Annotated in this window: 38 protein-coding genes; 17 read left to right on the top strand and 21 right to left on the bottom strand. The window is 65.8% G+C overall.

Annotated features, from left to right (window positions below; translation table 11 throughout):
• Positions 1–130 precede the first annotated feature (130 nt).
• Together AWB79_RS24215 and AWB79_RS24210 are read left to right on the top strand one after the other, a co-directional pair.
• Positions 131–586: an Lrp/AsnC family transcriptional regulator gene (locus AWB79_RS24215; protein WP_061169959.1), complete on the top strand. Its 456-nt coding sequence runs from the start codon at positions 131–133 to the stop codon at positions 584–586.
• Positions 587–744: 158 nt separating this feature from the next.
• Positions 745–1,854: a saccharopine dehydrogenase family protein gene (locus tag AWB79_RS24210; protein ID WP_061169958.1), complete on the top strand. Its 1,110-nt coding sequence runs from the start codon at positions 745–747 to the stop codon at positions 1,852–1,854.
• Positions 1,855–1,868: 14 nt separating this feature from the next.
• Here the strand turns inward: AWB79_RS24210 and AWB79_RS24205 are convergent, their stop codons facing one another.
• Positions 1,869–2,447, bottom strand: coding sequence for a P-loop nucleotide/nucleoside kinase family protein (locus AWB79_RS24205; RefSeq protein ID WP_096031600.1), 579 nt, complete (start codon positions 2,445–2,447; stop codon positions 1,869–1,871).
• Positions 2,448–2,476: 29 nt separating this feature from the next.
• Positions 2,477–3,790 carry a cation:proton antiporter gene (locus AWB79_RS24200; RefSeq protein WP_061169977.1) on the bottom strand — a complete coding sequence of 438 codons (1,314 nt, stop codon included), beginning with the start codon at positions 3,788–3,790 and terminating at the stop codon, positions 2,477–2,479.
• Between the two features lie 220 nt (positions 3,791–4,010).
• Here AWB79_RS24200 and AWB79_RS24195 point away from each other — a divergent pair, with 220 nt between their 5' ends.
• A complete protein-coding gene (locus tag AWB79_RS24195; RefSeq protein ID WP_061169976.1) occupies positions 4,011–5,393 on the top strand; it encodes an FAD-containing oxidoreductase in 1,383 nt (460 codons plus the stop codon).
• A gap of 5 nt (positions 5,394–5,398) precedes the next feature.
• Here the strand turns inward: AWB79_RS24195 and AWB79_RS24190 are convergent, their stop codons facing one another.
• The 7 genes from AWB79_RS24190 to AWB79_RS24160 form a co-directional block, all read right to left on the bottom strand.
• On the bottom strand, positions 5,399–6,181 hold the full coding sequence (locus AWB79_RS24190) for a 3',5'-cyclic-nucleotide phosphodiesterase (protein WP_061169956.1): 783 nt from the start codon (positions 6,179–6,181) through the stop codon (positions 5,399–5,401).
• 21 nt (positions 6,182–6,202) lie between these two features.
• A complete protein-coding gene (locus tag AWB79_RS24185; RefSeq protein WP_061169955.1) occupies positions 6,203–8,431 on the bottom strand; it encodes a CHASE2 domain-containing protein in 2,229 nt (742 codons plus the stop codon).
• Positions 8,428–10,629: an SLC26A/SulP transporter family protein gene (locus AWB79_RS24180; RefSeq protein ID WP_063963531.1), complete on the bottom strand. Its 2,202-nt coding sequence runs from the start codon at positions 10,627–10,629 to the stop codon at positions 8,428–8,430. Before AWB79_RS24180 ends, AWB79_RS24185 begins: the two co-directional genes overlap by 4 nt.
• 9 nt (positions 10,630–10,638) lie before the next feature.
• The gene (locus tag AWB79_RS24175) at positions 10,639–11,283 is read right to left on the bottom strand and encodes a FecR family protein (protein ID WP_061169953.1); all 645 of its coding nucleotides are present in this window, start codon (positions 11,281–11,283) and stop codon (positions 10,639–10,641) included.
• A gap of 8 nt (positions 11,284–11,291) precedes the next feature.
• Positions 11,292–13,010: a ShlB/FhaC/HecB family hemolysin secretion/activation protein gene (locus AWB79_RS24170; protein WP_061169975.1), complete on the bottom strand. Its 1,719-nt coding sequence runs from the start codon at positions 13,008–13,010 to the stop codon at positions 11,292–11,294.
• Between the two features lie 20 nt (positions 13,011–13,030).
• Positions 13,031–15,364: a two-partner secretion domain-containing protein gene (locus tag AWB79_RS24165; RefSeq protein ID WP_232470988.1), complete on the bottom strand. Its 2,334-nt coding sequence runs from the start codon at positions 15,362–15,364 to the stop codon at positions 13,031–13,033.
• 199 nt (positions 15,365–15,563) lie between these two features.
• Positions 15,564–16,481 (bottom strand): LysR family transcriptional regulator, encoded by a 918-nt coding sequence (locus AWB79_RS24160; protein ID WP_061169951.1) that lies wholly within the window; start codon positions 16,479–16,481, stop codon positions 15,564–15,566.
• A gap of 236 nt (positions 16,482–16,717) precedes the next feature.
• On the opposite strand from AWB79_RS24160, the gene AWB79_RS24155 reads away from it, so the two are divergent.
• From AWB79_RS24155 to AWB79_RS24145, 3 genes are all read left to right on the top strand, one after another.
• The gene (locus AWB79_RS24155; RefSeq protein WP_061169950.1) at positions 16,718–17,059 is read left to right on the top strand and encodes a hypothetical protein; all 342 of its coding nucleotides are present in this window, start codon (positions 16,718–16,720) and stop codon (positions 17,057–17,059) included.
• Between the two features lie 31 nt (positions 17,060–17,090).
• The gene (locus AWB79_RS24150; protein ID WP_232470987.1) at positions 17,091–17,360 is read left to right on the top strand and encodes a hypothetical protein; all 270 of its coding nucleotides are present in this window, start codon (positions 17,091–17,093) and stop codon (positions 17,358–17,360) included.
• Between the two features lie 82 nt (positions 17,361–17,442).
• Positions 17,443–17,976: a cupin gene (locus AWB79_RS24145; RefSeq protein ID WP_061169949.1), complete on the top strand. Its 534-nt coding sequence runs from the start codon at positions 17,443–17,445 to the stop codon at positions 17,974–17,976.
• Between the two features lie 6 nt (positions 17,977–17,982).
• Here AWB79_RS24145 and AWB79_RS24140 read toward each other — a convergent pair whose 3' ends face one another.
• Positions 17,983–18,933 (bottom strand): DMT family transporter, encoded by a 951-nt coding sequence (locus AWB79_RS24140; protein WP_061169948.1) that lies wholly within the window; start codon positions 18,931–18,933, stop codon positions 17,983–17,985.
• 359 nt (positions 18,934–19,292) lie between these two features.
• Between AWB79_RS24140 and AWB79_RS24135 the strand changes: the two genes are divergently transcribed.
• Entirely contained in the window at positions 19,293–19,775 is a 483-nt protein-coding gene (locus AWB79_RS24135; protein ID WP_061169947.1) for an ElaB/YgaM/YqjD family protein, read from the top strand.
• 94 nt (positions 19,776–19,869) lie between these two features.
• The gene (locus tag AWB79_RS24130) at positions 19,870–20,325 is read left to right on the top strand and encodes a hypothetical protein (protein ID WP_061169946.1); all 456 of its coding nucleotides are present in this window, start codon (positions 19,870–19,872) and stop codon (positions 20,323–20,325) included.
• A 66-nt stretch (positions 20,326–20,391) separates the two neighbouring features.
• Here AWB79_RS24130 and AWB79_RS24125 read toward each other — a convergent pair whose 3' ends face one another.
• Together AWB79_RS24125 and AWB79_RS24120 are read right to left on the bottom strand one after the other, a co-directional pair.
• The gene (locus AWB79_RS24125) at positions 20,392–20,667 is read right to left on the bottom strand and encodes a DUF1488 family protein (RefSeq protein ID WP_061169945.1); all 276 of its coding nucleotides are present in this window, start codon (positions 20,665–20,667) and stop codon (positions 20,392–20,394) included.
• 252 nt (positions 20,668–20,919) lie between these two features.
• Positions 20,920–21,138: an FmdB family zinc ribbon protein gene (locus AWB79_RS24120; protein ID WP_061169944.1), complete on the bottom strand. Its 219-nt coding sequence runs from the start codon at positions 21,136–21,138 to the stop codon at positions 20,920–20,922.
• 149 nt (positions 21,139–21,287) lie between these two features.
• Here AWB79_RS24120 and AWB79_RS24115 point away from each other — a divergent pair, with 149 nt between their 5' ends.
• Entirely contained in the window at positions 21,288–21,833 is a 546-nt protein-coding gene (locus AWB79_RS24115; RefSeq protein WP_061169943.1) for a DUF4142 domain-containing protein, read from the top strand.
• 46 nt (positions 21,834–21,879) lie between these two features.
• Here AWB79_RS24115 and AWB79_RS24110 read toward each other — a convergent pair whose 3' ends face one another.
• Complete coding sequence (locus AWB79_RS24110; RefSeq protein ID WP_061169942.1) at positions 21,880–22,578, bottom strand: carbonic anhydrase; 699 nt, start codon at positions 22,576–22,578, stop codon at positions 21,880–21,882.
• Positions 22,579–22,831: 253 nt separating this feature from the next.
• On the opposite strand from AWB79_RS24110, the gene AWB79_RS24105 reads away from it, so the two are divergent.
• The gene (locus AWB79_RS24105; RefSeq protein WP_061169941.1) at positions 22,832–23,155 is read left to right on the top strand and encodes a TFIIB-type zinc ribbon-containing protein; all 324 of its coding nucleotides are present in this window, start codon (positions 22,832–22,834) and stop codon (positions 23,153–23,155) included.
• 68 nt (positions 23,156–23,223) lie between these two features.
• Positions 23,224–23,730, top strand: coding sequence for a CBS domain-containing protein (locus tag AWB79_RS24100; protein ID WP_061169940.1), 507 nt, complete (start codon positions 23,224–23,226; stop codon positions 23,728–23,730).
• A 25-nt stretch (positions 23,731–23,755) separates the two neighbouring features.
• Here the strand turns inward: AWB79_RS24100 and AWB79_RS24095 are convergent, their stop codons facing one another.
• Both AWB79_RS24095 and AWB79_RS39640 read right to left on the bottom strand, forming a co-directional pair.
• Positions 23,756–24,541 carry a hypothetical protein gene (locus tag AWB79_RS24095; protein ID WP_061169939.1) on the bottom strand — a complete coding sequence of 262 codons (786 nt, stop codon included), beginning with the start codon at positions 24,539–24,541 and terminating at the stop codon, positions 23,756–23,758.
• 61 nt (positions 24,542–24,602) lie between these two features.
• Entirely contained in the window at positions 24,603–24,764 is a 162-nt protein-coding gene (locus tag AWB79_RS39640; RefSeq protein ID WP_157695833.1) for a hypothetical protein, read from the bottom strand.
• A gap of 510 nt (positions 24,765–25,274) precedes the next feature.
• Here AWB79_RS39640 and AWB79_RS24090 point away from each other — a divergent pair.
• The 3 genes from AWB79_RS24090 to AWB79_RS24080 all read left to right on the top strand — a co-directional run bounded on the left by AWB79_RS24090 (position 25,275) and on the right by AWB79_RS24080 (position 30,502).
• Positions 25,275–26,615, top strand: a complete 1,341-nt coding sequence (locus AWB79_RS24090) for an O-antigen ligase family protein (RefSeq protein ID WP_232470986.1) — start codon at positions 25,275–25,277, stop codon at positions 26,613–26,615.
• Positions 26,612–27,931 carry a cellulase family glycosylhydrolase gene (locus AWB79_RS24085; RefSeq protein WP_061169938.1) on the top strand — a complete coding sequence of 440 codons (1,320 nt, stop codon included), beginning with the start codon at positions 26,612–26,614 and terminating at the stop codon, positions 27,929–27,931. Before AWB79_RS24090 ends, AWB79_RS24085 begins: the two co-directional genes overlap by 4 nt.
• Before the next feature lie 162 nt (positions 27,932–28,093).
• Positions 28,094–30,502 (top strand): polysaccharide biosynthesis tyrosine autokinase, encoded by a 2,409-nt coding sequence (locus tag AWB79_RS24080; RefSeq protein ID WP_082862454.1) that lies wholly within the window; start codon positions 28,094–28,096, stop codon positions 30,500–30,502.
• Positions 30,503–30,611: 109 nt separating this feature from the next.
• Here the strand turns inward: AWB79_RS24080 and AWB79_RS24075 are convergent, their stop codons facing one another.
• Positions 30,612–32,438, bottom strand: coding sequence for a tetratricopeptide repeat protein (locus AWB79_RS24075; protein WP_074169420.1), 1,827 nt, complete (start codon positions 32,436–32,438; stop codon positions 30,612–30,614).
• A gap of 119 nt (positions 32,439–32,557) precedes the next feature.
• Positions 32,558–33,949: a glycosyltransferase family 9 protein gene (locus AWB79_RS24070; protein WP_061169935.1), complete on the bottom strand. Its 1,392-nt coding sequence runs from the start codon at positions 33,947–33,949 to the stop codon at positions 32,558–32,560.
• Between the two features lie 543 nt (positions 33,950–34,492).
• On the opposite strand from AWB79_RS24070, the gene AWB79_RS24065 reads away from it, so the two are divergent.
• On the top strand, positions 34,493–37,498 hold the full coding sequence (locus AWB79_RS24065) for a thioesterase domain-containing protein (protein ID WP_232470985.1): 3,006 nt from the start codon (positions 34,493–34,495) through the stop codon (positions 37,496–37,498).
• Positions 37,499–37,531: 33 nt separating this feature from the next.
• On the opposite strand, the gene AWB79_RS24060 is transcribed toward AWB79_RS24065, so the two are convergent.
• Positions 37,532–38,680, bottom strand: coding sequence for a citrate synthase family protein (locus tag AWB79_RS24060; RefSeq protein WP_332459673.1), 1,149 nt, complete (start codon positions 38,678–38,680; stop codon positions 37,532–37,534).
• A gap of 135 nt (positions 38,681–38,815) precedes the next feature.
• Here AWB79_RS24060 and AWB79_RS24055 point away from each other — a divergent pair, with 135 nt between their 5' ends.
• Entirely contained in the window at positions 38,816–40,186 is a 1,371-nt protein-coding gene (locus AWB79_RS24055) for an MFS transporter (RefSeq protein ID WP_061169971.1), read from the top strand.
• A 52-nt stretch (positions 40,187–40,238) separates the two neighbouring features.
• Complete coding sequence (locus tag AWB79_RS24050; RefSeq protein WP_061169933.1) at positions 40,239–41,207, top strand: 2-hydroxyacid dehydrogenase; 969 nt, start codon at positions 40,239–40,241, stop codon at positions 41,205–41,207.
• A 218-nt stretch (positions 41,208–41,425) separates the two neighbouring features.
• Here the strand turns inward: AWB79_RS24050 and AWB79_RS24045 are convergent, their stop codons facing one another.
• From AWB79_RS24045 to AWB79_RS24035, 3 genes are all read right to left on the bottom strand, one after another.
• Positions 41,426–42,727, bottom strand: coding sequence for an RNA polymerase sigma factor (locus tag AWB79_RS24045; protein WP_061169932.1), 1,302 nt, complete (start codon positions 42,725–42,727; stop codon positions 41,426–41,428).
• Positions 42,724–43,122: a VOC family protein gene (locus tag AWB79_RS24040; protein WP_061169931.1), complete on the bottom strand. Its 399-nt coding sequence runs from the start codon at positions 43,120–43,122 to the stop codon at positions 42,724–42,726. Before AWB79_RS24040 ends, AWB79_RS24045 begins: the two co-directional genes overlap by 4 nt.
• A gap of 122 nt (positions 43,123–43,244) precedes the next feature.
• On the bottom strand, positions 43,245–43,598 hold the full coding sequence (locus tag AWB79_RS24035; RefSeq protein WP_061169930.1) for a YciI family protein: 354 nt from the start codon (positions 43,596–43,598) through the stop codon (positions 43,245–43,247).
• Positions 43,599–43,794: the final 196 nt, after the last annotated feature.

Genomic DNA, 43,794 nt, shown 5'->3' with positions numbered 1-43,794 from the left:
GCTGTTGATACTGAGTTCTTTCGTGCATCGCAACACCTTATACGAAACAGGTGTTGCACTTCAGATTTGAGGCCGCCTATTCAAAAGGCATAACGCAAAATACAAATAGACAGGGAAGACGGATACCACCATGAGACCGCCGCGCCTCGATCAGCTCGACGACATCGACCGCAATCTCGTCGCGCTGCTTCAGATGAACGCACGCGAGAGCGTCGCCAATCTCGCAAGGCAACTGGGCATCGCGCGCACGACAGTGATCGCCCGCATCGCGCGGCTGGAGAAGAACAACGTGATCGCCGGTTACGGCGTGCGGCTCGGCCAGGACGTGCTCGATGCGAGCATTCAGGCGTATGTCGGGATCAAGCTGATGCCGAAGTATGGCCGCGACCTGCAGAAGCGCTTCGCGCGCATGCCGGAGATTCAGTTGCTTTGCGCGGTGAGCGGGGAATTCGATTACGTCGCGTGGCTGCGCGCCGATTCTCCCGACCGGCTGAACGATCTGCTCGACGAGATCGGCGCACTGGAAGGCGTCGAGCGCACTACGACCTCGATCATTCTCGCGCGCAAGATCGATCGCGCGGGCTAGTTTCGTCGAATTGTCGTATTGACTCGTCGAAAAGGCGGAAATCATCGTCGAAGCGCATCATTTTGCGTCTAGGATCAGTATTCGCGCGCTCCTAAACTGTATGAGGAAGGGCATCGCCAGAAGCGGCCCAAATCTCGCACACATAAAAGGAGACGAATATGAAAGTGGCCCTCGTCGGCGCCGGACTGATCGGTCAGAGCATTGCCCATTTGCTTCGTGAAACGGGGGATTTCGAAGTTGTCGCATTCGATCGCGACGAACATGCGCTCGCACTGCTCGATGCGCAAGGCATTCCGACGCGCCGTGTCGATTCCGCCGATACGCCCGCGTTGCGCCAGGCCCTGACCGGCTTCGACGCGCTCATCAATGCGCTGCCTTACTATCTTGCGATCAACGTCGCCTCGGCGGCGAAAGCGGCTGGCGTGCATTACTTCGACCTGACCGAGGACGTGCGCGCGACTCACGCGATCCGCGCCATCGCCGAGGATTCCGAGCTCGCCTTCATGCCGCAATGCGGTCTCGCGCCGGGCTTCATCGGCATCGTCGCGCACGATCTCGCCAAACGACTCGATGACGTGCGCGAAGTCAAGATGCGCGTCGGCGCGCTGCCGGAGTTTCCGACCAACGCACTGAAATACAACCTGACGTGGAGCATCGACGGTCTCATCAACGAATACTGTCAGCCGTGCGAGGCGATCCGCGACGGCCGCACGCAATGGGTGCAGCCGCTCGAAGGCGTCGAGCATTTCTCGCTCGATGGCATCGAATACGAGGCGTTCAACACATCGGGTGGGCTTGGCACGCTCTGCGAAACGCTCGCGGGCAAGGTCGAAACGCTCGACTACAAGTCGGTGCGCTATCCGGGCCATCGAGATCTGATGAAGTTCCTGCTGGACGATCTGCGCATGTCCACCGACCGCGACGGCCTCAAGTCGATGTTGAAGCGCGCGGTGCCATCGACGGCGCAGGATGTTGTGCTGATCTTCGTCACGGTGACGGGCATGCGTCGCGGCCAACTCGTGCAGGATGTGTTCACGCGCAAGATCTTCGCGAAGGACGTATGCGGCACGCCGATGAGCGCGATCCAGATCACGACCGCCGGCGCGATCTGCGCGGAGCTCGACCTGTTCCGCGAAGGCGCGCTGCCGCAAAGCGGCTTCGTGCGCCAGGAGCAGGTTCCGCTCGATAAATTCCTCAACAACCGCTTCGGCAAGCTGTACGAGGGAGGGAACGCGGTCGCTACCGCGCGGCAACTCGCGGCGGCGTGAGCGTCACGCAACCATTACCCGATCAACCGCGCGAGCAGGTCGTCGCGCGCCTGATCGGAAGGCGTGGTGTTGTCGAACATCACGAGCGTATGAGCGAGCGGCTCGTCCGGCATGAACAGCCGCGTGCGATATTCGTCCCAATGCGCGAGCTTGTAAGCATCGTTCGGATCGCCGCGCGCGACGATGCGCTCGCGCGCTACATCCTCGTTCACGTGTACCCAGACGACTCGAATCTCGACATCGTCGCAAATGCCTAGCCACGCGCGATCGAACAGACGTGAACTGCGCACTTCGCGCGTGAGCGGCGCGACGATCACGACGCTCACGCCGAGCTCGAGATTCTCCGCGGCGGTATTAATCAGCGAGCGATACTCGGGATCGCGAAAATGTTCGATGAAAAGCGGGCTGTCGCGATCATGCGGATCGCCGGTCAGCGCGCCGATCGCAGCGGCGCTGTACGCGCCGTAGAGCGTGTCCTTGTCGAGCAGGCAGAACGGCTCGCCGGTGGCCCGCATCAGCGGTGCGAACAGTCGCCTCGCGAGCGTGGTCTTGCCGGTGCCCGCATGGCCGCAAAAAAAGATCAGATGCTTCACGCGTGAAAAGGTCCCGGAAAGGTGCAACGTCATTCGTCGCTGTGCGTGCGCTGATAGCGTTTCATCAGCGGCGTCGCGGTGATGCCATGCACGATAACCGATGCTGCGATCGTCGCGATGACGAGCGGCACGAGCGGCGCGGCCGCATCGTGCGGCGCCTGCTCGATCGCATAGAGCAGATAGTAGAACGAGCCGACGCCGCGTATGCCGAACCAGCTCATGAGGCGCCGTTGCGTGCCCGCCGCGTGCGAGCCGATCAGCGACGCCTCGACCGCCGCCGGGCGCAATACGAGAAAGAGCGCGGCGACGAGCGCGGCCGCCTGCCACGTGAACAGCTGGCGCCACATCGTCGCGAGCACGGCGCCGATCATCAGCATGATGGTCACTTCGGCGATGCGTTCCAGCTCGATCGTAAATCCGTGCACGCGCTCCGCCATGAACGCGTGGGCGCGCTCGGGATCGGCCGCGGCGGCGCCGACGTCGTCCGCATCGACCTTGCCGACCTTCTCGCGCGCTGACTTGCCGCCACTCGTCTTCTGCTCGACGCGGCGCATCGCGAGGCCCGCCGCGAAGACCGCGAGAAACGCATACGTATGCAGCAATTCGGCGATCCCGTACGACAGCGCGATCAGCCCGAGCGCATAGAAGCCCTCCGGGCCGAGCGCCTGGCCATGACGCGTGCGCAGATACGCGACGAGCCGCACCGATAGCGCTCCGAGCAGCCAGCCGCTCACGAGCGCCCCCGCGATGCCCCAGGTGGCCTGCAAAGCGAAACTCCAGTGCAGCGCCTCGCTCGGCTTGACTTCGAAACGGCACACCGCGATGCCGAGCAGCGCGAACGGCAGCGCGATGCCGTCGTTCAGGCCGCCTTCGCCGGTCAGCGAAAAGCGCAGCAGGTCTATGTCGCCGGGCGTTTCCACCTGCACGTCGTGCGCGAGCACGGGATCGGTCGGCGCGAGCATCGCGGCGAGCAGGAGCGCGGGGCCCCAGCTCAGCCCGAGCGCGTAGGCGGCGAACAGCGTGAGCGCGGCGACGGTGAGCACCATCGCGACCAGGCCGAGGCGTATCGGCAGGAACCAGATGCGGTCGGTGGGCGGCACGCGCAGTCGCAGACCGATCGCGAACAGCGACACCAGCATCGCGACTTCGGTGATGCGCCGCAGGACGGTAGCGTCCGCGACGAGATCGAGCGTTAACAGGTTGGCGATGCCCGGGCCCATCGCGAAACCGATCGCGAGATAGCACATCGCCGTGCTGATCGGCAGGCGCTTGAACGTCGAACTGGCGAGGCCCATGAAAATGAGCACGCCGCCGACGACGAGAAACCACATCGTCTCGACCATGAATGTCTTCGGACCTCCTGTGTTCTCGATCGAGCGGACCGCGCGCCACGACGCGCAGGACGTTCCGGTGAAGTCCAGCACGAGCCATGCCCGTGTCCGAAAGGCGCGCCGTGACATGTCGTCTGACTGTCGATCGACTTGCGCGTAAGATGCATTTCGATTCGGGCAGCGCCATTCGTCACGCGCTTCATTCATGCTTCATTCGCACGGAGAACCCAGCATGTCACAGCATTTCGATGCGGTCGTCATCGGCACGGGGCAGGGCGGCTCGCCGCTCGCCGTGAAGCTTGCGCAAAGCGGCAAACGGACGGCTGTGATCGAGCGGCATCTGTTCGGCGGGACCTGCGTGAACGTCGGCTGCACGCCGACCAAGACGTATGTCGCGAGCGCGCGCGCCGCGCATGTCGCGCGCACGGCGGCGCATTACGGCGTCGTGATCGGCGGTGATATCCGCATCGACATGGCGCGTGTGAAGGCGCGCAAGGACGAGGTGATCGGCGGCTCGCGCACGGGCATCGAAGAGTGGCTGCGCGGCACGGAGAACATGACCGTCTTCAGGGGACATGCGCGCTTCACCGGGCCGCACGCGTTGCGCATCGAAGCGGCGGACGGCTCGACGCAGGACATCGACGCCGATCTCGTCTTCATCAACACGGGCACGCGCGCGGCGGTGCCCGCGCTCGACGGGCTCGAACGCGTGCCTTATCTGACCAACTCGACGATCCTCGAGCTGACCGAAGTGCCGCAACATCTCGTGATCGTGGGCGCGAGCTATATCGCGCTGGAGTTCGGTCAGATGTTCCGCCGCTTCGGCGCTCGCGTGACCTTGCTCGTGCGTGGCGAGCGCATTCTGACGCGCGAGGACGAGGACGTCGCCCGCGCAATGCAGGACGTACTCGTGCGAGAGGGCGTCGAATTCCGCTTCGGCGCGCGGATCGAACGCGTGGAACCGTTCTCCGGCGGCGTGCGCATTGCCAGCGGCGCTGAAGCGATCGACGCATCGCATCTGCTGTTCGCGACGGGCCGCACGCCGAACACCGACGATCTCGGTCTGGAGCACGCGGGCATCGCGGTGAACGAGCACGGCATGATCGATGTGGACGGGCAGTTGCGCACCGGCGTCGAGGGCATCTACGCGCTCGGCGACGTGAACGGCCGCGGTGCGTTCACGCATACGTCGTGGAACGACCACGAGATCATCGCCTCGAATCTGCTCGACGGCGAATCGCGCAGCGTCGATACGCGCATCATGGCGTATGCGGTGTTCGTCGATCCGCCGTTCGCGCGCGTGGGCATGAGCGAGGAAGACGTGCGCCGCGACGGTCGCGACGCGCTCATCGCGACCATGCCGATGTCGCGCGTCGGACGCGCGCGCGAGCGAGGCGAGACCGACGGTTTCATGAAGGCGCTGGTCGATGCGCGCACGCAGCGCTTTCTCGGGGCGGCGATATACGGCATCGAGGGCGATGAGGCGATTCATACGTTCATTGACATCATGAACGCCGATGCGCCTTTCACCACGCTCAAGCGCGCGATGCACATTCATCCGACGGTGAGTGAACTGATTCCTACATTGCTGGAGGGATTGAAGCCGTTGCGGTGAGCGGCCTAGATCTCCAGCACATCGCCCGCCTGCAACGCCCGCATGGCGATCCCCGGCAAGGCCGCTCGCAACTCGTCGAGAATCTGCTCGCCATACGGCGGTTTCAGATGCGAAATGAGCAACTCCGCCGAGAGCCCGATGCCGAGCAGATCGCCCGCGATGAGCTGCGGGCAGTAATGGTGCGCCGCGTGCGCGAGAGCGATTTGCGCATCGGGAAACGCGGTCTCGACGATCACATGACGCAATTCGGGTATTGCCGAGATCCGGGCCCAGAACGCTGGACAACTGGACGTGTCGCCGCTGAACGCGAGCGCCGCGTCGCCGCTGGCAAGCGCGAATCCCATCGAAGGAACCGAATGGCACGCGGGCAGCGCGGTCACGGTGCGCCCGTCGAGCACGAGGCTCTCGCCGACTTCCAGCGCCTCGAAGCGCACGCCCGGAGCATCGGCCGAAGGAATACGCGTGAAGTCCGGCCAGATCAGATTGTTGAAGACATGCGCCTGCAGGATGTCGATGGTCGCGCGGCTCGTATGCACGATGAGCGGACCCGTGCGCCGGTCGCCGACGGCGTCGATCATCAGTGGCAGATACGCCACGTGATCCAGATGCGAATGCGTGAGAAACACATGATCGATGCGCGCCAGTTCATCGTCGCTGAGGACCGCGACGCCCGTGCCGGCGTCGATCAGCATGTCGCTGTCGACGAGCAGGGCCGTCGTGCCGCCGGGATCGCGCGCATCGCCGCCGCTGCCGATCGCGCCGCTACAGCCGAGTACCCGAACTTTCATGATGCGGCCCGCCTGATGTGGTTACTTCGTATCGAATGCGCTCACGCAGTCCCAGTCCTCGGGCAGCGCAACGCCGCGCAGCGCATCGATACGCTTGCGATAGAGCGCATATAACTGCCGCTCAGGATACTGCGCCGCGAGTGCGGCGAGTAGCGCTTCGGCTTCGTCCCATTCTCTCGCCCGATAGTGCGCGAGCGCCGTGCGCCAGCGTGCGAGACCGTCGCTGTTTTCGCGTGTCGGTTGCGGCTCGAACACGGCGATCGGCGCGACGCGGCCCTTCACGCGCACGCGGTCGATCTCGCGGAACGCGATGTCCGGCACCTGCTCGCGCGTCGCTTCGCCCACGATGATGTCGATGTCGAAATGGCGCGTCAGTCCTTCGAGGCGCGCGGCGACGTTCACCGCATCGCCCATCACGGTGTAGGCCTTGCGCACCGCCGAGCCCATGTCGCCCACGGTCATCGGTCCCGTATTGATGCCGATGCCGATCCACAAGGTCGGCCAGCCGCGCGACGTGAGCGTGCGGTTCAGATCGACGAGCGCCGCGCGCATGCCGAGCGCCGCGGCCACCGCATGACGCGCGTGCTCGGGATCGTCGACGGGCGCGCCCCAGAAGCCCATGATCGCGTCGCCGATGTATTTGTCGAGCGTGCCGCGATGCGCGCGAATCACCTCGGTCATGGTGCCGAGATACTCGTTCATCAGACGCGCGAGCGCTTCCGGCTCCAGCGTTTCCGCGATCGCCGTGAAGCCGAGCACGTCGCAGAACAGCACGGTCAGCTCCGCGCGGCGGCCCGCCATGCTGTAGTCCTCGGGATGCCGGCTCATTTCCTCGACCAGTTCGGGCGGCACATACTGGCCGAATAGCGCGGCGAAGTAGCGCTTCGCGCGCGCCTCGACGAAATAGCCGTACGACATGTTGAGCACGTAGAGACCGAGCACCGCGAGCAGCAGCGTCGCGGAGGGTATCGACCAGGCGAGATGCGCGAACGCATACCAATCCGCCGCGACGATCGCGCCGAACAGCAGCGCGGCGAGGAGCGTCGCGCGCGCGGGAATGTGCCAGGGCCAGAGGAAGATCATCGCGAGTCCGGCGATGACGAGCGCGAGCATCTGCAAGGTCGCGGCGAACGGCGGCTGGAAGCGGATCGCGCCGTCGAGCATGCCGCTGATCAGGTTCGCGTTCACCTCGACGCCCGGATAGACCTCGCCCACGGGCGTCGTGCGCTGATCCATCAGGCCCGGCGCCGTCGTGCCGATCAGCACGATCTTGCCCGCGAGCGCGCCCGCCGGAATGCGCCGTCCGAGCACGTCGGCGATCGAGTAGTAGGGAAAGCTGCCCGCCGGGCCGCGATAGGGCACCAGCGCCGCGCCGTTGGCATCGACCGGAATCACGCGCGTGCCGCGTGGAGTCGCCACCGCGAGCGCCGCGAGCGGCGCGCCGGCGTTGGCCGGATCGTCGAATAGCGGCGTGACGGCCGCATCGCCGTACAGCGCGCGCAGCACCTCGAGCGAAAGCGCGCCATACACGCCGTCGCGATAAGCGGTGACGAGCGGCACGCGCCGCACCGCGCCGTCGAAGTCGATCACCGGGTTGAAATAGCCCGCGCGTCCCGCCGCCTTCTCAAGCGCGGGCAGATTGCCGCCATAGCTGCTCCAGTCGAACAGCATGAGCGGATGCGTGCCGAACGCGCGCTCGCTCATCAGCGGCGCTGGAATCGCGCCGCTCGACGCGTCCTGATTGGAAAAGTAATAGCCGAGCACGACCGGATGACCCGCGAGCGCGTCGGCGAAGCGCCGGTCGTAGTCGAGGCGCGGCGCGAGCTGCGCGAGCGCATCGCGGTAAGCCGCGTTGTCCGACAGCGCGCCGCGCGCGAGCTCGTCGAGCACGGCGAGTCCCGAGCTCGCATCGGCTTCCGCGAACACCAGGTCGAAGCCGAGCACGGCGATGCGCTCGCGCCCGAACAGCGCATTCACCAGCTCCGCCATGCGCGCACGGTCCCACGGCCAGCGGCCCAGCTCCGCGAGGCTCTTCTCGTCGATGTCGAGGATCGCGATGCGCGCGTCCGTCGTGCGCGGCATGAAGAGCCGCACTTTCGCGTCGTAGATCATCGCGTCGAGCGAATCGATGAAACGAATGTCGTAGCGCGCGAGCGCGTGCCCAGCGAGCACGGCGACGAGCGCCACGCCCAGCGCCCAGCGCACGCCCGAGCGTCTGAGCACGAACGCGAACGGCTCGCGCGCGCTCATTGCGCCGCCCGGATCTGCTCGTTGGCCACCACGAGCCGCGAGGCCAGCACGCGCGCGACGAACTTGTGCATGCGCGCGGCGAGCGCCGGGTCGTCGGCTTCGAGACGTTTCAGCGTCGAAAGTCCCAGGCGCAGCACGACGGTAGGTTCGTCGGCGACGACGTCCGCGCTGCGCCGCGCGCCGGTATACACCGCCATTTCGCCGACGATCGTGCCCGCGCCGAAACTGCGCAGCCGCAACGCGCGCCCGTCGCCCGAACTCAGCGCGACGGTCACACGCCCGGTTTCGACGAAGTAGATGGAGTCGCCCGGCTCGGCCTGCCGGAACACATATTCGCCGGGCGCGAGCGTGAGTGTGTCGAGATGCGGGCGCAGTGCGTCGAGCGTGTCGGGCAGGGTGGACACGAACGATTCGCCACGCGGGGCACGCGCGCGCGGCGCCGCGTTCAGCATCTGCGTTTCGATCCATTCGAGGCCGCTGTCGAGATCGGCGAATTCATGCGGGCCGCGCGCGCCATTCAGTTCCACGATGCCCTTGCCGAACCACGCCTTGAGGGCCGGCGAAAGGCCCGTCAGCACGAGCTGCGCGTCGACCCGCGCGCACGCCTGGCGCAGCCGCACGAAGCTTGCCGTGCTCGACGCATCGACGCCGTGCACGCGCGCGAAATCGACCAGCACGAAACGCACGCCCGCGGTCGATTCGATGCGCGCGCGGATATGCGTGAGGATCGAGAACGCGGTGCCGAAGAACAGAAAGCCCTGCAGCGCGACGCCGTAGAGCGAGCGCGCTTCGGCATCGAGCACGCGGCTTTCGTCGACAGTGCGCTCGACGTTCGAGCGCCGTCCGCGTCCGTCGAATTCGAGGCGGAAGCAGTTCACGCGCCCGTAACGGACGACGAACAGCAGGCACGCCGCGATCACGCCGAACAGCACGCCCGCGACGATCCCGTAGACCGCAATGATCACCATGATCGCGGGAATCAGCAGATAGTCGTGCCACGGCAGGCGCCGCATCGAGCTGATGAGCCATTCGATCAGCATCGCCGCGCCGATGAATATCTGCAGCCCGACCAGCACGGGCTTCGGCAGGAGCGCCATCAGGCTCGGAAAGCCCGCGATCACGACGAGCGAGATCAGCGCCGCGATCACGCCCGCGCGCCGGCCGCGCACGCCCAGACGCCAGTTGGTCATGGTGCGCGTCATCGACTGCGCGCCGACGAGTCCGCCCGCGAGCCCCGTCAGCAGATTCGCGATTCCCGCCACGCGCAGCTCGCGGTTGAAATCGACATCGCGCGAGATCGTCACGCCGATGCTCGTCGTGTTGAGCAGGACCGTCATCGAAGAGACGGCGGCGATCGCGAGAATCTCCGGCGCGCGCGCAAACAGCGTGCGCAGCGCGGCTTCGTGCACGAGCGACGCGGGCAGGCGCATGCCGGTGACCGGCTCGTAGTGGAACAGCAAGCCCATGTGACGCGCGTCCTCCAGGCTCTTGCCTTCGAAGTGCAGCCCGACGTAGAAGATCGCGATGCCTGCCGCCATCATCGACGGCAGCACGATCACGTAGCGCGATGGCCGCGTGATGCGCACCAGCACCAGCAGACCCAGGCCCACGAACAGCGCCGGCGCGCTCGCGAGCCACGGCAGTTGCATGACGACGCGCGGCGTAGCGGCGCTGACGGGCGCGTCGGTGAGCACGCGCAGCGCGCCTTCGAGCAGCAAGAGGCCGGTGCCCGCGAGAAAGCCGCCGATCACCGGGAACGGGATGTACTGGATCGCGTTGCCGCGCTTCCAGTGCGCGAGCGCGAAGAGCAGGGCGCCCGTGGTCAGCGACGACACCGAGATCAGCATGAGCACGGAGGCGAGCACGGCGCCGTCGTCGCCGCCCGCCGCGTGCACCGACAGCGCGACCGATGCGGCCAGGCCCGCGAGCAGCGCCGTCGCGTTCGAATCGGGCCCGGCGATCATGAAGGGCGCCGAGCTCATCAGCGTGATCACGAGCGCGACGATCACGCAGGAGACGAGCGCGGTCGGCATGCCCGCCGAGATCAGCGGCGTGAGGCCGGCGGAGAAGATCATCGCGCCGTAGCCGGCGGCGTAGGCGAGCGCGAGCAGCGCGGTGACCGCGCCCGCGAGCGCGTCGATGCCGAACGTGCCCATGGCCGCGTGCAGTCTCCCCGAACGGCTTGCGTTCTCGACCATGACGCCTCGCTAGCGGCATGCCGCCGACGGCACCACCGGCGTCACCCGCGACGCCGGCAGCACGCCGAACGGCAGCCGTGGGCTCAAGACGATCGTGCCTTCGCCCGCGCGCACGATCTTCTGGTCGACCTGATTGATCACGACGATCTGCCCGTCGTAGACGACGATCTGCTCGCCCTTGCAGTCCGCGTTGCCGCCGGGTTCGAGATTGGCGCAATCGGTGACGGAATACTCGGTGCCGCGAATCCCGATCGTCGAGGTCGCTGTCTTCACGCGGTAGTTCTCCGGCTTGCCTTCCTTCGCGACGAGGCCATCGACCGCGCGCAGCCCGCCTTTCACGAGCGACAGAAAGCTGCGGTCGTCCTTGGGCGCATCCGCCGCGTAATGGAAATCGTCGACGCGAAACACCGAGCCGGGCTTCAGATACACGCGCTGCTTGTCGGTGAAGATCATCACGATCTCGGACGCGACGCCGGTCTGCACCGTGTCGCCGTTGTCGATGCCGCCGCCCACCGCCGCCACGCGTTGCGCGCCGCCCGCCGACTGGATCGCGACATTGCCGACGAGCGCTGTGATGGTCGCGACCGGATCGGCGCACGCGGCGCTCGCGGTCAAAACCAGAAGAAGAAGGAGAAGGGCTCGGGCGCGCGTCATGGCGGTTCTCAGAAGGACTTCGTCAGCGCGACCCAGAAGCGGTTCGCGTGGCCGGTGCCGAGCGTCGCGGGAACGTAGCCCAGCGTGTGCGCGTAGGACATCGACAGCAAGAACGCGTGCGGCGCGGCGAAGGTCGCGCCCACGCCCAGTCCGGACAGGCGCACGTGATCGGGACCGGGGACCACCGGATGCGCGGCGATCTTGCCGTCGGCGGTGTCGACGAAAGCCGTCAGCGTGACGAGCACCGGCACGAGCGACTGCTTGATTGACTGCCGCAGTTCGAGCGTCGCGATATAGGCTTCGTCCACCGGCGCGTCGCCGGTTGCATAGGCGCGCACCGCGTACGGGCCGCCGAGCGAGATTTGCTCGGACGAATCGAGGTTGCGCGAACTCGTCTGGCCATTGATCGAGAAGTAGAGCTGCGTGCCGTTGGCCTGATCGCCCAGCACCTGCGTGTGCGTCACGGCGAACACGAACTTGGTGAACGCGCCGGCGATCAGCGAGGCGACCTGCTCGGGCTGCGGCGACTTGAAGCGCAGATTGCCCTGCTGGATGCTCGTGTCGAACGTGGTGATGCTTCTTTCGAGCGTGAGATTGCCGGACAGCCCGAGCCGTCCGACATCGCTGTTCTTGTCGCTGACGGAATCGAATGCGCCGAGATGATCGGACAGCAGCTTGTGGTCGAAGCCGAGCGTCGTGTACACGTTCGCCGCCGGCGAGCGCAGCAGCGGATAGCTGAAAAACGTGGAGAACACGTTTGCGCTGCCGTAGGCGTCGAGTCCGTCGAACTGGCCGCCGACCGAATACGTCGAGCGCGTGTAGCCGATGCCCCACGCGAGGCCGCTGCCGCCCACCGGCACCGTATAGCCGATGTTGCCGTAGAACTGCCCGGTGATCGAGCCGAGCAGCCGCGCCGCCAGTTGATCGCCGATGCCCAGCGGATTGTTCCATTGCAGCGCGCCGATCAGACGCGCGGTGCCGGTCGTCGTCTGGCCGTAGTTGTCGGCCTGCAGGCTGCCCGCAAAAGGCCGCGCCTGCGGCACCAGCAGCGTCATGTCCGAGGTTCCGGGCAGCGCGCCCGGCGAGATCGTCGCGTTCGCGCCGGTCGTGCCCGCGGCGTCCTGCGCGAGCAGCGTCGCGCGGGTGAGGGCGTGCTCGTCGATCACGTCGCCGGTGCGCAGCGGCGCCAGAAAACGCCTGATGACGGAATCGCGCGTGCGCGACCGATTGTCGATATCGACGAGCCCGTAGTGCCCCTCGCTCACCGCGATTTTCACCACGCCGCCTTGAATGGTCTGCGGCGGCACGTAGGCGCGCGCCACCAGATAGCCGTGACGGCGATAGAACGCGCTGACGCGGTCGGCGGCGCTTTCGAGATCGTCGAGCGAACGGTCCGGGCCGATCACCGGCCGCACGACTTCGAGCAGCTCCGCCGTCGGAAAAAGCGTGTTGCCAGCGAATTCGAAGCCTTTCACCTCGAAGCGGATGCCGCCCGGCGCGCTCGCCACGGGAGCGGGCGCGGGCACGGGCGTCACGTTCAGACGCAGGTCCGAGGGCGGCGGCGGCACCGGCGCTTGCTGTTGCTGCTCGCGCAGGATGCTGCCCGCGTTCGGCAGCGCCTGCGCGCGCGCGTCGCGCACGTCGCGCGCGGCGGCGGCGATCAGCGTCGCGACGATCACGGCGAGCCGCCGCGACGCGAGGCGGCGGCGCCGGTCGGATGGCCTCATGCGTTGCACGCGCCCGGGCCTCACATGCGGCATACGTGACCGGGCCATGCGTCGTCCGGCAGGCGGCTGCCGTCGCTCGTCGAATTCGTGCGTTGCTGCACGAGCGGCGCGGATTCCGGCTGGAGCCCCGGCGTCGCGTTGTAAAGGGGCGCGGGGTTGGCGGCGTCGGTGCGCACTGAATCGAGAATGCCGGGCAGCGTCACGGCGGTCGTGATGATCGGGGGCGGCGGAGCGGGCTGAGTCGGCGTTTCGGGTGGGACGGGCGGCGTGATCGGTGTCAACGGCGTGATCGGCGTGACGGGCAGGGCCGGCCCGGCGGCGATCCGCAGCGTGCCGCCTTGCGTCGTGATCGTGTAGCCGGTCGGGCCGCCCGTCGCGGTGATCGTGATCGCGTAGGAGCCGCTCGCGGCCCCCGGCGACGCGCCGGTGCTCGTCACGGTGAAGACGAACGGCTCGTGCACCGTCGGGCTGTCCGCGAACGCGCCGCCGTAGTTCGCGCCGTTGTAGCGGAGCGCGATGCTCACGTCGTTGGGGCCGAGCGTGCGCGGCGTGTCGAACGGCACGTCGATGTTGACCGCCGTCAGCGTCACCTGCTGCCGCGCGTCGAAGGCGAAGCGGTTGCCGGGCGAGGCGGTGGCGCGCGCGTCGGCGTTGCCGGTCCAGGCGTCGCCCCAGAGCGCGAGGTTGCCGCTTTGCAGGCCGCCGAAGTTGTCGGCGCCGGGCGAATCCGAGTAGACGATCCAGCGGCCGTTCGGCGTGGCGAGCGCCCGTGCGCCCGCGCGGTTGTCGAAGGTCGTGGAGGCGAGCGTGATCGCGGTGCCGCTCGCGCGGCTGGTGATGGGCGCGGCGAGCACGAGCGACGGCGCGGCGAGCGTCACCGCGCCGTCCGATGCGATGCCCGTCAGCCCCGCGACGCTGCCGACGGCCAGCGGCGCGGCGCTGGCGACATCGACCGAAGCGGCGTTCGCGGCGAGCATGCCGATGCGATTGTCCGCGTTCGTCAGCCGGAACGTTCCGCCGCCCTGCAGCGCGAGCTTCGACGCATCGATCGGGGCGCGCTGCGTCGCCGTGCCGGCCGTCGTCAGCGCGAGCGTGCCGTTGGGTGCATCGACCGGCGCGCCGATGAAGACGCCGCGCGGCGCCGCCAGCGAAAGCGTGTTGCCGCCGCTCCACGCGAGCGGGCCGTCGATCAGTACGAAGCCGAAGGGCGGAAAACCTGACGGCGCGGCGGCGCTGATCGTCACATTGGTCGATTCGAGCGCGCGCGAGAGCGTCGTGCCCTGAATCGTCCCGAAGCGCCGCCCGAAGCGGTCACCCGCGCCGACCAGCGAGACGAAATCGCTCGCGATGCGCCAGGTTCCGGTTTGTCCGGAAGCAGCTGCTGTCGTCACGCGCGCGTCGCCCGCCACGCGCACCTGCGTGCCCGCCGTCTCGATCGTGCCGCCGTTGCCGCCGTCGGGCGCGGACGCGTCGAGCACGCCGCCGACCTGCGCGATGCCGCCGTCGGCGACCAGCCGGATCACGCCGTTCTGGCTCACCGCGCTGCGCGCCCGGATGATGCCCGTGTTGTTCACTACGTTGGCGAACAGCGAATCCTCGGCGCTCGCGCTGAGCCACGCCTGGCCGCTATCGGCCTGAATGAGTCCGTGATTGGCGGCGAGAGCGTGCAGCGCGCCTTGCTCCACCGACAAGCCGATCATGCTGTGGTCGCCCAGCGTGACCGCGATGCGTTCGCCCGCCGCGAGCGCGGCGAATCCTCCCGGCGAATCGATGGTGCCGGCGTTGATCGCCCGCGCGCCGATCAGCGCGACGTATCCGCCCGGCGCGCTTTTGATCGTGCCGAGATTGACGACCGCCGCGCCGTCCTCGTGATGCCGATGCCACCCGTGCCGGCTTCCGTCGTCCGCGAAGGTGTAGTGGCCGCTCATGAAATCGTTCGTCGACAGATTGAGAGTCGACGCCAGCAGCCCGCCGACATTGACCTGCGCGCCCGGCCCGAAGATCACGCCGTTCGGGTTGACGATGAAGACCTGTCCGTTCGCGCTGAGCCTGCCGAAGAGCGCCGAGGGAAACGGCCCGACCACGCGATTGAGCGCGATCGCGTTCGCGCCCGGCTGATTGAACGTGACCGATTCACCGGGGCGTGTGCTGAACGAATTCCAGTCGATGGCGAGGCGGCCGGTGTTCTGCTGGATGGTGGTGTTCCCGCCGGCGCTGCTGACCGAGCCGGAACCGCCGACGACGCGTGCGCCCCACGGTCCCGCCTGCGCGGGCGCGCACGCCGCGCCCAGCAAGGTGACGGTGCAGAGCCGCAACGCGGGGGAAGCGATGTTTGCGCGCAGAGTCCTGATCATGTCGGTCGACTCCTTTCTGTTGCGGCGCATCGTCGTGACGCGATGCGTGGGCACCATAAAGCAGTTTAGTGTTCCGAATCATGCATGCAACTACGCGTTTAGAGAACGCTTGCGCGCACTGGCTTCGTGCGTTCGCTGACGCACGTAATCACTTCATTCGTCTAAGGGATAGACCTCCTGATGAATGGCCGGGTGTGGCTCATTTCGGCTCATACGCCAGCGTTCCTTCGACGAATTCGCGCAGGAACGCGATCCACGTCCGGATCTTCGCATCGAGGTACTGACGCGATGCGTACATCGCGTAAATGGTCATGGTCTGCAGCTCCCATTCGGGCAGCACGCGCACCAGCGCGCCGCTTTGCAGCCAGGGGAGCGCGGAGAGCATCGGCAGGGGCGCGATGCCGAGACCGTTCGAAAGCGCGACGGCGAGCGCATCGGCGGAATTCACGCGCAGGCGGCCGGGTTCCAGTTCCACCTCGACTTCGCCGCGCGGGCCCGCGAACACCCAGCGATCGACCGGAAAGAACGTCGTCACGAGCTGCAGGCACGCGTGGTTCGACAGTTCTTCGAGCCGCTGCGGCTCGCCGGCCCGCTTCAGATAGCCAGGCGAGGCGCACAGCACGCTCGGCATCGAGCAGATGGTCGTGGAGACGAGCGCGGAGTCGGGCAGGGCGGAAGTCGAAACTTGCAGGAACACGTCGTAGCCTTCGTCGAGCATGTCGGGCACCTGCTGCGACAGCGTCAGTTCGACGCGCACCTGCGGATGCTCTTCGAGATAGCGCGTGAGCGCCGGCACCACGTAATGCTGGCCGAAGGTGATCGGCGCGTGCATGCGCAGCACGCCGCTCGGCGACACCTGCGCGTTGCTTGCCTCCGCTTCGGACAGATCCACCAGTTCGAGCACTTCCTTGCAGCGGGTGAGATAGCGATTCCCCGCGTCAGTGAGCGCTACGCGGCGCGTCGTGCGGTTCAGGAGGCGCGTGCGCAGGTGCGTTTCGAGTTCCGTGACCGCGCGCGAGGCCTGCGCGGTCGTGATGTCCATATGCTGCGCCGCGACAGTGAAGCTCGCCGCTTCCGCCACGCGCGCAAAGATCCTCATGCTCCGCAGTAAGTCCATCGTCCCGCACCGTGTTCGAGAAAGCCGGAACTATCACACGGCCCCGCGCGGGCGCGCAACCCGGACACCTGTTACCGCTTCCGGACAGGTTCGTTTCAGCATTCACATCTGTTACAGGGCTTGTAACTCAGCGCGCAACCGCCGTGGCTAAGATGGATTCATGGCCGTATACGTATTCACGTACGCATCGCGGCCTTGATTGCAGCGTTATTGCAGCCTTATCAGAAGAGGAAGAAATGAACGTCAAGGGCTTGATCGGGATCGGAATCGCGTTGTCGGCAGGGTTTGCCTGCGAGGCCGCGATGGCGCATGTGAGCGTCGGCATCAATCTCGGGGTTCCGGTGGCTCCCGTGTATGCCGCTCCGGTTTATGCGGCTCCGGTTTACGCGGCTCCGGCTCCGGTCTACGTTGCGCCGCCTCCGCCGCCCGTCGTGTATCAGCCGGCGCCGGTGGTCGTCGCGCCCGCGCCCGCGATTGTCGTGGGCTGGCATGGCGACCGCTATTGGGACGGGTACCGCTACTGGGGACGCCGCGACTGGTATGCGCATCACGGCGGCTACGGCTATCGCCACTGGTAATCGGTCAGCATAAGCAGAACGGGGTTTCGCCATGAATCAATTCAATCAGACCAAATCGACCATCACTCGAACGCGAAGCCGTGCCCGTCTCGCGCGTGTGCTCGCCGTGCCTGCGGCGCTCGCGGTTGCGGCGGCCTTGAGCGGGTGCGTCTATGCGCCCCCTTACGGCTATGCGCCCGCGCCTGCCTATGGCTATGCGCCCGCTTACGGTTACGCGTATGGGCCGGGATATTACGCGGTGCCGTCGGTGTCGCTCGGAGTTGGATTTTCCAGTGGCGGAGGGCACTGGCACGGCCATTGACGGCCGCGAGTCACGACTGGAACGGCCGTTGCTGCGCTTTCTTCAACCCCTGTGAATCGCGGGAGAAAGGAGAAAGCGCGACATGGCTGAACGAACCGTAAGCTTGCTGGCCCAGAACGCGCGTTGCGAGCACTTCATGTTGCCGCCGAACGGCTGGGTGCCGAACAATTCGCGCCTGCCGGTGCTCGTCTGGCGCGGCGCGATAGACCCGCAGGGCAACGACGGCAGCGACCGTTTCGAAGCCCTGTTCGCACAGAACGGCTGGCCGCCGCAATGGCGTGACAGCGTTTTCGACTATCACCACTTCCATTCGACGGCGCACGAGGCGCTCGGCATCGCGTCGGGCGACGCGGAATTGATTCTCGGCGGCCCGCATGGCCGCGTGATCGCCGTGAGCGCCGGCGATGCGCTGGTCTTGCCCGCTGGCACCGGCCACTGCCTGCTCACCGCGGGGCGGCGTTTTCAGGTCGTGGGCGCCTATCCGCCCGGCCAGCAATGGGATATCCGGCGCGAGGCCATTAGCGACGAAGAACGTATCGCGATGGAGGAATTGCCGTTTCCGAAGACCGATCCCATCGCGGGCGAGGATGGTCCGCTCGCCCGTCACTGGCACTGAGCCGCATCAGGCCTTGCCGGGCTTCTGACACTGCGTCCGGCGCACGCCGAAAAGCGGCACGCGCTTGACGACACCGGTCGCGAGGGCCGTGCCGACCAGCACGATCGCACAGGCCACGGCCATTGCCACCGACACGCGCTCGGCCAGAAAGAGCGCGCCCCAGAGAATGCCGAAGATCGGAATCACGAAGGTGACAGTGATCGCGCGCGCCGGCCCTGCCACCGCGATGAGATGGAAAAACATCATGTAGGCGACGCCCGTGCACGCGACGCCGAGGCCCAGCACCGCGCCCCACGCATGCAGGGACACGGCGCCGGCGGGCCAGGAGACCAACGCGAAGGGCGCGAGCACGATGGTCGCCGCGCTCATCGTGCCGGCCGCGACGCTCAGCGAGTCGACGCCCATCAGATGCTTCTTCGTGTAACTCGCGGCGATGCCGTAACACAGCGTCGCGGCGAGCCCGGCCAAGGCGGCGAGCGCGGTGGCCATCGGCGCGACGGGAGCGGCGCTCGCACCCTGCGCGAACATCTGATCCCAGACGAGCGCGAGCACGCCCGCGAAGCCGATTGCGAGACCGGCCACGCGCATGCGCGTCAGGCGATCGTTGAGCCAGAAGAAGGCGACGAGCGCGCCCCACAGCGGCGTCGTCGCGTTGATGACGGACGTGACGCCCGCCGACAGCGTGAGTTCGGCATAGGCGAAAAGACAGAACGGCGCCGCCGAGTTCAGCACGCCGACCACGAGCAGCGGCCACGCGCGCTCGCGCATGGTCGTGAAAGCCTGGCGCGCCGAGCCGCGCAACGCGAGCATCAGCAGCAGAAAAATCGCGCCGATGCCGACGCGCAATGCCATCAGCGGCGCGACGCCGAAGTCGGTCACGCCGATCCGGATGAACAGGAACGAGCCGCCCCACAGCGCGGCGAGAATGAACAGTTGAGCGAGATTGACGGGATTCATGGCGGGCTTCGCAAAAGGAGTCGGGCAGCGAAGCCATGGTACGGGCGCGCGGCGGGGCGACGTTTCGGCCTGGCGTGAAACGAAAGATGCAGCGCTGGCGGCGGCCTGGCGCGTAGACCGCTTCTTTCGGGACACGTGCCCGGCTTCGCTATACGCCCCGCATCGTAGGCTCCGGCCGGTGCGCCAGCAAACGAGCAATTCTCACCGATATGTGAAAAAAATTACCCTATGGGCCGCGCGCTTTCAATTGGCCGAATGGCCGGGTTGCCGGACCGTGCATTCGGTGCGACTCTTGCGTCATGGAAAGGCGGATGATGATTCTTTGCAGCGCGATGGACGCAGTCAACGGGAGAACAGCCATGGACCATGCAAACGGCAACGCATCCACGACCCAGTCGATATCGACTAACGAGCCGCCGCTCGCGCGCCGCACCGTGGCGAGCGCGATGGACGCCGCGCTCGCGCCCGGCACGGCGCAATCGCAGGGACATCAGCTACAGCAGGGTGCGAGCGTCACTCCGCTCACACCGGGCGCGGCGCACCGGCCCGCCATGTACTCGCCTTATCACGTGCACGGCAGCATTCTGGAGGGCGGCGACAGTCCCGCTGTGCTCGCGCAGCCCGCCGCCGCTTCGGCGGAGCGCCTGGGCAGCCAGTTCCATCCGGCGCGCCCGTCGGCGCGGCGCGCGGGCCGCGCGTTCGCGAACATGCAGGACGCGATGACATTGCGCTATCGCCGCATGAGCGACGGCACCGACGACTTCGTGCACGAGAACCCCTGGAAGTCGATCGCCCTTGCGGCGGTCGGCGGGCTGATCGTCGGCCTGCTGGCCGCGCGCTGAACGCCGCCCGGCCCGCATTCGCGCGACAAAAGCGGGCCCCGTCCTTGCTGGTCTGACGGTAGCGGCACGGCGCTCATCGCCCTGCCGAACCGAAATGGAAGAACGATCGTACGATCTGCGCACCGAAAGGTGCGAAATCTGGAACCCGCTGGTAGCTGAACTCGCGGGTTCCAGGCGCGTGCTGATCGTGCATTCCGAATCGAACGTAGGGGATTCCTTCGCGCTGCTACTGGCGATGCGGGGCTTCGAATCCCTGCAGATCGGCGACGTCGAGGGCGCGTTGCGCTTCACGCGTAAATGGCGTCCGCAGGTGCTGTTCGTCGACACATCGATAGGCGATGCGCATGACCACGCACTCGCGCGCGACATGCGCCAGGCGTTCGCCGAGGTCAGGAGCGAGAACGAGGTGCAAATGCTGATCGCGCTCGCCGCCGACGCGGCGAGAGACCCGCGCGATTCGCTGTTCGACGCAGGCTATGACGGCTTTTGCAGAACGCCGTGCCCGGTCTGGTGGATGTACGACGTATTGAAGTGTTTCTACGCCGGCTGAAAGCACGCGGCGCGGCGCCACCGGCCGGAGATCGCCGCCTGGCGCCGCCGCGTTTCAGGCGCACTGTCAGACCGCTCGCGAAGCCTTGAAATCGTTGGTTTCGAGTTCGACCGACTGACCGTGATTGCGTTCGAGCGCGCGCCGGGCCGCGTCCTCGATTTGCACGCGTCCTCCTTCGAACGCGCTGAGAAGATCGTGCGAGGACGTCCCGCTGTTGCCGAAGTGATCATTGAGCGCATCGAGGGAAATGCTGCACCAGACCTCGCGGCCGTCGACCTTCGCCTCGAATGCGACACGCGCTGCCGCCACGACGTGACGGCGCCCGCTGAACTCTATCGTCATCCTTATCACCTCCTGTTGTTCGTTCGGAACACGCTTGAAGCGCGATCATCGCAAGACCGCAATGGCTGCGCTGCGCGATGAGATGCCCTCGACGGTGCGCGGCCTTGCATGCCGCGCACCGTCGTCTTGCATGATACGCCCGCCATCACGGGGACGGGCGTCATGGTGACTTTGCAATGGCCGTGCCTAAGGGCCGACATGGGGACGAATTGGGAACGACATGGCCGCGGAGGATTGGCCAGGCGCGAAAGCTCACCGGCAGCAGAGGCAGCCGCCGCGATGTTGCATGCCATAGCTGCCTGTGTCCTCGACGTCGGCGCCGCCGGGGCCGCCCACGCTGGGCGCACCGATCGTCACGCGGGTGGCCGTCGCTCCGCATTCAGGACACGCTGCGGGATCGTCGCGTTCGGCGATGCGGCGGACAGCTTCGAATGCGCCGCAGCGCGCGCACTCGTAATCGTAGACAGGCATGGGAAATCCGTCGAATCGGTTGAAGAAGCCAGTGTAACAAGCACGCAAACCTGCAAGCGAGCGGCGTTCCCGGCACGCATGCGCCGTGGCATTGCCATTGCTGAAAACGAGGCAGGATTATTCGCTCGTTTTTCGCCCAGGGAGGCCACATGGCACGCAATGCAAAACTGTGCGCGGCGCTCGCATCCACGCTCATCGCCGCGTTTCCGCTTTCCGCGCCCGCCCAGACCGAGGCGGCCAGCGCGACCATGGCGAACGACCTTCCGCCCGTCGACAAGGCTTTCGTGCAGGCCGCGTCCGCTGCGGGATCGACGGAAATCGACGCCGCCAAGCTCGCCGCCAGGCAGTCGCAGGACAAGGACGTGAAGAGCTTCGCGCATCACATGATGGTCGATCACACCAAGCTCGCGATGCAGCTCAAGATGGCGGCGCCGCACGGCGTCACGGTGCCGATGAGCAACTCGGACCCGTCCGTGCTCGAATCATTGAAGCCCTTGCACGGCAAGGAATTCGATACCGCGTACATTCAGAAGGTCGGCGTGCAGGGGCACCAGGAAGCCGTGGCGCTGTTCCAGAAGGAGGCGCAGGAAGGACAGAATCCCAAGCTCAGGCAGGCGGCGCAGAAGGCGCTGCCGACCATTCAGGAGCACCTGAAGATGGCGCAGGATCTGGCCTCGAAGAAGGGCGTGCAGTAATCGTCGCCCGGTTGGCGGCGCCGGCGTCCCCAGGACGCCGCTCGTTTTAACGCGCGTCCTTGCGCAGCATGCGCAAACGCGCTTCCTCCAGCGAGTCGAACTTGCCGTCGGCCTCGTCGAAAATCGAAACCTTGCCGCGGCCGATGTCGTACACCCAGCCTTGCACCTGCAACTTGCCGAGCGCGAGCCGCCCGGCGACCGCCGGGTGCGTGCGCAAATGCGTGAGCTGCAGGCGGATGTTTTCTTCCACCATCGCCTGGACGATGCGCTCTTCCTCGAGCTTGCGCGCCATCACGACGCTGCGCGCGGCCTCGGCATTGCGCAGCCACGCGTGCACGGTCGGCATTTCGTCGGCGATGGTCGCGCCCGACGCGAGGCCTTTCATCGCGCCGCAGTCCGAGTGGCCGCAAATGACGATCTGCTGCACGTTGAGCGCGAGCACCGCGAACTCGACCACGGCCGACACGCCGCCCAGCATCTCACCGTACGCCGGCACGATATTGCCGATGTTGCGGCACACGAAAAGCTCGCCAGGCCGCGTCTGCGTGATCATTTCCGGCGAAACACGCGAATCCGCGCAGGTGATGAACAGCGTGTGCGGATTCTGCCGGTGCGCGAGACTCTTGAAGAGCGCTTCGCTGTCGGGAAACACGAGGCGGCTGAAGTCGTCGGCGCCCTGCAGGAGATAGAGCAGATCGTGCGGCTGAGCGTCGCCTTTCTCGTTTGTCTTGCTTTTGTCGGACATGGTGTCGCCTTTGCGGGTGCGTTCCGGCGCGCACTGCGCGCCGCTTCAAGGCGGAAGCTTGCGGGGTTTTGAGATGGATCGCAAGTCGAGGTTGAGGCGCACCAGCGCGGTGCATGCGCGGTAGCGCCTCGATTGCCTGCCGGACGCCCGTAACTTCGCTTTTTCCGAACCAACGCACTCGAAAACTCGCATTTCTCGATATCGATCGTTCCGATAGATTGTTGTCATCGAAAGCAATCAGAAAGGAACCGATATGAAATGCCCGGTCTGTCCCGCGACCGAACTGCTGATGACGGTGCGCGAGGGCATCGAGATCGACTATTGCCCGCAGTGCCGCGGCGTTTGGCTGGATCGCGGCGAGCTCGATCAGATCATCCGCCGCGCGGCGCAGGCATCGGTCGCGGAGGCGCAGGCGGCCGAACGCGATGCCTGGCAGGACCGTGAACACGACCGTGAACACGACCATGAGCGCCGCGTGCATCGTCACGACGGCTATCACTATGACGACCCGCGCGGCAAGCGCGAGCATCCGCGACGCAAGAAATCCTTCCTGGGCGACCTGTTCGACTTCGACTGAAGGCGGCTGGGACCACACGAGCCAAACGCAGCACCACCGCATCGCGCACCACACCACGGAGAACGGCAATGGCAACGGTTACGCAGGTTCTGAAGACGAAAAGCGACAAGACGGTCCACACGATCGACGCGGAGGCAAGCGTGCACGAGGCGATGGCGCTGATGTCGAAGGCGGAGGTGGGCGCGCTCGTCGTCACGGTGGGCGGCGAAGTGTGCGGCATCGTCACCGAGCGCGACTATGCGCGCAAGGTGATCTTGCGCGACCGGGCCTCGCGAACCACCACCGTGTGCGAGATCATGACCGCGCCGGTCATGTCCGTGAGCCCGCGGACTGGCACGGATGACTGCATGGCGCTGATGACGCAGCATCATGTACGGCACCTGCCGGTGATCGAGGGCGGCAGGCTCGTCGGCATCGTTTCGATCGGCGATCTCGTGCGTCATCTGATCGAGGAGCAGCAGTTCGCCATCGACCAGCTGGAAACCTACGTTCGCGGCCCGCACCACGAGATGCCCACTTGCGCCCTCACGCGTCGCAGCCCGATTCCGCAAACGCTCGCGGAACGTTTCGCCTGAAGGCGGGAGTGCGTGTCGCGCCGGATCAGGTCGCGTCCATTCCCGTGAGCGGCGTCGCGACTGGTTCGATCGGGCGCACCGGCTCGGTCGGCGCCGCGAAGTCGCGCCGGAAGCGGTTGAGCGCCGACAGTCCCATCGACAAACCCGGGTCGAGGTAGTGCACGATGAGACTGCGGCGCTCGCCGTTCTGCACGTCGAGATTGCAGTGCTGCATCAGAAAGCCGTTGAACACGAAGACACTGCCGGGCTTGCCCTTGATGCGCGTGCAGATGCCTTGATCGAGATGCCGCTGCGTGCGCGACGAGCGCATTGAAAGCGGCATGTTGCGCTCGGTCCACTGCAGGCTTTTGGTGAGCAGGTTTTTGCTGCGGCCGGGCAGGGCGCGCGGGTTCTTGTAGGCGATCAGATCGCCGGCGTTCTTGTCGTTATCGGCCGACTGAAGCAGGATCACGAGCGTCAGCACATGCGAGTCGAAGTGGCGGCAGTGGCTGCTCGAATCGTTCGTCGCGCTGCCCACGCGCAGGCCGAACCACGGGCCCATCGCGGCCTTCGCCTTCAATGTCGAGTCGACCCAGTCCGACGCAAGGCGCACCGACTCGCCCTCCAGCTCCTTGAACCGCGGAATGTCGCGCAGCCTGTGCAGGATGTCCTTTGCGCTGCCGAAAAATTGCTTGTGATCGGACGTGGCGGCGTAGGCGGTGTCGAGCTCGGTCTTGAGATCCTTGAGCATCGCCTGCGGCACGATGGATTCGAAAACGGCGAGTTCTCCCCGGCAGGCGCGCAGCAGCGCGGCATGGTCCTGTTTTTTCATATGTACCCCGAACGATGACTGTTATTTGTATGTGAACAAACCCTTGCAGCTCGAGCACCCGTCAGCGGCGCGTTCGTGTGAGCGCGGGAACGCCAGCGCGGTGGCGGGCGAGGGCGTGCTTGTCGGTCTTTCGGGTCGCGCTGCCCGGGTCGCCGCCGCGGGTCGTGGTCTGGGCGTCCGGCGGCGAAACTACTGTCCACGCGTTCTTGTCGATCTCGCTCATGGCGGTTCTTTTTATCGAGTAGCTGGTCTGCGCTAGCGCTGCCTGCGGGTTTCGGTCAAACCCGTTTCCGTCTTAGCATCGGCCGTCCGGTCTCGGTCCAAAACTAACCGGTGCGTACATTTTTTCGGATTTTGTTAGGCAATCCTATAGTTGTACGTGAGCGGAGAATGTACGACGGCGCACGCGTTGATACGCGCGCCGCGTCTCGTGCAAACCCGTAGCGGTACGACCAATGGGGCGATGAAAACCCGCATAAAACATCCCGCAAACGTTTTGCGTGGAAGGGCTATGCGCGGCAGCCGACACAGCAAACGATCGCCCCCGTTGCGCGCAGACAAATACGTGCGTCCGCGCACGGAGCGCGATTAAGCGCGCAGGTAATTTCCCGACAAACGAAACGGGCTCGGCCAGGCCCGATACGCACACCATGCGGCGCACACAACGAACACAAGGCGTCCAGCGGCGATGCGGCAAACGACGATCCGACAACGGACATTCGACGGGGATTCAATGAACAGGGCATCGTGGGAAGACCGACTCTGGGTGACGACCTTTCTCGTCGCCGTGGCAAGCGACGTGTTGTCGGGCGCGATCCGCTTCTACACGTCGATGATCGGCGCGGCGCCCGCCACCTATGCGCCCAAGGTGCTGATGCTCCTCTGGGTGATCCTGGTGCTGATCAAGAGGCCCCGCGCGAGCCATGTGCTCATCGCGCTTTACCTGCTCGCGCAGTCCTTCGTCTCGTTGTCCCAAGGCGTCGCGCCCGAGGCGGTAGGCTTCTTCGTCTGGACCATCATGCCGATGCTCTTCGCGCTCACCGCGTCGCCGGGAGCGCTCGCGCTGCTCGGCCGCGGCGGCGCTCGCGCCGGCTTCTTCGTGCTGGCGGCGCTGTGCTTCATCGGCCTGTTGCTGAACAGCTATTACCCGATGCCGTGGATCGGGCAGAGCGTGTCGGTCGGCGGCCATAACGTGTCGGTGGCGATGTCGTCGTATGTGGGCATCGCCTCGCGCCTGACCGGGTTCGGGCGCGACAGCGCATCGACCGGTCTGATGGTCGGCCTGCTCACGACGTGGCTGCTGATGCGCACGCGCTCGAAACTCCTGCAGTGCGCGTTGCTCGGCTGCGCGGGCGCGGCGGTCTACGTCACCACCAACAAGACGGCGCCGGTCGCGCTCGCGCTCGTCGTCTGCGCGCATTGCTTGCTCCATACCACGACGATCCGGCGCGGCTGCCTGTGGGCGGCGGGCGTCGCGGTGGGCTTTCCGATCGTGACGTTTCTCGCGACCTCGGCGATCAATCTCGCGGGCTCCGGGTACGTGACCCTGGCTTCGTTCCAGGACCGCATGTGGAACACCTGGCCGCTCCTGATCGAAGGACTGCTCAAGGACAACCGGCTGTGGCTGGGACTCGGGCCGGGCGGCTTCGGCTCGTCGGCGACGTATTACCGGAGTTCGTTCGGCTTCAACGTCGCCTATGCCGATAACACCGTGCTCTACGCCGTCGCGACCTTCGGCTTCTTCGGCGCGATCGTGCTGGTCTGGGCGCTCGTGCGGCTCCTGTTGCGCGCAGGTCCGGAGGACCGTGCGTCGTGGGTGATGATGCTCTATCTGCTGTTCGCCTGCGCGAGCACGGACATCTGCGAATCGATCGGCTGCCTGCTGTTCCTGGGCGTCACCATCCGCTATCTGCAGGAAGCCGCGTCCGAGGCGCACGTCGAAGTAATGCGCATGCCTTATCAAGGCTACGTGGGCGCACCGGGCATGTTCGTCGATCCACGCATGGACCCGCGTCATCAACCCGACGCGCTGGTGGAGGCTTCGCGCGTCGGTTTCGGGAGACATCTGACGTGAGGCATTTCAGTCCGAGCCTGGCGCGTCGCGCTACGTTGGCCGCGCTCCTCGCATTCTGTTACGCGATGGTCGACGCTTCGCCCGCGCCGACCGTCACGCTCGATGGCGCTACTGACGCCACGGAAGCGAAGTATGTCGCCGCGCCGAAGTTCGGCGCCTCGCGCGCAAACACCGGCGTCGCGATCCACCAGATCAACGATCCGAAACTGCTCGACGCGGTGAAGGATGTGGGCTTCTCGTTCGTGCGCACGGATCTCTTCTGGGAAGCGGTGCAGGCGCCCGACGGCTGGCACTTCGGCGGCTTCGACGGGCTCGTGTCGAACCTGTCCGCGCGCGGTCTCGGCGCGTTGTTCATTCTGGGCTACAAGCACTACATGTTCAGCCCGGACCAGCCGCCGACTTCCGCGCCGCAACTCGCCGCGTTCCGCACTTACGTGTATCAGGCGGCGTTCCGCTATCGCAACGCGCCGGTGCGCTTCGAGGTGTGGAACGAGCAGGATCACAAGGACTACTGGCTTGCTCCGCCGTCGCCGCGCGCGTATCGCGCGTTGCTGGAGACGGCGGTGAGCGCGGCGCGCGCGGCCAACCCGGACGTGATCATCGCGACGGGCGGCGTGCAGCAGGTCGATCGTGACTTCATTCGCGCGGTCGGTGACATGAGCGCGACGAAGTCCCGCAGCGGCCCAGATGCGGTGAGCGTGCATCCGTACCGGCAGAAATATCCGGAGACCGTGCTCGACGACTACGGCGCGTTGCGCGAGGACCTTTCGTCATACGCGAAACATCCGCAAGTGTGGGCCACCGAATGGTCATACCCGAGCGTGAAGTACGAATATGTGAAGGACATCGACGATGGTCACTCGCCCGAAGCGCGCGCGCGTCAGGCGAAGTACGCGGTGCGACTGTTCCTGATGAACTGGATCGCGCAAGTCGGCCTCACGTCCTATTACGACATGCGCAACGACGGCAACGACCCGAAGGAGATGGAGCACAACTTCGGGCTGCTCGATGCGGGCAATCACAAGCTGCCCGCGTATCACGCGGTTAAGCATCTGTTCGGTTTCACGGCGGGCGTGAAGAACGCGCGCTACTTCATCGACGAGAACGAGAAGTACGCCGTGCTCAAGTTCGAGGCGGGGCGCACAACGAAGTATGTCGTGTGGTGCTACGGCTCAGGCAACGTGATGAATCTCGACTTGTCGCGCCTGCCGCCGGGCGCGGCGATCGCGGATCTGTACGGCAAGCCGATCGCGGAGCGCGGCATGCTCGCGCTAAAGGAGACGCAGGGTCCGGTGTTCATCACGCTGGGTTCCTGATGAAGGAGCGGGCCTGAGGCGAACGGGGAAAACGCTTCAGGCCTGTGATGAGTCCAGCCGGATGAAAGGCTGGACCAATGTTTCGGATGACGTAATGCTTTTGCTGACGATGGCCAGTCGCGACTGACGTCCTTGGTCTCAACTTCTTTGTAGGGATATAACATGCTTTCATACAACATGCGCCCCACCTTGACGCCAGTTCCGCATCGCGGCGATGGTCTCGTCGATCTCTGGCGCAGCGTGGTGCGCCACAAGACCCTGCTCGGCGCCGTCACCGGCACCGCCTGCGCGGCGGGCGTGCTCTATCTCCTGCTCGCGACGCCGCAGTATCGCGCCGAAGCGCTCTTGCGCGTGCAGAGCAAGGCCGGCGTGTCGATCAGCGCGCTGTCCGAAGTGTCGGGCTCGATCGCCGGCGACGGCTCGGCCAGCGACGAAAGCGACGTGCTCACGTCGCGCTCGGTCGTCTCCACGGCGATCGAGCAAACGGGCGCCGAGACCGTCGTTCAGACCGAGAGCTACATGCCGCTGATCGGCCGCTACTGGGCGTCGCGGCACGCCACGGACCGCGAACTCGTGCCCGCGCCGTTCGGCCTCGATCAGTACGCATGGGGCGGCGAGCGCCTGACGCCCGGCGTCTTCGACGTGCCCAAGGCCGCGCTGCAGATGAAGTTCCACGTCGTGGCCGGCGAAGGCGGCGGCTGGACGCTCTACGACAAGGACGACACGCGTCTGGCTCAGGGCCGCGTCGGCGAGACGGTGACGTTCCAGGTCACGACGCCCGAAGGCCAGGCGCCCGGCGAGCTGCGCATCGACACGCTGCGCGCGCGTCCTGGCGTGAGCTTCCAGATCACCAAGTTCTCGCAACAGATGACCTTCGACAACGTGCTGCTGCGTCTGCGCACGGCGATTCCGCCGCGCGAGTCGTCGCTGCGCGATCCGGCGCTGATCCATCTGACCTACCAGGCCGAATCGCCGTTCGAAGCGCAGGCGATGGTCAACGCGATTGTCAAGACGTATCAGCAGCGCGACATCGAGCGCCGCGCCGCCCAGGCGCAGACGAGCCTCGACTTCCTGAAGCAGCGCCTGCCCGCGCTGAAGGCGGATCTCGAGCGCGCGGAAGGACGCCTGAACACCTTCCGCACGCAGACCGGCACCGTCGACATGCAGCAGCAGAACGTCGCGCTGATCACGCGCATGACGAGTCTCGAGGAACGGCAGACCACGCTGCAGCTCGCGCTCGACGCCGCGACGCACAAGTATCGTCCGGATTCCGAGCCGTATCAGAGCGCGCTCACGCAATTGAACCAGGTCAAGCGCGAAATCGCCGATGCCAGCAAGACCGCGGCGGCGCTGCCGGGCATCCAGCGCCAGTACGTCGAACTCGCACGCGATGTCGCCGTGACCACGCAGCTCTACACCAGCGTGCTCACCAACGTGCAGCAGCTCGAAGTGGCCGCGGCCAGCACGCCGCCGGGCATGGCGGTGGTCGACTGGGCCGTGGCGCCCGAGAAGCAGTCGTGGCCGCGTGCGTGGATCGTGCTGCTCGGTTCGATCTTCGGCGGCCTGTTCGTGAGCACTGTGTCGATCTATCTGATCGCGCTGCATCGCCGTGAGTTGCGCAGCCCCGAGGAGATCGATCACTTCTCGCAAGTGCCGCGTCTCGCCGTGATCGCCCGCTCGACCGCGCAACTGCGCCAGGACGTGCGCGCGCTGACGCACAACTCCGCCCCCGCCAGGCTGCTCGCGATGACCAGCCCGACCGATCCGAGCATCGAGGCGCTGCGTTCGCTGCGCAGCAGCGTGCGGGCGATGCTCTCCGGCGTGCCGATCGCGAATTACGCGGGCTTCCACGGCCTCGCTCAGATGAACCCGCTCAGCCCGCTCAACCCGATGAATCCGCTGGCCTTGAGCCACAGCGTCATCGGCAACACGACGACGAGCGTGATGAACCCGGGTTACGTCATCGATGCGCACGACAATCACGACGGCGGCCGCGTGATCCTCTTCACGGGCCCGACGCAGGGTGTCGGCAAGAGCTTCGTGTCGTCGAACTTCGCGTATCTGCTGGCCGAGACGCGCGCCTCCGTGCTGCTGATCGACGCCGACATGCGCCAGGGCCGCCTGCGTCATCTGACCGACGATCGCGAGCATCCGGGTCTCGCTGAAGTGCTCGCCGGCACGGCGCGCGTGGAAGATGCGATCAAGCCGCTCGGCAACGGTGGCCTCTCGATGATGGACGCGGGCGCCGAATATCCGGAGAACCCTGCGGAGTTGCTGACCCGTCCGGCGTTCCAGGAAATGATGACGATGCTGCGCGACATCTATGACTACATCGTCATCGATTCGCCGCCGGTGCTGCCGGTGAGCGATGCGCTCTCGATCGCGATGCAGAACTGCGACCTGGTGCTGCTCGTGTCGCGCGCGGATCACACGGGCGCGAGACAACTGGAGGAGACGCAACGCCGGCTGGAGAATGTCGGCGCGAAAGTGGGCGGCCACGTGTTCAACGGCTTCGCGCCGGGACGTTACGGTGCGCGTGAGGAATACGGCATCAGGACGGCCGCGCGATAACGAAAAGGGTGGTGGGTAGGTGGTTGGGGCCGGAGCGCTGAGGAGTCAGCCTCCGGCTTTTTTTAAGGGTGCGCCGGGCGCCATGACGGGAAGGACCGGTGCAGCGGGCTCACGGCCTCGTTGCGATGAAGCCGGCGCGCCAGGCCCGCAGCGCATGAGCGACGCGCTCCACGGCTTCAGTCCAGTCATCGGGCGTTCGCTGATGGAAGAGGCGCGCGGTCGGATACCACGGGGAATCCTCGCGCTCTCTGAGCCATCGCCAGCAGCCGTCGATACGCGACAGGATCCATACCGGTTTGCCGAGCGCGCCCGCGAGATGCGCGACCGACGTGTCGACTGTGACGACCAGATCCAGGCACTCGATGATGGCCGCCGTATCGGCGAAATCGCGAACCTCGTCGGTCGGATCGAAGGGCCGCAGGTCCGGCGGCAATGCGTTGAGCTGCGGCGCGCTCCATGCGCCGATCTGCAGACTCACGAAGGTGATGTCCGGCGCCTGCAACAAGGGTAGGTAGTCCGTCGCCTGCATCGATCGGCGCCGGTCCAAAGCGTGATGTTCGGGATCGCATTGCCGCGGATTCCCGGCCCATACGAGTCCGACCTTCGGCGCCGCCCCGGGCAGGCGTGCTCGCCAGTGACTGCGGCGCGCCTCGGGGACGCGCAGATAAGGGACGGCGTGGGGAATGGTGTCGAGCGTCGTCCCGAAATGCAGGGGCAGGCTCATCATGAAACACCAGTAATCGTGGGCAGGGCAGAGGGCCAGTTCATGCCGCTCGATGCATCGGTCGACGCCGTCGAGCGAAGAGATCAGTTCGGCGACATGCGGATGACACACGACCGTCAGGCTCGCCGCGCCCTGCGCCTTCAGCATGGGCAGATAGCGGCAGAACTGCAGTGTGTCGCCGAAGCCCTGTTCATGCAGTACGACGATGGATTTTCCGGAAAGCGGTTCATCGCGCCATTGCGGATACGCGAGCTCGGGCGGAATCGGCGCACGGCCGGTCTTGCGCTCGTCGTAGCGCGCTTCGTGCAACGCCCATCCCTCCGCGTACGCGCCGAGGCTCAGCAGATGGAGCGCGAGATTGAACCTCGCATCGGCGAAACCGGGCTCGATGTCGATGGCGCGGCGATAGGCTGACTCGGCTTCTTCCGCTTGGCCGAGGTCGCGGAGCGCATTGGCCAGATTGTTGTGATATATGGCGTTCGCGGGTGCGAGTCCTAGTGCCTCGCGCGCATGCGCTTCGGCTTCCGCGAAGCGGCCGTTCGTCGACAAGAGCACTGCGAAATCGCTGTGCGCGTGCGCCAGCGTCGGATCCAGGTCGATCGCTCGGCGGTAGGCCTGTTCGGCGTCCCGCCATTGCCCGCGTGCGGCCAGGAGGCTCGCAAGGTTGTGATGCGCGATCGGGTTGTTGGGATCGGCCTGCGTCGCGTGCCGTAAAACAAGTTCCGCCTCTCGCGCGCGACCCAGCGCGTGGAGCACGGTGCCCAGCTCACGGAGCACGGGCGCCCAGTCGGGCCGCAATTCGAGAGCACGCCGGAACGTGAGTTCGGCCTCCGCCGGCCGGTCCGTCGCCGCAAGCAGCATGCCGAGTTGGTGGTGGGCATCGGCGAGCCCGGGTTGAAGCCGAATCGCATTTCGCAGTGCCGACTCGGCCTCATCCGGCTGATTGCAGAGCCGAAGCAGCAGGCCAAGGTTGAAGTGCGCGAGGGCCGAGTCCGGCTCGATGTCGAGGACCTTGCGATACATCGCGCGCGCCTCGTCATGTTGGCCGGTCTGAGAAAACAGATTCGCGAGATTGATGCAGGCCCCCGCATGGTCCGGACTAACGGCGAGGGTGCGCTGCCAGTACGCCCGCGCCACATCCCGGCGATTCAGCCTGAACGAGCAGACAGCCGCGAGGTTGAACGCTTCCGCTTCGCCCGGCTCGGCGCTCAACAGCGGCGCGAGCGTGGCGAGCGCCGCTTTGAACTGATCGCGTTCGTACTGCGCGGCCGCGGCATGATAAGGATCGTGAGGGGGGGGCATATCCGTCGCGTGTTGTGACCCGGCGCTGCTTACGCCCGGATTCGATCATCGATGAGCCGTTGCCGCAGCGTGCGCACGACGTCATCCCAGTCGCCCAGCCGGGGCGCGCGCACGAGGCGCATCGCGGGATACCACGCGGTGCGATCCGGCTCGCGCTCGTAGCGCCATTCGGCCACCTGATTCAGGAACATGAAGCCGGGTTTGCCGAGCGCGCCCGCGACGTGGGAGAGGCCGCCATCGTTGCCGATGAACCCGTCGAGCCGGTCGATCAGGCTCACGCTCTGCGCAAGCGTCATGTCGGGCGCGAGCGTGGTGAAACGCTGGACATCGTGCGCGCGCGGGTCGTCGAGCCAGCGCAGGCGCTCGAAGCCGCGCTGCATGACGACCCAGTGGATGTCGTCCGTGTCGTCGAAGAGCGGCGCGAGATCGGGCAGGCGCAGGCTGCGGTTGGCGAAATTATTCGCCGACTCGCACGAGGACCAGAAGATGCCGATGCAGCGGCGTGCGCCGGCGCGCTGCCGGATATCCTCGACGAGGGTGTCGACATTTTGCGGATCGGCGGGCTCGATATAGCGTTGCGCCGACGCATGGCCGAGCACGGGAAAGAGGGATGTAAAGAGCGCGAAGGGATCGGTCCAGAGCGCGCCGTCGGCGGTGACGCTGAAACCGGCTTCGCGCAGGGCTTGCGCGTGCCGCTGCTGTTCGGCCGACGGCATCGCGAGGCGATAGAACAGATCCGAGCCGTCGCCGATCACGATCCGCACGCCGAGCGCCTGCAGCGCGGCGGCGTAGCGCACCCAGTTGACCATGTCGCCATAGCCGGACGCGATCGATCTGATCTCCAGGCACGCGGGCAACTGGCGCGCGCCGCACCAGTAATGTTCGACGTCCACGTGCGGAAACAGAACGCGCCGTGCCTCGTGCGAGGACCAGTAGCGATGCAGTTGCTCGACACCACGCGCGATCCCGTGCAGCCGCATTGCGCTGCGTCCCTGATGATGGCCGAGCACGTAGGTGGGATGCTCCTCCATGCCGTCCGGGCACATCTCGAGGACGCGCTGATCCTCGCCCAGATAATGCCAGCCATAAACGCGCCAGAGAAATGCGCCCACAGGCGCAAATGCGCCTTTCAGCGCGAAGTATTCGATAACGGCGAGCGCGACCTCCTTCAGGCCGAGATGCGCGCACGCATCGCAGAGGGCGTGAACCTGAAAGCCGAAGTCGTTCGCGTCGCGCGTGATCCGGCAGCAGATGTCCACGGTGCGCAGGAACTCGCCCGCGCGCAAATGCGCGACCGCGCGCCAGTGCCAGTATTGCGCCGAGTGCCCGTCGGCGTGCTCGCGCTCGTCGAGAAAGCGGAAGCATTCGTCGATTTCGCCGGCGTAGAGTCTGGGCGGAAGCTGCTCGTAATTCTCGATCATGCGATGCCGTTGGTTTTGCGAGGCCGCATTATTGCGGGTGCCGATGCGCAAGGACGCTCACTGTGCTCCATTCACACCAAAATTTCGGATTATTGATTAAAATTTTAACAAATCAACGATTTTTGGATTAATCGCGCGATTTCAAATTCGATTATAGACGTCGATAACGAGCTTGGGAGCAGGGCGTTTATCGCCGCAGCCTTCTTCGGGAATTCGTCGCGACCGGGTATCGCGCGCGGCCTCGGCAGGACGCTCCGACGAACGCGGACGCACCCTGCGTGCGCCTGCCCACGTAAGCGATGCACCCGCAAAGGGCTCCCGGCGGGGCACTGCCCGAGATGACGCACCTCTGTGGGGAATCGTACATTGCGTAATAAATCGAAACAGTAGTCTCCCTCCCACAAGACATTCGTTCTATTTCAGACAACAACGCTCTCGGATCGGGTAACTCCAATGGATCGTCAGGACGCAATCTTCGAAGACTTACAAGCGTTTGAGCGTAGGACCGTTACTCATCCGATCGAATCAGTCGCTGGTTCGCGCATGAGTCGATTTACTGCCGCACTGGAAGCACGGACGGGCGCGCGCTTCGCCGATTATCCGGCGTTGCATGCTTTCTCGACCGCTGAGTACCGGCAGTTCTGGCGGGCCTTTCTCGAATCGGCCGAAGGCTTCGAATGGTCCGGCTCGATCGAGCCCGTCTGCGAAAGCGACGACTGCGAGCGCGCGGTGTTCTTTCCGCGCGTGGAGCTGAACTACGCCGAGACTTTGCTGGGCAGCGCGCTCGCGTCGGATGACATGCCCGCGCTGACCTGCCTGCATGACGATGGCCGTCGCATCGCCTATACGCGCGGCGAACTGCGCGAACGCGTGATGCGCGCCGCGCAGGCGCTGGACGCGATCGGGCTGCGGGCGGGCGACGGTGTCGTCGCGATCCTGCGCAACGATGGCGACGCCGTCACCGTCGCGCTCGCGGTGGCGGCGCTCGGCGCGACGCTGTTCACCGCTGCGTCGGAGAACAGCGTGCAGACGCTGATCGACCGCTTTGCGCCGCTCAAGCCGCGCATGCTGATCGCGCATTCGATGCCGCGTCCGCACGATACCGGCGGCTCGGTCACGGCGGCTGCCGCCGAAGTGGTGGACGCATTGCCGAGCGTCACCGATGTCCTTTATCTCGACGACACGGCGCTGCCGAGCACCATCACGCAACGCCAGCACGAACTGCGCGAAGTGATCGCGGACGGCGATGCATCGCGCTTCACGTGGTCGCGTTTCGCGTTCAACCATCCGCTCTTCGTCACGCTCGCCGCCGGTGGCTCGGGCAGTTCGGACGAAAAGGCGCGGGCCGAGCACGTCGTGCATGGCGCGGGCGGGGTGCTCATCGAGCATATGAAGGAGCATCGTCTGCACGTCGATCTCCGCCCAGGCGACAGGCTCTTCCTGGAGACGAGTTGCTCTTCGGCGACGTGGCAATGGCAATTGTCCGCGCTCGCATCGGGCGTCGAACTCGTCACCTACGACGGCGCGCTGGCCGCCGCGGACACGTTCTGGCGCATCGTGGCGGACGAGCGTGTGAACGTGTTCGGCACGACGCCCGCGTATCTCAGGCTGAGCGAGGATGCCCAGCTCGACCCCGGCCGGCAATCCGATCTCTCTGCGTTGCGCACGATCTTGTCGACCGGCGGCGTGACGCATGCATCGCAGTCGAGCTGGGTGCACTCGCACGTCGGTCCGGTGGAGCTTCACTGCATGTCGGGCGATGCTGACATCATGGGCAGCTTCCTGCTCGGACGTCCGGCGCTGACGGTTTCCGTGACTCACGCAGGCGGCACGCAATGCAAGAGCCTTGGGCTCGATGTCAGGGCGCACTCGCCGGATGCGCGCGCGGCAACGAAGGGCGAGCTCGTCTGTGCGAAGCCTTTTCCGTCGCGGCCGCTCGGCTTCATCGGCGATGAAGATGGCGCGCGGTTTCATCGTGCCTATTTCGCGGCGAACTCAGGCATGTGGACGCAGGGCGAAACCATCGAGGTCGCGCCGCATGGAGCGGTGCGTCTGCATGGCCGCAGCGACGGCACGCTCGACGTGCGCGGCATCCGCGTGAGCACGGACGACGTTCACCGTATCCTGGGCGGGATCGACGCAATCCAGCAGGCGATGGCCGTGCCGCGCGCGTCCGCGAATTCCGGCAAGGAAGAAGAGACTGGCATTGCGTTGCTGCTCGTGTTGCGTCCGGGCGCGCAGTTCGATATGCCTCTCGCCGCGCGCATTCGTCGCGAGCTTTCGCGGCAGGGCTCGGGCGCGCTCGTTCCCGATGTCATCGTGCCGGTGCGCGCTTTGCCCGTTACGCATGACGGCCAGTTGTCCGAGTCCGCCGCGCGTGATGCGGTCAACGGTCAGCCCGCGCGTCATGCCGGTTCGATAAGGAATCCGGAATGTCTCGACGAGATCGCCGCACATCCGTCGTTCGCTCATGCGACGCGCGCGTTGCCCGCGCCGGGCAAGTCCGTCGTGCAGATCGAGACCTATCTGCGCGCGCTGTGGGAGCGCCTTTTCGGCACGGCGCCGATCGGGCGCGATGACAACTTCTTCGAACTGGGCGGCCATTCGTTGCTGACGGCGCGTATGCTGGCCGATATCGAGCGGGCGACGGGTCGCGTGCTGCCGCTCTCGACGCTGACCGTTGCACCGACCATCGCGCGCCTGGCCGCCGTGATCGCCGCCGGATCCGATCCCGACGTGCGCGGCTCGAAGCTCGTGCACGTGCGCTCGGGGCGCGGCAGACCGCTGTTCTTCGTGCACAGCGTCACGGGCTCGGTGATGGAGAGTCTGACGCTCGCGCACGTGATGAAGTCCGAGCGTCCCATTTACGGCATTCAGGCGGACGGCTTCTACGACGGTGGCGAACCGATCAACAACATCGAAGCGATGGCGCAATCGTATCTGCAGCGCGTGCGCGCGGTGCAGCCGAAGGGTCCGTATGCGCTCGTCGGATATTCGTTCGGCGGTCTCGTCGTGTACGAAATGGCGCATCAGCTGGTGCAGGCGGGCGAGAAGGTCGAACTGGTGTGTCTCATCGACACATATGTGAACGAGCGCTGCCTGCCGTACGGCGCGTGGGTGAAGTATCAGGGGCTCGTCATGCTGCAGCGCTATCAGAAATGGCGTTCGCTCGAAGGCCGCGAGCGGCTGACGTATTTCACCAGCAAGGCAATGGCCGCCGCCGACCGGATTCGCATGCGCCTGGGCAAGCCCGCGCGCCGGCCATCATCGGATACGCGCGGATTGCCGACCGCGCTGCTGCAGGTGCGCGAGTCCGCGCGGCTGGCGGCCATCACCTATAAGCCGCCGTACTATGACGGCAGCCGCGTGATTCTCGTGCTCGCGAATATCCGGGGCGAGGGCCGCGCCAATCCCGAACCGGCGTGGCGGCGGTTTTCGACGCGCGGTTTCGAAGTGCTGGGGCTCGAATGCCGGCACAACGATCTGCTCTTCGAGCCGAACGTCGAGTCGATCGCGAAGCGGATCGAACGCGAAATCGCCGACGAGTGAGGGGCCGGCGTCATCGAATCATCGGAAGCACGCTCATTCGATGACGGCCGTCCCGACATAACGCGCGCGCGGCCTGAGCAGGCTTCCTTCCGTGATCTGCTCGATCGAATGGGCCATCCAGCCGACGCTGCGCGCGACGGAGAAGAGGGCGTAAGCCGCGCCCTCCGGAAGTCCGCAATGCTCGACCAGCGCGGCGAGCGCCATGTCGATGGCGGGCAGCTTGCCCGTCGACCGCTCGACGCAGCCGATCAGCTCGCGCGCCGCGTCGGGCGCATCGAAGGCCGACAGGAGATCGGCCGCGCGCGGATCGCCCTGCGGATACAGCTCGTGTCCGAAGCCGGGCAACGGCTCGCCGTTCGCGACACGTCGCTGCACGGCAGCTTCGGTTCCCATGCGCTTCGCTTCATCGACGAACTCACGCACGCGCACGATGGCATTGCCGTGCATCGGCCCGGAGAAGGTCGCAAGCCCGGCGATCATGCTTGCCCCGAGCGACGCCCCGGTCGATGCGGCCACGCGCGCCGCGAACGACGAGCTCGTGAGTTCCTGATCGGCGAGCAGCACCAGCACGCGACGCAGCAAATCCGCATGTTGTGGCACGTCCCACGCGTGAGCGATCCGCCGATGCAGCGGGCCGTCATTCGATCGCAGCCCGACGAAATTGCTCGCGAGGCGGCCGACCAGCGCGGCGGCCTGCGCCACCTGGTCCGCGTCCGCGCGATTATTCGCCGCGTCATTCGCCATCGCGGCAAAGGCACGGGCGTTCGCCGGGCCGTCGAACGAAACCGGCTCGACGGACGGGAAGCAGGGCGGTTCGTCCATGTTCCATAGCAATTGCGCGGTCTCTTCCAGCGTAGCAGTCGCCGCCAGCCTCACCGCATCCTGGCCACGATAGTAGAGCCGTCCGCGCACGATCGTGGAGATGCTCGTGTCGATGATCGGTTCGCCCCACGCCATGGTGCTCGCCGCGATGTTCCTGCGCGCCCGGCCGAGGCTGCGCTTCTTCAGAAGCGTCGCGATATCCGACGCGCGATACAGATTGCGGTTCGCGTGCTGCGGGTCGTCCTGCACCTCGATCTGGCCGCGGCTGACATACGCATAGAGCGTCTGCTTGCGCACGCCGAGGGCCTCGCAGGCTTCCTCCTGGGTCATCCAGTTCTTCACGTTGATCGAATCAATCAAGATTGACGGTCATCCACGGCGTCGGTTTAATGCAAAACATAAATATTCCCCGAGAGAAGTCCGGCCGGCAGGTCGAAAGGCTTTCGCATCGTGCGTCGAACGCGGCGCATATGGGGCATGAAACAGGAGATATCGGTGGCAACAGAGCGAACGACCCAGTATATAGCGGGCGCAGCGGCCCGCACGACCCGCACGCGGTATTCGATCCTCGCGATGATCCTGCTGCTCGCGACGGTGGCTTATGCGGACCGCGCGATTCTGTCGATTGCCGGCCCCGGCATATCGAAGGAGTTCGGCCTGAATCATGTGCAACTGGGCTACGTGCTGTCGGCCTTCAGCTGGGCCTATCTCGTTGGTCAGATACCCGGCGGCTTGCTCCTCGATCGCTTCGGCACCAAGACCATGTACGGCGCGACGCTGATTCTCTGGTCCATCGCGACGATGCTGGTCGGCTTCATCGGCAACTTCACGTCCGATCTCTCGATTGCGCTGGGGCTGCTGTTCGCGCTGCGCTTCGCGCTCGGCCTGATCGAGGCGCCGAGCTTTCCCGCCAATGGCCGCGTCGCGGTCATGTGGTTCCCGAAGGAAGAGCGAGGCCTTGCCACATCGCTGTTCGCGTCGGCATCGTATTTCGCCGTGGCGATCTTCTCGCCGTTCGCGGGCTGGCTCACGTCGCGCTTCGGCTGGCCTGCGCCGTTCATCGCGCTGGGTGTGATCGGCATTGCTGCCGCGGGCTTGTGGGCCGTCGTCATGTACGAGCCGCGCAAGCATCCGCGCGTGTCGAGCGGCGAGCTCGATCACATCATCGCGGGCGGCGCGATGATCGATATCGATTCGAAGCACGAGCTCGCGGCGCGCCCCGCGATTTCGTCCGGCGTGATGCGCATGCTGCTCGGCAATCGCATGTTGTGGTGCTCGTATATCGGCCAGTATTGCACCATCGCGCTGAGCTATTTCTTCATCACCTGGTTTCCCATCTACCTCGTTCAGGCGCGCGGAATGAACGTGATGCAGGCAGGCTTCGCGACGATGGTCCCGGCCATTGCGGGCTTCGTCGGGGGCATTGCGGGCGGCACGATTTCCGACTGGCTCATCCGACGCGGATGGAGCGTGTCGTGGGCGCGCAAGACGCCGTATATCGTCGGCATGGCGATGGGTTGCAGCATCGTGCTGTCCGCCGTCACGGAAAGCAATGTCGTGATCGTCCTGCTGATGACGCTGGCGTTCTTCGGCAAGGGCGCGGCGGCGGGGGCGGGGACCTGGGCGATCGTGAGCGACACGGCTCCGCGCGAGGCGGTGGGTCTCGCGGGCGCGATCTTCAACTGCATCGGCAATATCGGCGGCATTGTCACGCCCATCGTGTTCGGCTATCTCGTGCAGGCCACGGGCGGCTATACGGTCGGACTATACTTCGTCGCCGCGCACTGCCTGGTGGCGGCCATCGTCTACCTGTTCTTCATGGGCAAGATCGAGCGCGTGAAGATGAACCCGGAATCCATTGCATAACGAGTCCGGCGCGATCCGTACGCGCCGGGCCATCACCTTCGAATTTTGAATCATGACCAAGCCGATCATTCTCAACGCGGCAGAATTGCCCGAATGGACTCATGCAGAACTGAACGCGTTTTTTAGCGTGCTCGATCTTCCCAGGGAGCCTGCGGCCGCGAGCGCGTTCCTGAAAGAGCACGGCGGCAAGATTCGCGGCATCGCGCTGCGCAAGACGAAGATCGATGCGGCGTTCCTAGACATGCTGCCCGCCCTGGAGATCATCTCGAGCTACAGCGCGGGCCTCGATAATGTGGATGTCGAGGCGACGCGTGCGCGCGGCATTCGCATCGAGAACACGTCGCACATTCTGGCCGAGGACGTGGCGAACGCGGCGGTCGGTCTCGCGCTCGCCGTCACGCGCGACTTCGTGAACGCCGATGCCTACGTTCGCTCGGGACAATGGCCCGTGCAAGGACATTACAGGCTGGGTCGTTCGATCTCGCGCATGAAGGTCGGCGTCGTCGGGTTGGGGACCATCGGCTCGGCGATTGCGAAACGGCTGCGGGCGTTCGGCTCGGAGCTCGCGTATTTCGGTCCGAGCCGCAAGTCCGTCGACATTCCTTACTACGACGACGTAGGCCGGCTCGCGCGCGACTGCGACATGCTGATTCTCACGTGTCCGCTCACGTCCGCGACGCATCATCTCATCGATGCGAGCGTCATCGAAGCGCTCGGGCCCGACGGCTTCATCGTGAACATCGCGCGTGGTCCGGTGATCGATGAACAGGCGCTCATCGCGGCGCTGGCATCGGACAAGCTCGCCGGCGCCGCGCTCGATGTGTTCGAGCACGAACCCGCCGTCCCCGAGGCGTTGATCCGCGATCGCAGGCTGATTTTGACGCCGCATATCGGTTCGGGAACCGAGGAGACGCGCCGCGCCATGGCGGAAAACGTCGTCGATGCACTGGCGAAGCATTTCGGTATTGAAGGCCCGCGAAGCGGAACGGTCAGAGACGCGGAGCTTGAAAGCGCCAACTGACGCGTTTGGCGCGAATCGGATTGGGTGTGAATGGCCCGGATGCGCGACGCATCCGGGCGTTTGTTTTGTTGCTTGGATGTTTGTCGTGCGACGGTGTCCGTCAGGAAAGTAGCGGGTAAACCCGACATTTGAACTTGGGACCTACACTAAAAATATCGCTAATTTATCTTATGTAAACTCAAAAAACTCACCAAATCGAACCGACGTCCAAAACCCCGTTACCCCATCTCCCCAGCCCGCTGCATCAAGAACTCCCGCTCCCGCGCATTCTTCGCAAGCGACGCCGCGCGCTCGAATTCCGCACGCGCTTCATCGCGGCGATCCAGTTTCGCCAGCAGATCCGCGCGCACGCTCGGCAGCCAGTGATAGTTCTTCAGCGCCGGCGCATCCGCGAGCCCGTCGACGATCGGCAGCGCCGCCTGCGGCCCGTAAGCCATGCTCACCGCGACCGCGCGATTCAATTCGACCACCGGCGTCGGCGCGGTCTGCATCAGCGTGTCGTAAAGTGCGACGATCATCGGCCAGTCGGTGTCGGCGGCGCTCGGCGCGCGCGCGTGGCACGCCGCGAGCGCCGCCTGCAGCGCGTACACGCCGCGCCCGCCGCCCAGCGCCTGCGCACGGTCCAGCGCGGCGAGCCCGCGCCGGATCAGGAGCGGATCCCAACGGCTGCGGTCCTGATCCGGCAACAGCACCGGGCGGCCGTCACGGTCGATGCGCGCCTTCGTGCGCGACGCCTGAATCTCCATCAGCGCGACGAGTCCGTGAACCTCGCTCTCGTCCGGCATCAGCCCGGCGAGAATGCGCCCGAGCCGCAGCGCGTCCTCGCAAAGCGCCGGACGCATCCAGTCGCAGCCGGCGGTCGCCGCGTAGCCTTCGTTGAAAATCAAATAGATGACTTCGAGCACCGAGCCGAGCCGCGCCGCGCGCGCGTCGGCCTTCGGCACCTCGAACGGCACGCGCGCCGCCGACAGCGTCTTCTTCGCCCGGACGATGCGCTGCGCGATCGTCGGCTCCGCGACGAGAAACGCGCGCGCGATCTCGTCGGTCGTGAGCCCGCCGATCAGGCGCAGAGTCAACGCGGCGCGCGCATCGACCGAGAGCACCGGATGGCACGCGGTGAAGATGAGCCGCAACAGATCGTCGCCGATGTCGTCCTCGCGCGCGGCGTCCAGCGCATCGACGAAATCCGGCGTGACGTGCGCCTCCTGCGCGTCGAGATCGCGCCCGTATTCCTCGTGCTTGCGCGCATGCAGCGCGTGCTGCCGCAGACGGTCGAGCGCCTTGTTCTTCGCTGTCGTCATGAGCCACGCTCCCGGCTTCTCGGGCACGCCCACGCCCGGTTGGCTCCAGTGTTCCAGCGCGGCGACGAACGCGTCCTGCGCCAGTTCCTCGGCGAGCGCCACGTCGCGCACGACGCGCGCCACGCTCGCGATCACCTTCGCCGATTCGATGCGCCACACGGCGTCGATGGCGCGTCGCGCGGCATCCTCCGCGTCGTCGCCCTTCGCGCGCCCGCTCACGCGGCTTCCGGATTCATGTGCACGAGCTCCCAGATATGGCCATCGAGGTCCTCGAAACCGTGGCCGTACATGAAACCGTGATCCTGCGGCTCGCGCGGCGCGCGCCCGCCCGCGGCGACGGCCTTCGCGACCAGCTCGTCCACTTCCGCCCTGCTCTCGCACGACAGGCACACGAGCGTCTCGGTGCTCTGATGCGCATCGACGATGGTTTTATCAGTGAAGGTCTGGAAAAACTTCTCGACGAGCAGCATCGCGTAGATGTTTTCGCCGATGACGAGGCACGCAGCGTCGTCATTGGTGAACGCGGCGTCGAAGCTCAGGCCGAGTTCCTTGAAGAAGGTCATCGAACGCTTGAGGTCGCGAACCGGCAGGTTCACGAAAATCTGCTTGTGCATGGCAAGGTCTCCGGTTTGGGTGGCGGCGCTAACGAAGGACAGGCTTTCTCGCGGCCGTCACATCCACGACGAACCGCACGATGAGAAATCGACACGGGATGAACGACGCGAGGAACGCCGGGTCACGTGTAGCAAGGACCGACCTTGCGCACTTCGATCGTGCACCACGCCGCGGCCGGGCACTCGGCGGCGATCGCGACCGCCTCCGCGTGCGTTTCACAGTCGATGAGAAAGAATCCGCCGATCATCTCCTTGGCCTCGGCGAACGGCCCGTCGATGACCCGCGCGTCGCCGTTGGCGACCGAAACGCGTGCGGCATCCTTCAGCGAACTGAGCGATTCGACCGCCCGCAGCACGCCGCGTGCTTTCAGGCCCTCGGCAAATTGCACCATCTGCCGGTACGCTTCGCGTCCCTCTTCCTGCGTGCGCCGGCTGCGCTGTTCGACCGGTTCGACCACGAGTAGCAGGTAAGCCACGACGATCCTCCGAAAGTTTTTTGATGGCGTTCAAGTTAAACCGTCAGGCTCGTGACGGCAAGACTGACGGACGTTCGTTATTTCCCGGACGATGTTCGATTGCTCATACGTTACGCGCATCGCGTATCTATCTCGATATTGACAAGTGCCGATGCGCCACACGATACTGCGACACATGCACGCAGCCATCCTTTTC

The organism is Caballeronia hypogeia (genome assembly GCF_001544875.2).
GTDB lineage: Bacteria > Pseudomonadota > Gammaproteobacteria > Burkholderiales > Burkholderiaceae > Caballeronia > Caballeronia hypogeia.
The sequence above is the reverse complement of the archived record's forward strand: the minus strand, read 5'-3'. Positions and strand labels throughout refer to the sequence as shown.

Coding starts and splice junctions, on each gene's coding strand:
- AWB79_RS24215 (WP_061169959.1), top strand. CDS start 131: ATGAGACCGCCGCGCCTCGATCAGCTCGACGACATCGACCGCAATCTC.
- AWB79_RS24210 (WP_061169958.1), top strand. CDS start 745: ATGAAAGTGGCCCTCGTCGGCGCCGGACTGATCGGTCAGAGCATTGCC.
- AWB79_RS24200 (WP_061169977.1), bottom strand. CDS start 3,790: ATGGTCGAGACGATGTGGTTTCTCGTCGTCGGCGGCGTGCTCATTTTC.
- AWB79_RS24195 (WP_061169976.1), top strand. CDS start 4,011: ATGTCACAGCATTTCGATGCGGTCGTCATCGGCACGGGGCAGGGCGGC.
- AWB79_RS24190 (WP_061169956.1), bottom strand. CDS start 6,181: ATGAAAGTTCGGGTACTCGGCTGTAGCGGCGCGATCGGCAGCGGCGGC.
- AWB79_RS24185 (WP_061169955.1), bottom strand. CDS start 8,431: ATGAGCGCGCGCGAGCCGTTCGCGTTCGTGCTCAGACGCTCGGGCGTG.
- AWB79_RS24180 (WP_063963531.1), bottom strand. CDS start 10,629: ATGGTCGAGAACGCAAGCCGTTCGGGGAGACTGCACGCGGCCATGGGC.
- AWB79_RS24175 (WP_061169953.1), bottom strand. CDS start 11,283: ATGACGCGCGCCCGAGCCCTTCTCCTTCTTCTTCTGGTTTTGACCGCG.
- AWB79_RS24170 (WP_061169975.1), bottom strand. CDS start 13,010: ATGAGGCCATCCGACCGGCGCCGCCGCCTCGCGTCGCGGCGGCTCGCC.
- AWB79_RS24165 (WP_232470988.1), bottom strand. CDS start 15,364: ATGATCAGGACTCTGCGCGCAAACATCGCTTCCCCCGCGTTGCGGCTC.
- AWB79_RS24160 (WP_061169951.1), bottom strand. CDS start 16,481: ATGGACTTACTGCGGAGCATGAGGATCTTTGCGCGCGTGGCGGAAGCG.
- AWB79_RS24155 (WP_061169950.1), top strand. CDS start 16,718: ATGAACGTCAAGGGCTTGATCGGGATCGGAATCGCGTTGTCGGCAGGG.
- AWB79_RS24150 (WP_232470987.1), top strand. CDS start 17,091: ATGAATCAATTCAATCAGACCAAATCGACCATCACTCGAACGCGAAGC.
- AWB79_RS24145 (WP_061169949.1), top strand. CDS start 17,443: ATGGCTGAACGAACCGTAAGCTTGCTGGCCCAGAACGCGCGTTGCGAG.
- AWB79_RS24140 (WP_061169948.1), bottom strand. CDS start 18,933: ATGAATCCCGTCAATCTCGCTCAACTGTTCATTCTCGCCGCGCTGTGG.
- AWB79_RS24135 (WP_061169947.1), top strand. CDS start 19,293: ATGGACCATGCAAACGGCAACGCATCCACGACCCAGTCGATATCGACT.
- AWB79_RS24130 (WP_061169946.1), top strand. CDS start 19,870: ATGGAAGAACGATCGTACGATCTGCGCACCGAAAGGTGCGAAATCTGG.
- AWB79_RS24125 (WP_061169945.1), bottom strand. CDS start 20,667: ATGACGATAGAGTTCAGCGGGCGCCGTCACGTCGTGGCGGCAGCGCGT.
- AWB79_RS24120 (WP_061169944.1), bottom strand. CDS start 21,138: ATGCCTGTCTACGATTACGAGTGCGCGCGCTGCGGCGCATTCGAAGCT.
- AWB79_RS24115 (WP_061169943.1), top strand. CDS start 21,288: ATGGCACGCAATGCAAAACTGTGCGCGGCGCTCGCATCCACGCTCATC.
- AWB79_RS24110 (WP_061169942.1), bottom strand. CDS start 22,578: ATGTCCGACAAAAGCAAGACAAACGAGAAAGGCGACGCTCAGCCGCAC.
- AWB79_RS24105 (WP_061169941.1), top strand. CDS start 22,832: ATGAAATGCCCGGTCTGTCCCGCGACCGAACTGCTGATGACGGTGCGC.
- AWB79_RS24100 (WP_061169940.1), top strand. CDS start 23,224: ATGGCAACGGTTACGCAGGTTCTGAAGACGAAAAGCGACAAGACGGTC.
- AWB79_RS24095 (WP_061169939.1), bottom strand. CDS start 24,541: ATGAAAAAACAGGACCATGCCGCGCTGCTGCGCGCCTGCCGGGGAGAA.
- AWB79_RS39640 (WP_157695833.1), bottom strand. CDS start 24,764: ATGAGCGAGATCGACAAGAACGCGTGGACAGTAGTTTCGCCGCCGGAC.
- AWB79_RS24090 (WP_232470986.1), top strand. CDS start 25,275: ATGAACAGGGCATCGTGGGAAGACCGACTCTGGGTGACGACCTTTCTC.
- AWB79_RS24080 (WP_082862454.1), top strand. CDS start 28,094: ATGCTTTCATACAACATGCGCCCCACCTTGACGCCAGTTCCGCATCGC.
- AWB79_RS24070 (WP_061169935.1), bottom strand. CDS start 33,949: ATGATCGAGAATTACGAGCAGCTTCCGCCCAGACTCTACGCCGGCGAA.
- AWB79_RS24065 (WP_232470985.1), top strand. CDS start 34,493: ATGAGTCGATTTACTGCCGCACTGGAAGCACGGACGGGCGCGCGCTTC.
- AWB79_RS24050 (WP_061169933.1), top strand. CDS start 40,239: ATGACCAAGCCGATCATTCTCAACGCGGCAGAATTGCCCGAATGGACT.
- AWB79_RS24040 (WP_061169931.1), bottom strand. CDS start 43,122: ATGCACAAGCAGATTTTCGTGAACCTGCCGGTTCGCGACCTCAAGCGT.